Genomic DNA, 56914 nt, shown 5'->3' on the forward strand with positions numbered 1-56914 from the left:
GAAACATGCTGATGGGCCAGCAGTTCCCGGTCCTCTGGCTGGGCTTCGCCGTGGCCTGCGGCATGGCTGAACTGACCGGTGTTCTCGTGACCCAGATCCTCGCCCATGCGACTCCGCAGATCCTTGGCGTCTTCTATCAGTGGGGGGTGACGGTTGCGCTCTATCCCCTGGCGCACAGACTGATCGAGCGCTTTGACGACGCTGACGTCCGGTTCCGGTAGGGCGACATGAGCGAGCCGTCGATCTTCTTTTCCGAAGTAAACCAGCGCCAGGGCGTGTTCCACCGACGCGCCTTCCTGTTCGGCGGCCTGGCGGGCGCGGGTATAGCCGCTCTCGGTGGTCGCCTAGCCTATCTGCAGTTGCTCGAGTCCTCGCGATACGAAAAGCTGTCTGTCTCGAACCAGTTCAACTTCCGCCTTACCCCACCGCCGCGGGGCGTGATTGTCGACCGCAACGGGGTGGTCCTGGCGACGAACCGACCCAATTTCCGGCTGATGATGTCGCGGGACGACAGTGACAAGCCCTACGAGACCATCAAGGCCCTGGCCCAGTTTGTGCCGCTCGACGAGGCCCGCCAGAAGCGGCTGACCCGCGATCTCAAGCAGTCGCCGAGGGGCACGCCGATCCCGGTGATGGAAGACCTGACCTGGGAGCAGTTCTCGGCGATAAACATCCGTGCGCCGCAGCTGCCCGGCGTCACAGCCGATATGGGCGAGGTTCGGGTCTATCCCCATGGCGGCGCCTTTGCGCACGTGATTGGCTATGTGGCCAAGGTGAACCAGAACGATCTGCAGCCGACCGGACCGAATTCCGAGCCGATCATGCTGCATCCGGGCTTCCGGATAGGCCGTCAGGGGGTTGAAAAGGCGTTTGACCTGGACCTGCGCGGCAAGCCGGGCGCCCAGAAGGTCGAGGTTGATGCGAGGGGCAGGGAAGTCCGACAGGCCCCCGGCGGCGACATCCCCGCCACACCGGGCCGGGAGATCAAGCTGACCCTGGACTCCGACATCCAGACCCGGGCCATGGAGGTGTTTGGCGAGGAAAGCGGTGCTGCGGTGATGATGGATTGTCGCTCGGGCGACATCCTGTGCCTGTATTCAGGGCCGAGTTTCGACGCAAACAAGTTTGTCAAAGGCCTTACCGGGCCCGAATACCGCGCCCTGTCGCAGTATGACCGCAAGCCCCTGTTCAACAAGGCTTTGACAGCGACCTATCCTCCCGGCTCGACCTTCAAGACCATGGTGGCCCTTGCCGCCCTGTCGGCCGGTGTCGATCCGGAAGAGACCCATGTGTGCAATGGCGCCTGGCTCTTTGGAGGCCGGGTTTTCCACTGCGACAAGCACCACGGCGTGGTCAATATGCGCACCGCCATCGTGACCTCCTGCGATGTCTATTTCTACAAGGTTTCCCTGCGCCTCGGGCCGGACAAAATTGCCAAGGTGGCCAGGAGTTTCGGGCTCGGAGAGATCTTCGACCTGGGCATACCGGGACAGAAGGCCGGCCTTGTGCCCGATCTGGCCTACAAGCGTCGAACCTTCAAAAAGGATCCGGTCTGGCATCCCGGCGAGACGCCCAGCATGGGCATTGGCCAGGGCTATACAAACCTCAACGCCCTGCAGCTCTGCGTCATGGTCGCCCGGCTGGCCAATGCGGACAAGGCTCTGCATCCCCGTCTGATCGAGTCCATAGGCGGGGTGGAGCAGCCCTCCGGCGCCCTGGCTGACGAACTGCCGTTCGCCAAGGACCATATCCACTTCGTGCGGGACGCCATGGCGTCGGTGACGGAAACGGGCACCGCGGCGGCGACCGCGCAGCTGGGCCTTGGGTCGATCAAGATGGCGGGAAAGACCGGCACCGCCCAGGCCCACACCTATCGACCGGGGGAACGCACCTCCCGAACCCTCGCCTGGGAGCGTCGGGACCACGCCTGGTTCGTCGCCTTCGCCCCCTATGATGATCCCAGATACGCCATCAGCGTCCTTGTGGAGCACGGAGGTTTTGGCGCAGCGGCGGCGGCGCCCCGGGCGCGGGAAATCATGCGGGTCGCCTTGCTCAAGGACCCGGAGCTGCGCAGCCGTATCGAGCAGCCCACCCCAATGCCAGTCATACCTGATCAACCTGCCGAGGGCGCTGCACCCCAGGAGCCGACGCCGCTTGAGGCGGGGGCTGCGCCGCCACCAACGTCCCGTCCAGCAGGCACACCATGACCGTCAGCGCCCTGACACGCCCCGGCGAACGGGACCGTCTTTCCGTCAAGTTCGCCGAGATCGACTGGCTCTTCTGCCTCGTCCTTTGCCTGATCGCCGGCACAGGCGCCTTGATGATGTTCTCGATCGCAGGGTCAAGCTGGCAGCCCTGGGCGGCAAATCATCTGACAAAATTCGGGCTCTTCTTCGTTCTGATGATCTGCCTGGCCCTGGTTGATCTTCGGGTCTGGTTTGCGGCGGCCTATCCAATCTACATCGTCGGCCTTGTCCTTCTGATCGCCGTCGATCTGTTTGGCGAGGTCCGTCTGGGCGCCCGCCGCTGGCTTGAACTGGGCCCGCTTGGCAGCTTTCAGCCCTCTGAGATCATGAAGCTGGGACTTGTTCTGGCCCTGGGCCGTTTTTATCACAGCATTTCAGCCCAGAGGGCGCGGATGTCCTGGTGGCTGCTGATACCAGCGGTGATGATCGCCGCTCCGGTGCTTCTGGTGGCCCATCAGCCCGACCTTGGCACGGCGGTTCTCCTGACCCTGACCGGGCTCTCTGTTGTGATCCTGGCCGGCCTGGCCTGGCGGATCATCCTGGCGGGTGTCCTCTCCGTTGCTGCAGCCATACCTCCCATGGTGATGTTCGTTCTGCACGACTATCAGCGGGACCGGATCTTCACCTTCCTGTCCCCGGAAAAGGACCCCTCGGGCTCGGGCTATCATATCCTTCAGTCCAAGATCGCCTTGGGATCGGGCGGGCTGCTGGGCAAGGGCTATGGGCTGGGGTCACAGAGTCAGCTCAACTTCCTGCCTGAGAAACAGACCGACTTCATCTTCGCCACCCTGGCGGAAGAGTTCGGCTTTGTGGGCTGCATGTCGGTGCTTCTGTTCTATGCGGCCATCATCTTCATGGCCCTTCAGACCGCCTCCCGCACCCATTCGCACTTTGGTCGCCTGGCGGCCTCGGGGGTGACGGCGACCTTTGCATTTTACGTCCTGATCAATGGGGCGATGGTCATGGGGCTGGCGCCGGTGGTCGGCGTGCCCATGCCCATGCTGTCCTATGGCGGTACGGTCATGCTCACCGTGATGATCGGCTTTGGCCTGGTCCAGTCGACCAGGGTGCACCGGTACACTGAAGTCACCAGCGGCAAGGGCGCTCTCCTCTAGGGCGGTCGGACGCGCGGCAAGGGAAGGCCTGGCATGCGGGAATTCAGAACCCTCGACCTCGGCGGGATCAGGCTCAGGGCGGCGATTGAGGGGCAGGGGCCTCTGGTCATCATGGTCCACGGCTTTCCGGAGAGCTGGTACTCCTGGCGCCATCAGATGACCCCCGTCGCCGAGGCCGGATTCACCGCCTGCGCCATCGATGTCCGCGGTTATGGGGGATCAGACAAGCCCTTGCCGGTGGAAGCCTATGCCATGGAGCACATGGTCGCCGACCTTGCCGGCGTCGCAGAGCTTCTGCAGCCCGAAGCCCCGGCCATCCTGCTGGGCCATGACTGGGGTGCGCCCATGGTGTGGAACGCCGCCCTGACCCGGCCAGAACGGTTTTCCGCGGTCGGCGCCTTGTCGGTTCCTTATCTCGGCGTGGCCAGCCGACCGTTTTCCGAGATATTCAACGCCCTGTTCACGGCCAAGAACCGGTTCTTCTACCAGGCCTATTTCCAGGCTGAAGGCATAGCCGAGGCAGAGGCGGAGGCGGATGTCCCCGGCTTCCTGCGCAAGTTCGTCTATGCGATTTCCGGAGATGCCCCCGAGGGGACCTGGCCCAACAACAAGACGGCCTCGGATCCGCTTCTGCTGGGCCTGACCGATCCGGATCCCTTCCCCGCCTGGATGACCGAAGCCGACCTGGACTATTATGAGAGCCAGTTCCGGGAGTCAGGCCTGCGCGGACCCATCAACCGGTATCGCAATCACGAGGCTGACCACGCCTGGCTGACCCCTTTCAAGGACACCCAGATCCTGCAGCCGGCCTTCTTCGTGTCCGGCACGAAGGACATGGCCTTCAACATGCTGGGCGGCGCCGACCCCATCGCCATCATGCGCACCAAGGTTCCCAACCTGCAGGTCGCTGACGTCCTCGAAGGTTGCGGCCACTGGACCCAGCAGGAGCGGCCTGACGAAGTGAATGCCCGACTGATCCCCTGGCTGAAGGGGCTATAGCCCTAAAGACGCCGCGCTCAGGCAGGATCGATGGTCAGCCGCTCGAACTGCCCCTGGTTCGTCGTTTCAAGCATCAGCTCCCGCGCCTCCAGGTCGGCGGATCTAAGAGCAGGCTCAGTCTCACTGCCAAGCACTCCAACGGACATGTCGAAGATGGTTCTGATAAGGCCCGCATTGACCCTGTTGACCAGTGGGGCCCCGGTCACTGCGGGGCTGGCCTGGATTTCCAGCAGCCAGGGATGGCCGTCCTCATCGACCAGCACGTCCATGCCGAAGACCTTGGGCGGAAAGGCGCGTCGCGGGCCGGCATCGGACCATCGTTGGAAAAAGCCGTCTTGTCTGAGGATCTTCAGAAAGCCGCATGCCAGATCGCTGATTTCCCTGAACACCGCCTGGCTGTCCCCGCCATCCTGATCCATCCTTCGGAAGAACCCCGCCAGACTCCAGATCATGCCCTCATCGTCCCTGTCGGGATCCTGGGAGATTTTCAGATCAGGATGGCTCGCATGCAGGGCGGTGTTGGTCACATGCATGCTGATGTCGCCCAGCCGCTCGGGCCGGGGGTCGTAGGGTTCCGGGGCAAACCTTACAATGCCGTCGCGGTAGATGTAGGCGCGCAGGGGGTCGGCGCTTGTGATCAGCACATAGATCCGGAGATGGCCCTTGCGACCGTCAATCAGATAGGGCCGGTCGACATAGCGCTGGACGACGGTGTCCGTCCGGTTTGCAGCTGAGGCCAGATCGGCTGTCACTGAAATGCCCTGTCCCCCGGATCCGTTATTCGGTTTCACGATGAACAGGGCGCCGTCGGTTCCGGCCGCGGCCCGGGCCTCCAGAGCTTTCCGCTCCCCGGGAAGTATGAAGGTCTCAGGGAAGCGCAAGGCGCCGGGCAGGGCGGACAGACCTCGCCGCATCAGGTCGGCCAGCCGTCCCTTGTCAGCGAGCATCAGCCACTCGTGGAAGGTATGGGACTGCGCCCTTTCCGCCAGCCATGAGGAGGTCCGCACAGGGGCGGCGGCATAGGCGTCCAGAAGAACCCTGGCCGGTCGATCAGCTTCCTGCGGACGCCCCGCATCGCGTAGGGCGAGCATCAATCCCCGATTTGAAGCCAGGCGTTCCGTGCTCTCTGCGGAAGCCTGGGCGAGGACTCGTCCATAGATTTCGATCGCCCGCTCCAGGTTCCCAAGCCTGTGCTCGACATTGGCCAGATGATTGGCGGCGTTCACGCTCGATGTGGCGGCAAAGGCCTGCTGGTAGGCTGTTCTGGCCGCAAGATTGTCGCCGTTGGCCAGGGTCGCGAACGCCAGATTGTTGAGACCGGTCCGATGGTCGGGGGCCAGTGAAAGCAGCCGCCTGTAGGCTCTTATGGCGTCGGGATATTCCAGGGTCCGAAGGTAGGAGACGGCCAGAAGCTCCCATGCCTCCATCGAGTCCGGCAGGGCCGACGTGAGGTCCAGCAGCAGGCTTCGCGCGGTCTCGCGATCGGTCTCGATCAGGCCAATCAGTTCCTCCCGGAGCGGCATCAGATCCTTCTGTCCTAGAGCCGCAGGGCTTCGTCAGTCGCCCGGACCAGGCCGTCGACTATGCCGGGCTCGGTTGAGGCGTGGCCTGCGTCCCAGATCACCGACATCCGCGCCTTTGGCCAGGCGGCCGAAAGTTTGTAGGCGCTGTCCATGGGGGTCACCACATCGAACCGGCCCTGGACGATCCAGCCGGGAATGTCCTTGATCTTGTGGGCGTTCTTCAGGATCCAGCCGTCCTCGTTCATGAAGCCCCTGTTGACGAAGAAGTGGCACTCGATCCGCGCAAAGGCGATGGCGAAGTCCACGTCATTGAACTTGCTGGGCCGGGCTTCAGGTCCGCGGATGGAGATGGTGTCGCCCTCCCACTGGCTCCAGGCCTGGGCTGCAATAGCCTGGACCTTGCGGTCAGGATCGATCAGTCGCCTGTGATAGGCCAGCATGAGGTTGTCGCGCTCATCCTGCGGAATGGGCTCGAGATATTTCGCCCAGGCGTCCGGGAACAGCATGGAGGCGCCGTCCTGGTAGAACCAGGAGACCTCGCGTTCGGTCAGCAGGAATATGCCCCGCAGGACCAGGGCCTCGACCCGGTCAGGGTGCATGATGGCGTAGGCCAGGGCCAGGGTGGAACCCCAGGAGCCGCCAAACACGGTCCACTTCTCAATACCCAGGTGCTCCCGCAGGCGTTCGATGTCGGCGATCAGCGACCAGGTGGTGTTGTCTTCCAGGCTGGCATTGGGCTCGGAGCGTCCGCAACCCCTCTGGTCGAACAGCACCATCCGCCATTTGTCGGGGTCGAAGAACCGACGCATGGTCGAGTTGATGGCGCCGCCCGGGCCGCCATGCAGGATCACACAGGGCTTGCCCCCCGGCGCGCCGCACTGCTCGTAGAAGATCCGGTGCGGGCCGTCTGTTGAGAGGAAACCCTCATTGAAGGGTTCGTTCTCGCGGAACAGGCCCCGACGACCGGCGGTCGCGGAAAAGGACGAAGGGGAAGAGCCTTGATGCATCCGCCCATTAGGGGCGGCGGCGGCCCGAGTTCAACCCCGCTCGGCTATTTCGGAAACTTGCGCGTCATCCAGTCAATGACCAGCCGGTTCACCTCTTCAGGCTTTTCCTGCTGGGTCCAGTGACCGCTTTCCAGCACCAGGGCCTTCTCCAGATCGGGAACATAGGCCTCCATGCCGTCGGCCATGGCCGGGGACAGGACCACGTCCTTCTCGGCCATGATCATCAGGCAGGGCATGCCCTCGACCTTGGTGGGCAGGTCGGCGGACCGCTCCCAGTTGCGGGTGAAGTTCCGGTACCAGTTGATGCCGCCGGTGAAGCCTGTGGCCTCGAAGCTTTCCACAAAGGCCGCCAGTTCCTCAGCGTTCAGCAGCTGATGGCTGGTGTCGGATTTGTCCCAGGCGGCCAGGGCGTCGCCGAAGGCGAAGCTGCCCTGGGTGGATGTCGGCGCATCGCCGCCGGTGTCGAGGGCGCCCGTCGTTTTGGGGGCGTCAGCTGCAGCAGCCTCGACGGCTGCGGGGCGGCGCATGAAGAAGCGCATGGTCTTGTCCACATCGGCGCCCAGGGCGGCGTCGGCAATGCCGGGCTTCTGGAACCAGACAATGTACATGTCCTCGCCAAAAGCCATGCGCATGCCGGCGATGGGGTCAAACTGACCCCTCGGCAGGAAGGGCGTATTGACCCCGATGATCCCGGCGCACCGGCTGTGGTGGCGAAGGGGCATCTGCCAGACCACCAGTCCGCCCCAGTCATGGCCGCAGAACACCGCCTTTTCGACGCCCAGATGGTCCAGCAGGCCGACCAGATCGCCGGTCAGGTGGTCCAGGTCATAGTCCGTCACCTTCTCCGGGCAGGAGGTCAGGCCATAGCCCCGCTGGTCAGGCGCAATGGCCCAGATCCCGGCCGCCTCGCAGGCCGTCAGCTGATGGCGCCAGGAAAAGGCCAGCTCGGGAAAGCCGTGGCAGAAGATGACCGGCGTTCCGGTGCGGGGACCCACCTCGTAATAGGCCATGTCGATCCCGTTGACCTTGGCGTACTGGACCGGCGGCATCTGGCTGGCGAGGGCGGACATGGGCGATCTCCTTTTGTGCAATTCATAGTCATTGGGTTCCGCCTGCGGAAGGCAAGCCTTTGCAGATTCGGCAAACCGACTAAAAGACCCCGATGAGCCAGTCCCCCGCCGCTTCGCCTGAAAAGGTCCCCTGGGGACTGGTTATCCTGCTGGGGTCGATGACCGCCTTCGGGCCCATGGCCATCGACATGTACCTGCCCAGTCTTCCGACCATCGGCGCGTCCCTGAACGCCACGGCGGGCCAGACCCAGGCGACCATGGGCGCCTTTCTGGCGGGCATGGCCATTGGCCAGTTCTTCTATGGCCCGGCCTCCGACCGGATCGGCCGCAAGGCGCCGGTCCTGCTGGGGGCAGGGGTTTTCGCCCTGGCTTCGGTGATCTGCGCCAACGCCACCTCGATCGAAATGCTGCTGGGCGCCCGTTTCCTTCAGGCCCTGGGCGCCTGTTCGGGCGCTGTGGTGGCGCGGGCCATTGTCCGGGACCTGTACAACCACACAGAGACGGCCCGCATGCTGTCCCTGCTGACCCTGGTCATGGGTCTGGCGCCGATCCTGGCCCCCCTGCTGGGCGGTTTCCTGATGACCATCGGCGGATGGCAGGCCAACTTCTGGGCGCAGATGGTTTTTGGCCTGGCGGTGGGCGCCGCCACGCTCTTCCAGCTCAAGGAGTCGCGGTCGGAAGCGACAGCCGTCCAGGCGCGGTCGGAAAATCCCCTTCAGGCCTATGGCGCCCTGATCCGGCAGCGCCGGTTGGTCGGCTATACCCTGGCCGGCGCGCTGAACGGCGCGGCCCTGTTCACCTATGTCTCGTCCTCGCCGGAACTGCTGATCAAGACCTATGGGATCAGCCCGCAGATGTTCGGCTGGGTCTTTGGTCTGAACGCCGTAGGGATTATCGGCGGCGGGCAGGTCAACCGCTATGTCCTGCGGACCTACACCCCCGATCAGGTTTTGAGGGCGGCCAGCCTTTGCGCGGCTGTAGTGGCCTTCGTCCTGGTCCTGGCGGCGACGACCGGGATCGGCGGGGCATGGACGGTAATGCCGCTCTTGTTCCTGCTGCTCTCCAGCTTCGGCTTCATGCAGGGCAACACCATGGCCGGCGCCCTCAATGTCGACCCTCTGCGCGCCGGATCCATCTCGGCCCTCATGGGCGGAGTGTCCTTCGCCAGCGGAGCCCTGGCCTCGACGGCGGTGGGGATCTTCCACGACGGAACAGCCCGGCCCATGGCCATGACGATTCTGATCGCTGTCCTGGGTTCGGCCCTGACCCTTCGGATGCTGGCCCTGCCGCGTCGTTAGGTCTCCTTCGCCCCCTCCAGGTGGGCCTCAGCCACAGCTGATCGCACCGGATGGTCGATGTCCCTGGCCGCCCAGGCCAGAACCAGCCAGCCAGCCAGGAACATCAGGCCGCCGATCGGCGTGATCATCCCCAGCCACCGGGGCGCGCCAAAGGCCATTGCATAGAGCGAGCCGGAAAACAGCAGGGTGCCGGGCAGGAAGAGGGCCGGGGCGAACCGTGCCCGACGACCGCCCATCTGCATGAAGGCCGCAGCCGCGAAGGTGGCCATGGTATGCATGAACTCGTACTGGGCGCCGGTCTTCAGCCACTCTTTCGCCGCCGGGTCCTTTACCCCGTGAGTGGCGAAGGCGCCGACAGCGACGGCGAGAAAGCCGCTCAGGGCGGCAATCATCATCCATTGTCGGCGCGGCATCAGCCCCAGACCTGCGGCTTGCGACCCGCCCAGGGGACTTCCTTTTCCAGCTGGGCGGCCAGGCGGAAGAGGGTCGCCTCATCGGCATAGCGCGAGGTGAACATCATGCCGATCGGCAGGCCCCTTGAGTCCGTTTCCAGCGGCAGGGAGATGGAGGGCTGGCCCGAGAAGTTGAAGGGCGGGGTATAGGGGAAGACCTGACCCTGGCGGCGATTGACCTCCTTGGGTTCGTGATCCACGGGGCTCAGATAGCCGATCTCGGGAACCGGGGTTCCCAGCACCGGGCTGAGATAGACATCCCAGTCATTGAAGAAGGCCAGGGTTACCCGGTTCAGCCGCCGCAGGTCCTGCCAGCCCTTGAAGGCCATTTCGCCGGTCACCTTGCGACCGCCCTTGAGGGAGGCCCAGGTCAGGGGCTCAAGTTCATCGGGCTCGGGCTCGCGGCCCACCTGCTCGATCAGCTTGCCCATGCCGGCGGCGAAGTTGGCGCCCGACACCGGGCCCCGCGCCGCATAGAGGGCCCGGTAGTCGATGCCCAGACCCTTTTCCACGACCTCATGGCCCAGTTGCTTCAGGACATCGGCGGTCCGCTCCAGGGCGGCCTGGACTTCCGGATCAATGGGCCGGCCTGAGGCGGTCTCGGACGACCAGGCGATGCGGAGCTTGCCCGGCGAACGGGTGATCTCCTCCATGTAGGGCGCGGCCTTGGGCGGGAAGGGATAGGGCGAGGACGGGTCCTCCACGCCCGTGGCGTCCAGCATGGCGGCGCTGTCGCGGACCGTCCGGCTGACCACGTGGTCCACCACAAAGCCCATGGCGTAGTCGAAGTCGTCGGGCAGGTTGAGATTGCGGTCCTTGTTGACCTTCAGCCCCACCAGGCCGCAGCAGGCGGCGGGAATGCGGATGGAGCCAAGGCCGTCAGAGGCATGGGCCATGGGCACAATGCCCGCCGCCACGGCCGAGGCCGACCCGCCGGAGGATCCGCCAGAAATGTGGTTCGGGTTCCAGGGATTGCGGCAGGGCCCCAGATGAGCGCTCTCGGTCGTGCCCGTAATGCCGTATTCCGGGGTATTGGTCTTGCCCAGCGGGATGACCCCCGACCGGCGATAGGCCGCCGTCAGGCCGCCGTCCTCGGTGTCGACGATGTGGCGGGCGAAACGGCTGCCCGAGCTGCGCGGCCAGCCGGCCACCGGCATGCCCAGGTCCTTGATCAGGAAGGGCACGCCCTTGAAGGGGCCGTCGGGCAGTGGGCCTTTGGCGCGGTCCCGGGCCTCATCAAAGGCCGTGTGGACTACGGCGTTCAGGGTCGGGTTATGGCGCTCGATCCGTTCGACGGCGCAGTCCACCAGTTCGAGGGGGGTGGTCTCGCCCTTGGCCACCAGGGCCGCCAGGGCCACGCCGTCGTGGTCGCTGTAATCGGATCGGCTCATGATCTTGTCTTTCGGTAAGGGTCAGCGAAGGCCGGTGGCGGCCAGGAAGGCCATCTTCTCGATAGGCGCCAGGGTCGGAGCCTGCCGCTTGAGTTCGGCGAATGAGTCTTCGGCCGCGTTCAGGGCCTGATCGATGTCGGTCTCGGTCATGGCCGCGCAGAGGAACATGTTGTGCCAGGGGTGCACATAGACCCCCCTGGCCAGCATGGCGCTGGACCAGCAGAAGCCCTTGCGCAGGTCCACATCATCTTCGAACAGGAAGAGGGGCATCTGGACAGGGCCGGAAACCTTGAAGCCGAAGCCGGCGGCGGCCGCCCTTTCCGTCAGACCATTGGCCAGACGCTCGCCCAGGCCCTGGAGCCGCTCCAGATAGTTGGAGTTCTGCACCAGCTTCAGGGTCTCAAGAGCCGCCGCCATGGGGGCGGCCTGATACCAGAAGGATCCGGTGACATAGATCGAGGCGGCGGCCTTGCGCACCTTTTCCGAGCCCATCAGCATGGAGATCGGGTGGCCGTTGGCGATGCACTTGCCCCAGGTGGACAGGTCCGGCTGGATCCCGATCCGGGCCCAGCTGCAGTCCCGGGCCAGGCGCAGACCCGCCCGCACATCATCGACAATCAGCAGGGCGCCGGTCTGGTCGCAGAGTTCCCGCGCCCGGGTCGCATAGGCCAGGTCGGGCTCAGCCTGGTCGATGAAGGCGTCATGTTTGAAGGGGGCGGCGAAGATGGCGGCCAGGTCATCGCCGGCTTCGGCCACGGCGGCTTCCAGACTGGCCACATCGTTATAGTCGCAGAGGATCTGGTGGGCCCGGTCCGAGGGCAGGGCGCCGGTCGGGCGCGGCGTGCACCAGGGCGCGGCGCCGTGATAGGCGCCCTTGGCCCGGATGATGGTCTTGCGTTTGGTGTGGGCCCGGGCGGCGATCAGGGCCATGGAGGTGGCGTCCGTCCCGTTCTTGCAGAAGATCGCCCAGGCGGCGTGGTCCACCTGCGCCACCCATCCTTCGGCCAGGGCCACCATCAGCTCGGTCGGGCCAGTCAGGGTGTCCCCCAGGCTCAGCTGCTTCGCAAAGGCGGCGTCAATGTCGGGATGGCCATAGCCGAACAGGTTCGGACCATAGGCGCACATGAAGTCCAGATAGCGATTGCCGTCGACGTCCCACAGGTGGGCGCCCTTGGCCCGGGAGAAGAACTGCGGATAGTCGTCCGGCAGCATGGCCGTGGACTGGTGGCCGAACATGCCGCCGGGGATGACGGCCGCGGCGCGGTCGCGCAGGGCGCGGTCATGGCTGTTGTGAAGGGTCATGGTCAGGCGCTCGCAACACAGAGGGTTGCAGACCTTACGCCGCTTACGGCGCTCGGCAACAGGGACGCAGCGTCAATCCCGACTCACCTTAGGTCGGAAAGGCATGTGGGGCCCCATTCTTCTCGGCTTGTTCTACGCCGCCATCTATGTGGGCAATGGCGCCTCGACGCCCTATGCGCCGGTCTGGTTCCAGCACCGGGGGCTGACCGGCGCCCAGATCGGCCTGATCCTGTCGGCGCCCATGCTGGCCCGGATGTTCACTGCACCCCTGCTGGGTCTCTGGGCCGACAGCTTCAAACTCAGACGCACGCCCCTGATGCTCATGGGTCTGGCCACGGCGGGCTGCTATGCCCTGATGGCGCCGCCTATGGGCTTCTGGGGCTGGTTCGCCATCTGGTTTGCGGCCAGCTCGCTCTTCGCCGCCCTGCCGCCCCTGACCGATGTCATCATCCTCAACCGCGCCCGCCTGGACGGCTTCAACTATGGCTGGCCAAGGGGCATTGGCTCGGCCGCCTTCATCATGGCCAATATCGCCATGGGGGCCATTCTGGTCAGTCACTCTCCCGAACTGGTCCTGGTCTGGATGGTGGCCGCCGCCCTGCTGGCGGCGGCAGGCGCCCGCTTCCTCCTGCCCGCCGATCCGGTCGCCGCCGAGGGTGGGCACGCCAACGCCGCGGACCGACGGGCCGGATTGATGGAGCTGATCCGGGACCCGGACTTCATGCTGGTGGTGGTGTCGGCCGGCCTCATCCAGTCGGCCCACGCCTTCTACTACGGCTTCGCCAGCCTGTCCTGGAAGGCCCAGGGTGTGCCCGAGAACCTCACCGGCTGGCTCTGGGCCGCCGGGGTCGTCGTCGAGGTGGTCTTCCTCTGGTTCATGGAGCCCTGGCGGCGGAAGATGGGTCCGCGCAACCTGCTGGTCCTGGGTGGTGTTGCGGGCCTGGTCCGCTGGACCGTGCTCGCCTTTTCGCCGCCCCTCTGGATGGTCTTCCCCATCCAGGCCCTGCACACCCTGACCTATGCCGCCACCTTCGTCGCCAGCCTGCAGCTGGTGGAACGCCTGTCCAAACCCGCCAACGCCTCCAGCGCCCAGCTGATCAACTCAGCCCTGCAGGGCGGCATGCTCATGGGCCTGGCGACCATGGGGTCGGGCGTCCTGTTCGATCACTTTGCGGCCAAGGGATATCTGGCCATGACCGTGATGACGGCGGTGGGACTTGCGGGGGCGGTGCGGCTCTATGGGGTCAAGCGGCTGGATGGGTGAGGTTACGTAAGTGTTCTGGATTGAAGCCGAAGGGCCTGGCCGCCTCAGCATTGCAGCACGCCCGCGGGCAGGCGATTGGCTGGAGGATGAAGTCTCCTTCTGGCGGCAGGGCGGAGTCGACATTGTCGTCAGCCTGCTTGAGGCGCACGAGATTTTCGATTTGGATCTCCGTCGAGAGGCGGAAGTTTGTGAGGCGGCGGGAATGACCTTCCTGTCCCTGCCAATTCCTGATCGGGGCGTCCCGGAGTCGCTTGCAAGAACGCGCGAGCTCATCCTCGCCTGTCAGACGCAGCTTTTGGAGGGCAAGGGGGTCTTGGTGCACTGCCGCGCCGGAATTGGTCGTTCGTCGATGATCGCGGCCTGCATCCTTAAGTCCAAGGGATTAGCGGCCGAAGCTGCCTTTGCACTGATTTCGGTGGCTCGTGGCCTTACAGTTCCAGATACCCCGGGACAGGCGCAATGGGCGGATGATTTCACCCTTGGCTAGGATGATCTGGCCCCTGCTTGACGTCCCTGGGGTCGACACCCGGCTGCTCGGACCAGCCGATGCTGAGGCGCTGGATGGCCTGCACTTCGCATGCGCCGAATTCGTCGAACTGATAGAGGGCCGACCGCCCGCATCAGGCGATGGTCAACGTCTGTTGTCTGACAGGCCCGAAGGGTGTTCTCCGGAGGACAAACTCGTTTTTGGCCTCTTCCACTCGGGGCGTCTGGTGGGGGCGATTGATCTCCTCCGCAACTATCCTGAGCCGCGGCGCTGGTATCTGGGATTGCTGATGCTTGCCCCTGATGTGCGGGATCGCGGCCTTGGAACCCGAACTGTCACGGTGCTTGGAGACTGGATTCATCAGCAGAATGCCCAATCCATCCGGCTCATTGTTCAGGATGACAACCCTCTGGCGCAGCAGTTTTGGCTCCGCCAGGGCTTTGCGATTGTCGGATCAACGGTCCACCACAGCGCAGCGAAGGAGAGCTGCGTCTTTCAATTGGAGTGCAACCTCGCCACCTTGTGAGCTAGGGTTTTCCGGGGGTTTCAAGCCATGGCCAGGATCGTTTGTGAGTGGGGTTTGGCAGGGATCGAAGCCTGGGCTTCGCAGGCCAGCGCCTTTGTCATTGTTGATGTTCTGTCCTTCTCCACGGCCGTAAGCATCGCCGTGGACCGAGGGGCCTCAATCATCCCGTTTCCTTTCGATGACTCAGAGGCAGCAGCTGAGGAGGCAGACCGGCGCGGCGCCCAGCTGGCGACGCCCAAGAGGGCCATGGGCGGCCAGTTCAGCCTCTCGCCCGCCAGTCTGCGAAGTTTGGAGCCCGGCAGTCTGCTCGTTCTACCCTCGCCGAATGGATCCCGCCTTTCCCTTGCGACTGGCTGCGTTCCAACTGCGACCGCCTGCCTGAGAAATTTCGAGATTGTCGCGGCTTGGGCCAAGATCGTCGCTGGTGATGGAGTGATAGCGGTCATTGCGGCCGGCGAACGCTGGCCAGACAATAGTCTTCGCCCCGCCATTGAGGATTGGCTCGGGGCTGGTTCCGTCATCTCCGCCCTGGCAGGCGAAGAAAACTCCGAGGCCACAAGCGCAAGGCGACTTTTTGAAATTTCACGCAATGACCTGCCCAGACTGATCTCTCAATGTGTTTCCGGGAGAGAGCTCTTCGACCGGGGCTTTGGACAGGATGTCGAGATTGCGCTGGAGATCGGAGCTGGCAATAGCGCCGCCATCCTCGAGAATGGAGCCTATGGTGCCTGGTCCCAATGCGACGGTCGTGTGTGACTTCTACTGTCGTCTACTTTAGGTCTCCATTAAGCCAACGAGATAGTCGGAAGGTCTGCGCTATGCATTTGGTCGGCGTCGTTGAAGCCAAGAACCGCCTGACGGCCCTGCTGAATGAGGTCGAAGGCGGCGGCGAGGTGATCATCACACGTCGTGGCAAGCCCATTGCCCGCTTGGCGCCCCTTGAGTCCGGTTTCAAGCGGGCCAAGGCCCGAGCTGCCGCTGACGGGCTTAGGGCCGCAAGCCAGAGACTTTCCCTGAGCGGCCTCACGATCCGGGACCTAGTCAGTAAAGGCCGCAGGTGACCTTCATCGTTGATGACTCGGCGGCTCGGGCCTGGCGCCGCCCGGGCCGCTGGCGTGGCCCTGCTGCATTGTGGCTAGCCCCAAAACACCAACCCCTGACCCGACGACAGCCTTGCCTCGCCCCGCTGAACCGCGACAATGGGGAAAACAGGGAGATCGCTCATGCGTGCGCTGGAAGTCAAAGAGCCTTGGGGCGTTGATCAACTGAATGTCGTCGAGCGCGATGCGCCGACCCCGGGACATGGTCAGGTCCTGGTGCGGATGAAGGCCATTTCCCTGAACTATCGTGACCTGTTGATGGTGGGTGGCGCCTATGGCCGCGGTCCGGCTCAAGGCGGGGCGGTTACACCCTTCTCCGACGCCTGCGGGGTGGTCGAGGCCGTAGGCCCGGGGGTGACCCGGGTGGCGGTGGGCGACCGGGTTTCGACCCTCTTCTTCCAGAACTGGGTGTCCGGGAAGCCTGACCTGGCCAAGCTGACAAGCGCCCTGGGTTTCCCCGTTCCCGGCGCCGGGGCCGAACTGCAGGTCTTCAGCCAGGAGGGGGTGTCCAGGGTTCCCGACTTCCTGACCGACGAGCAGGTGGCGACATTGCCGTGCGCGGCGCTCACCGCCTGGCGCGGTCTGTTCGTAGACGCCAGCCTCGAGCCTGGCGACACGGTCGTGCTGCAAGGCACAGGCGGGGTCTCGATCTTTGGCCTTCAGTTCGCCAAGGCGGCGGGCCTCAGGACCATCATCACCTCATCGTCCGATGAGAAGCTGGAGCGGGCCAGGGCCCTGGGCGCCGATCACACCATCAACTATCGCGAGACGCCGGACTGGTCAGGACCCGTTCGGGCAGCGACCAACGGCGTTGGGGCGGACTTCGTCATGGAAGTCGGTGGGGCCGGCACCATCCAGCAGACCCTTCGCGCCATCAAGATCGGCGGCCACATAGCCATCATCGGCGTGGTGGCCGCCGGGGGCGAGGGGATCAATCCAGCGGTCCTGATCGGCAACAGCGCGAAAATGCAGGGCCTGTCAGTGGGGTCGCGGGACATGTTCGAGGCCATGTGCCGCTCGATCGAGCTGAGCAGGATCACACCCGTGGTGGACAAGGTCTTCCCCTGGACCGAGGCCCGGGCGGCGTTTGAGTCCATGCGCGGCGGCGAGCACTTCGGAAAGATCGTCCTGACCTTCTAGTTGGTCACATCCGGAGAGGCCGCTCCCCGGATGCCTGGCCAGCGCACAGCCTTACGAACTGGACCCCGGCCTCCGCCGGGGTGACCGGTGGAGGGGGCTGGTCCGCGGAAGAACTCCAACTCCCGGTCATACCGGCGGAGGCCGGTATCCAGTTCGTAGGTCACGGTGTGTCCGGAGAGGCCGCTCCCCGGATGCATGACCAGCACAAAGCCCCATGAACTGGACCCCGGCCTCCGCCGGGGTGACCAGCGCAGCGGGGGCCTTGCCGCTTCTGATCAGACCATGTTCTCATGGGGTCATGGTGCGACTGATCCTGACCTATGGCGCGGTGCTTGGCGGGCTGGCCCTGGCGCTGGGCGGGCTGCAGGTTGCGAGCATTCTTCGCCCGGACCTCAACATCCTGATCGCGGCCCTGGTCGGTGCGGTCTTTCTGGCGCTTGGACTTGTTATTGGCCTGTCGCTTCACCGCAGGCGACTGCCCGAACCTGGCTCCGGCCCCCTCAGCCCCCGGGAACTTGAGGTCCTGACCCTTGTGGGGGAGGGGCGGCCCAACAAGGTCATTGCCCGCGCCCTGGCGATTTCGCCCAATACCGTAAAGACCCATCTGGCCCGCATATTCGAGAAGGTCGGCGCCCGGAACAGAACCCAGGCCCTGGTCCGGGCGCGGGAGCTGGGAATTCTGCCGTGAATTCAGCGGGTCACCCATTTGGGCGACTATCCTGACCCAAACCCTGAAGCTAGGTTTTCGGCATCTTGAAACCGCGCAGGTCCTTCCATGCTTCGTTTGATCCTCATCTATGGCCTGATCTCCGGCCTTGTCATCGAGGCAGCCACCCTCATCGGCATTGTGGCCGGAGCCGAGAATGGCGTCTCTGTCTGGCTGGGTTATCTGGTCATGCTGGCGGGTCTGACCCTGGTCTTCGCAGGGGTGAAGCGTTACCGCGACGATCTGCCTGAAGGTCGCATCAGTTTCCTGAAGGCCCTGGGCGTCGGCCTGGGCATAGCCGGTGTGGCCAACGTCATCTATGTCCTCGGGTGGGAGATCTACCTCGCCGCCACGGGGTACAGATTCATCGACGAGTATGCGGCGTCCCTGCTGGCCAGCCATGCGCAGGATGCACCCGCCGCCCTGGCCAAGGTCCAGGCCCAGGTCGATGATATGCGTAAGCTCTACGCAAACCCGGTCTCCCGCATGGGGGTGACCTTCATCGAAATGGCGCCGGTAGGGGTCGGGGTTTCCATCCTGTCCGCCGCCCTGTTGCGCTTCCCGAAGGTCTGGCCCCGCAAACAGTCAGTCTGATTTCGAGACCGACCACGGCCATGTCCGAAAACCGCGAGACTTCGGCGCGGGGAGGGGCGATGGTGGCGGCATGGAACTGGATGATGACGCCTGCTACCGCGCCTTTTCGATGCGCGACGCCCGATTTGACGGACGGATCTTCGGGGCCGTGCGTACGACGGGAATCTATTGTCGGCCAGTCTGTCCGGCCCGGACCCCCAAGCGCGAGAACATAGCCTTCTATCCCTCGGCGGCGGCGGCCCAGGAGGCGGGCTTCCGGCCCTGCCTGCGCTGTCGTCCGGAGACCTCGCCCGATCTGGGCGCGTGGAACGGAACGTCCAACACGGTCTCCCGGGCCATGTCCCTGATCGAGCAGGGCGCCCTCGACGACGGCGATGTCGAAGCCCTGGCCAGCCGACTGGGTGTGGGCGAAAGGCAGCTTCGGCGGCTGTTCCGCCAGCACCTGGGCGCCTCGCCGGTGGCTGTGGCCCAGACCCGCCGGGTTCTGCTCGCCAAGCAGCTGATCCACCAGACCCGACTGCCCATGGCCGAGGTCGCCCTGGCCTCGGGGTTTGGCAGCGTCCGGCGGTTCAACGAGACCTTCCAGCACCTCTACCGCAAGCCTCCGGGCGCCCTGAGGCGCACGGAGGGCGCCGAGGTTTCAGCGGCGGCCGGAGCCGGCGCGACCCTCAGACTGCCCTACCGGCCCCCCTATGACTGGGACAACATGCTGGCCTTCCTGACCTTCCGGGCCATTCCCCATGTGGAGCGGGTGGTGGACGGCGCCTATGTCCGGACCCTCTGCGTCAATGGCGAGACCGGTGTGGTCCGGGTCGCCAAGGGGCCCGGGGACGACCTTGCCGTCACCCTCTGGTTCGCCAGGGTCCAGGTCTGGCCCGCTGTCATCGCCAGGATCCGCCGGGTGTTTGATCTGGCCGCTGATCCCGACCTGATCGGCAGGCACTTATCGGAGGACCCCGAACTGGCGCCCATGGTGGCCCGCCGTCCGGGCCTGAGGGCGCCCGGCGCCTGGGACGGGTTCGAGCTTGCGGTCCGCGCCGTACTGGGCCAGCAGATCACCGTGGTCGGCGCCCGGAACATCGCCGGACGGCTGGCGGAGTCCTATGGAGAGGCCGTGGACCTTGAAGCGGCGCAGGCCTTTGGCCTGACCCGGCTGTTCCCCACGGCCGCAGCCCTCGCGGCCCTCGATCCGGAGGCCCTGCCCATGCCCAGGGCGCGGGGCAGGGGACTGATCGCCATGGCGGGTCTGGCGGCCGGCGATCCCGACCTGTTCGGGCCTAGGCGCAGCCTTGACGAAGCCGTCGAGCGCCTGGTCGCCCTTCCGGGTATCGGTCCCTGGACCGCCCAGTACATCGCCATGCGCGCCCTGCGCGAGCCTGACGCCTTCCCCCATGCTGACCTCGGCCTCATGCGGGCCTTTGAGGATGGTCAGGGTCGAAGGCCCAGCCCCAACGAACTCCTTGTCCGGGCCGAGCACTGGCGTCCCTGGCGGGCCTACGCCGCCTCTCACCTCTGGGCGCATGACGCCGCAAAAGATCAGAAGACTGGAACCGCCAATGCTGCCTGAAGCCTCCCGCCCCGCCAGCCTGCGCCTAGATCGCCGACAGACCCCAGTGGGTGAAGCCCTGATCGTCACCGATGAGACCGGAGCCCTGCGCGCATTCGATTTCGCCGACTATGAGCCCCGCATGCTCAGGCTTATGGCCCGGCATTATCCGGGTCAGGCGATTGTGGCAGGCGTCGCGCCGAAAGCGGTCTCCGTCGCCGTCGACGCCTATTTCGACGGCGACCTCGACGCCCTGTCCGGGCTTGACTGGAAGACCAATGGCACGGAGTTCCAGCGGCGGGTCTGGGCAGGGCTCTGCACCATTCCTGCTGGCGTCACCCTCAGCTATCAGGGCCTGGCCCTCCAGGTGGGATCGCCCAAAGCCATGCGGGCGGTAGGCCTGGCCAATGGTTCGAATCCGGTGGCCGTCGTGGTGCCTTGCCACAGGGTGATCGGGGCTTCAGGCCGCCTGACCGGCTATGGCGGCGGGCTCGAGCGGAAGGCCTGGCTGCTGCGACATGAAGGCGCGGCCTTTACCGCCTGAGCCGCTCCTGCCGCAGTCCCGGCGACCAAGGTCTGCACAATCACCTGCTTTCCCCAGGATTTCACCGAGGAGTGCTTTTCCACAGGGCAATTCCTCGCTAAGCCTTTCCCCCAGAACGCGAAGATCGCAGAGCGCAATGGGATAGGTCGGCCCGCGAATGAAGATCAAGAAGGGGTATTCTCCTGTCGACTTCAACGCCCTGGCTGATGCTGCGGGTGAAGAGGGTCTGCGGGTTGAGACGCCGGCCGTCGACCGTGACGGGGACCTGGTGCTTGGTCCTGAGTCCGTCACCGAGGACCTGATCCTCCCAGACAAGCGCCCATCGGCGCCGCGCAAGCCCTTGACCTTTACCCGGGAAGCCGAGCCCGTCGCCGAGGCGTCGCCCAAGGCCCGTCCTGCGCCGCCGGTACGCGCGGCGGCTGAAACCTTCGAATCCTTCGGTCGCCGGCCTGCGCCGCCCAAGCCTGCCGAGCCTGAAGGCATTCCCTCGGGTTGGCCGATCTATGCGGTCGCCATTTTCGTATCGATCATCTGGGCCCTGGCCCCCATCGCCTTCGCCTATGGCTATCGCCAGGCCAAGGCGCCCTTCGACTTTGATCCCTTTGTCATGACCGTGCTGATCGGCATGGCCATGGGCCCGGCCGCCTTTGTCTGGTTCGCCGCCTATTCGATTCAGCAGGGCCGCAAGCTGAGCGTCGAGACCCAGAGGGCCAAGGCCTTTACCGACCAGATGATCGGCCCCAGCCTGGCCGCCGGAATTGACGCCGGACAGATTGTCACTGGCCTGCGCGAGGAAATCGCCGCCGCCGCCGCCGCCGCGGAAATGGCCCAGAAGTCCATCCTGGCCATGCGCCAGACCGTGGAGCAGGAAGCGACAGCCCTGGCGCAGTCCACAGACGACGCCGTGCTGGTGGCTGGAAACCTGGCCCAGTCCCTTGGGCAGCAGCGCAGTGAAATGGCCAGCCTGGCGCAAGCCCTGGACGGCCAGGTTCGCCAGATCGCCGAGACCCTGGCCCAGAACGCCGCCACCCTTGCCAGGGTGTCAGAGGAAGCCGACGCCCAGATGAAGGCGGCGGAAAGCCTGCTGGCGACGCGGACCGCCGAGCTTTCCACCGCCATGGTTGAGTCCGCCCAGACGGCCCGGGCGGCCGGAGAGGACCTGACCCGCCACATTGCGCGGATCGAGACGGCGGGCCTTGGCCTGACCGACCAGATCGAGTCCGCCCAGAAGGGCCTGACAGAGCAGAGGGCTGGCCTGGTCAGCGTCACCCACGCCCTGCGGGTCGATCAGGAGGCCTTCGCCGCCCAGGCCGAGAGCCATGCGGCCCAGCTGTCCAACTATCTCGACAAGGCTCGCATCTCCGCCACCGACATGGGCGACCGGGTCCTCCAGGGCGGCGAAAGCCTGAAGGAAATCGTCGAAGAGGCCGCCGAACAGTTCCGCGCCATGACCGAGGCTGCGCGCAAGGAGCGCGAGGCCTTCGCCCGGGCCAACCAGGACGCCCTGCAGGCCGTGACAGACGCTGCCCTGCTGGAACGCAAGCGGCTTGAGGATCAGGCCCGGGAGGCCGTCGATTCCCTGGCCCAGCTGGGCAACCAGTCGCGGATCCAGGCTGAACGCCAGATAGACTCCCTGCGCGACCAGGTGGATCGGCTTTCGGAATCCGCCTTTGTCGCCGGGCAGAAGGCCAACCAGGTCTTTGAAAGCCGACTGGCTGAAGCTCACGACCTCATTGACCGCTCCGCCCAGCTGGTCGAGCAGGCCGGCGCCGCAACGGCCCGCAAACTGGATGAAGGCGCCGAGCGCGCCAGGGAAACCCTGGAAGACCTGTCGGAAATGCTGGCCCAGATCGAGGGGCGCGCCGCCCGTCTGCCTGCCGCCGCCCGCGGTCAGGCCGAACAGGTCCGTCAGGCGGTCTCGGAGAGCATGGACGACCTGATCGCCCAGGCCCGCCGCACAGCCGAGGAAACCCAGGCCATTGACGCCGCCTTCCAGGACCGGGTGCGGCGAAACTACAGCATGCTGAGCGATGCGGTCCGGCTCATGGGATCGGTGGCGGGCGTGGCCAGCACAGCGCCTGTCCTGGGCTCTGAGCCCCTGCTGGAAGCGCCTGCGCCGACTCCGCCGCCCCGGCCCCGTCGCACACCGCCTCCGCCCCCGCCGGTCGAGATGGAGGACGACGCCCCGTCGCCTGAGCCGACGCCGCCCAAGCGCACGCGCCTGAAGCTGACCCCCACTGCGACCGAGGCGGAGTTCGACACCGCCTTTACGGCCGCCGGTGGCCGGACGACGGCGGCGCCAGCCAAGCCAAAGGCCACCCCCAGGACCTCCAAGCCCAGCCGGGATGAGTGGACCTGGAAGGATCTGCTGACCTCCATCGACAAGCCCAAGGCCGAGCCAGAGCCCCGTCAGGCTGACCATCCCCTCGGCCGCGAGCTTGAGGCCCTGGGCATTGACGCCAAGGCCCTGTTGCCGGTCCGGACAATCCAGGATGTGGCTGAGGCCCTGGCCGATCAGGATGCGGAAGCCGCCCACGACATCGTCAAGCGCGCAGCCCCGGCCGGCATCCGCCGCCTGGCCCGTCGCATGCTGCATGATCCCGACCTGCGCGGTCAGGCCCTGGACTTCCTGTCCGAGTCCCAGGACGCTCTGATGGAAATCCTGCAGAAGCGCGGCCCGGTCTCTTCGACCGTCGCCTACCTCAACACCGAAGCCGGGCGGCTCTATCTGCTGTTCGAAGCTGCCGCCGGGGACCTGGCCTAGGCCTTGTCCAGCTGGGCGTAACCCAGCTGCTCGTTCAGACGGTCCAGCACTTCAATGGCGGCGTCGGGCACCGGCGTGCCCGGGGTGAAGACAGCAGCGACTCCCATGTCCTTCAGGGGCGCGATGTCTTCCGGTGGGATGACGCCGCCGACCACGACGACAATGTCGGCCCGGCCCAGCTTTGCCAGCTCGTCACGCAATTCCGGCACCAGGGTCAGGTGACCGGCGGCCAGGGAACTGGCGCCGACCACGTGGACCCCCTGTTCGACCGCCAGGGCGGCGGCCTCAGCCGGGGTCTGGAAAAGGTCGCCGATGTCGACGTCAAAGCCCAGGTCCACAAACCCCGAGGCGATGACCTTCTGGCCCCGATCATGGCCGTCCTGGCCCATCTTGGCCACGAGTATGCGCGGCTTGCGGCCGTCGGCCTGGGCGAAGGCGGCGGTCATGGCCCGGGCCTTCTGACCGGCGGGCGTCTCGCCGGCCTCGCGCAGATAGACCCCCTGAACGGCGTCTGCCTTGGCCTTGTGCCGGCCAAAGACCTTTTCCAGGGCCAGGGAGATTTCGCCCACCGTGGCCTTGGCCCGGGCGGCGTTGACGGACAGTTCCAGCAGGTTGGCGTTTCCGGCGGCGCCGGCGGTCAGGGCGTCCAGGGCCGCCTGGACAGCGGCGGGATCGCGCTCGGCCTTCAGGCGGGCCAGCTTTTCCAGCTGACGCTCGCGCACGGCGCTGTTGTCGACCTTGAGCACGGGAATGATTTCGGCGGTGTCAGGCTTGTAGCGGTTGACCCCGACCACCGACTGACGGCCGCTGTCGATCCGGGCCTGGGTGCGGGCGGAGGCTTCCTCGATCCGCCGCTTGGGCAGGCCGTCTTCGATGGCCTTGGCCATGCCGCCCAGGGCTTCCACCTCGGCAATGTGCTGGCGGGCGCGGGCGGCCAGATCGGCGGTCAGGCGTTCCACATAGTAGGATCCGCCCCAGGGATCGACCACCCGGGTCTGGCCGCTTTCCAGCTGCAGGAAGAGCTGGGTGTTGCGGGCGATGCGGGCCGAGAAATCCGTGGGCAGGGCCAGGGCTTCGTCCAGGGAGTTGGTGTGCAGGCTCTGGGTCTGACCGCCCACGGCGGCCATGGCCTCGATCAGGGTGCGGGGCACATTGTTGTAGACGTCGCTGGCGGCCAGGCTCCAGCCGCTGGTCTGGGTGTGGGCGCGCAGGGCCAGGGACCGGCTGTCCTTGGGCGAAAACTCCTTGGCCATCATCTCGGCCCACAGCAGGCGACCGGCCCTCTGCTTGGCGATCTCCATGAAGGCGTTCATGCCGGCGTTCCAGAAGAAGGACAGGCGCGGCGCGAACTGGTCGACGGTCATGCCGGCAGCGACGCCGGCCCGCACATAGTCGATGCCGTCGGCCAGGGTATAGGCCAGCTCGAGGTCCAGCGTCGCCCCGGCTTCCTGGATGTGATAGCCGGAAATCGAGATGGAATTGAACTTCGGCATTTCGCGCGAAGTATATGAAAAGATGTCAGAAATGATCCGCATCGAAGGTAGTGGCGGATAGATGTAGGTGTTCCGGACCAGGAACTCCTTCAGGATGTCGTTCTGGATGGTCCCCGACAGCTGGGCGTGGCTGACACCCTGTTCCTCGGCGGCCACGATATAGAGGGCCAGGATCGGCAGGACGGCGCCGTTCATGGTCATGGACACGCTCATCTTGTCGAGCGGAATGCCGTCAAACAGGGTGCGCATGTCGAGGATGGAGTCGATAGCGACACCCGCCATGCCAACATCACCCTTCACCCGGGGATGGTCGCTGTCATAGCCCCGGTGGGTCGCCAGGTCGAAGGCGATGGACAGGCCCATCTGACCGGCGGCCAGGTTGCGGCGGTAGAAGGCGTTGGAGTCTTCGGCCGTGGAGAAGCCCGCATACTGGCGGATGGTCCACGGGTTGGTCAGGTACATGGTGGGGTAGGGACCCCGGGTGAAAGGCGCCAGGCCCGGATAGCCGGTGTCGCTCAGTCCCTGGACATCCTCGGGCCCATAGGCGGTCTGGACACTGATGCCTTCCGGCGTTTCCCAGGCTGCGCCAGGTGTGGCGGCAGGGGTCGCTGGCGCGGCGTCGAAATCGAGTTCGGCGAAGTTCGGGAAGGTGCTCATTTCACGCCCTCATAGGCTTGGGAAAGGCGGATCGGCGCAAGGGGCGGGCAATGGCTGTCAGGTCCGGGCAGGCGGGCGGACGGCACCTCGACAGCCTTGATGACCGGGTTATCGACCTCGACCGGGTCCTGGCCCATGGGCGGGAAGGCGGTGACGCCGACAATCTTCGGCTGGTCCGGGCGGGCGGCCATGGTCGCGGCCACATCCTGCGCGACCAGGCCCCTGGCGAGGGCTTCGATCAGGCCCCCGGCGGCTTCAATGGTCTGGAAGCGGGCCCAGGCGGCCCGGGCGATCTCGTCGGTCAGGGTTTCGACATAGCCCGACCCGGCGGCGGGGTCGGTGACCCGGCCCAGATGGGCTTCTTCCATGAGCACCAGCTGGGCGTTGCGGCTCTGGCGGCGGGCGAAGGCGGTGGGGCGGCCCAGGGCGTCGGTGAAACAGCCCAGCTGGACGGCGTCTGCCCCCCCGAGGGCCGCGCCCACGCCGGCGGCGGTCAGGCGAAGCATGTTGGTCCAGGGATCCTGGGCGGTCAGCATGCGATGTGAGGATCGGGCCTCGATACGCGCGATGACGGTCACCCCGCAGGCGGCGGTGAGCCGGTCCCAGATCAGCCGGGCGGCGCGCAGCTTGGCCAGGGTGGCGAAATAGTCAGCGTCGGCGCTGAGCCCCAGGACAATCCCGCCCCAGGCCTGATCCATGGAAAGACCTGCCCGGACAAGGGCCCTGGCATAGGTCACGGCAGAGGCGGCTGCGAAGGCCAGTTCGGCGGCTTCCCCACCGCCGGCTTCGTGGACAACCCGGCCTGAGGCCAGAAACAGGCCGGCCCTGGGGTGGATGTCGGCCAGCCGGCGGGCGACGGTCGCGGCCGATTCCAGATGGGCTTCCAGCGGTCCGGGACTGACGCCGGCTTTGGCCATGGCGCTTAAGGGGTCCATATGGAAGTTGAGTTTGGCCTGGGGCGAACCCTTGGCTGCAGCAGCCAGCCAGTCGGCGGCCTGCGGACCCAGGAAGCCGGCGTCGAGGCCAACCGGAGCGAACTCCAGCACCACGTCCTTCAGGGCGGTCGCCAGGTTTGCTGCAGACCCGATAGCCACGCCCTTTGCGCCGGACGGGTCTATGGCGATGACAGCCGAGGCGGCGCCGCCTTCCAGGTCCTTCAGCAGGTCGCGATTGGCCAGGGCCGGATCGGGCTGACTGACTCCGACCCTCAGATCCCAGGGTCGATCAGCATTGACCGGGCGCCCGGCGAACCTGGCGTGGGGGCCCTCAGCCGCATCATAGAGGGGCGCTATGGGCAGGCCCTCCGCCGTCGTGCGGGTCAGGCTTTCAACGGGTTCGCCCTTGAGGGTCTTTTCAACCAGGGCCCGCCAGTCCTGATAGGTGGCGGCGGTGTCGCTTGCTTGGGTCATGGGAGCGCAATTGGGCCGCGGGATGGGCGCCCGTCAAGATCACGTGGGGGCAGGCAGGCCTTGTCAGCGGGCGCGGTTCCCGTCATTGGGGCAAGGGAGACGTCTTTGCGGTCTGGAGCCCCCGACGCCCCCATGGATGAAATTCGCGTCGCCTTCGCCGGACACAGCCGTCCTGAGGATCTGGGCGACATCTCCGGCATTGATGCGGGTCTGACCCAGGCCTTTGATCTTGTGAAGGGTCTGGCGTCCCAGGGCGTCCTCCTGACCGGCCTGGCGGCAGGTGCAGACCAGCGGGCGGCCAAGCTCTGGACCCAGTCTGGCCTAGGCCGCATCCACGCCATACTGCCCCATCTGGATGAGGCCCTGGAGCCACAGACCGTGGATCTTGCAGCTGCGACCACCTGGCTGGACGGGGCGCGGATCGAGGCCGAAGGGCGTAATCCCCACCTCTCCCAGACTCGATGGCTGATGGAGGACGCCGATCTGCTGATCGCCGTCTGGACCGGTGAAGCCGGGCGGGGCGCGGGCGGCACGGCGGACGCGGTGCTGGTGGCCCTGCGCCGGGGCATTCCCGTGGTCTGGGTCAAGCCCGGCAAGAGCGCCGCCCTCAGCCTGATCCTGCCTGACGCCCTGGATGATGATTTCGGCTTTCTGGAATTTCTGGAGCAGTTGAAGCGTAACCGGGCGCCCCTGGTCCGGCCCGCCACACTGGAGACGCTTCGCGCCGCAATCGGTGAGCCTCCAGCCGGGCCAGCTGTCCTCGAGACGCCAAGTCGCGCATGGCCGGACAACCTGCTGGACGCCACCCTCTGGCGGACCTTCGAGATCTACAGCCGCATTATGGGCGGCGCCAGGATCAAGGGCGAACCACCGCGCCCCGCGCCTGAATCCCTCGCGGCGCAGGACGGGTTCCAGGCCCTGTCCGAAGCCTACGAGGCCGCTGACGCCCGGGCTGGGCGCCTCGCCGCAGTGCACCGCAGTCAGCAGGTCTTCCAGGCCGGAATGATGATCCTGGCTGCGGCGGTTGGCGCCAGCCCGGCCGTCTGGCCGCACATCAAGATCTATGCGGTCTATACCGAACTGGGCCTGGCCCTGCTGACCTTCGCGGTCTGGTTCACGGCGGTGCGCTCCGAGCGCAGCCGCCGCTGGGGCGAGGCCCGCCGCCTTGCCGAGCAACTCCGGCTGGAGCGCGCCGCCTGGGCCCTGGGGATCAGCACCCGGGACGAACGGCCTTCCCGGGAGGATGGCGGCGCCGTCCACACCGCCTGGGCCTGGCGACGGCAGGCGGGTTCGCCGGTTGGCAGGTTCGACGCCGAAAGGGTCAAGGCCTGGGGGGGCTGGGCCATGGATCAGCTGGTGGACGGCCAGATCCTCTATCATCGGGGACACGGCCATCTGAACCACCGGCTTTCCCACGCCTCGCACCTGCTGGAAAACCTGGTCTTCTGGCTGTTTGTCCTGCTGCTGGGCGGCTTCGCCGTCGCCTACAGTGTCGACCATGCAGGTCTCCCCCACTGGCTGGGCGGGGTGGTCATGCTGACCGGCGCCGTGGCGCCGGCCTTCGGCGCGGCGAGCCTCGCCCTGGAGGCCGCCCTGGCCTTCTCAGAGCAGAGCCGCCGCAGCGACCGACTGGTGCAGGACCTCAGTGCAATCGCCCGCCGCTTTTCACCCGACTCAGATCTCGAACGCCTGCAGCAGGCCGCCCGGGCGGCGATCCGCCTGCAGGTGAGCCAGGAAGACCGCTGGAGCGAAGACGCTGCGCACCGGCATCAGGTGCGGGCGGGCTAGGCGAGGCCCTTTACCCTGGCCCATCCCGAAATCGCCGTCGTCACGGCGTCCGGCGCATCATGCAGGACCCAGTGGCTGATCCCCGGCAGGCGGGCCAGGGTGAAGTCTTCCACAAAGGCCTCGTTACCCTCGGCCAATGACGCATCCAGGGCGAAGTCGGCGTCTCCCCAGACCAGCAGGGTGGGGGTTTTCAGCTTCTCCGACGGGAGCCGCGGGTTCGACAGAGTCACTGCATTGGCCCGGTAATAGTTGACCATGGCCGTGGCGGCCCCGGGCTTGAGGATGTTCCGGCGATAGGTCTCCAGGGCGGCCGGGCTGAAATTGGCCGACTGGCCGGCCAGAATGTCGGTCAGGCCATGGCCCTTGCGGGCCTTCAGCTGGGCCTCGGGCAGCCAGGGCAGCTGGAAGAAGGCCACGTACCAGGACTTGAGCTTCTGCCGCCAGCCGTCCTTCAGGACCGCATCAAACACGTTGGGGTGGGGGGCGTTGAGAATGATCAGCCCGTCAAGGGGAACCCGGCCGCTGAGGGCGACCTGCCAGGCGACCACCCCGCCCCAGTCATGGCCGACCAGTATGCGTCGTTTTGCGCCCAGGGCGTCGAACAGGGCGGCCACATCGTCGATCAGGTGCTGGGCCTCATAGGCGCTGCGATCGGCGGGTCGGTCGGTGTCGCCATAGCCGCGCATGTCAGGCGCCACAGCCCTCCAGCCCAGTCCAGCAAGGGCGGGCAGATGGTCGGCCCAGGCGATCCGCGCCTCGGGAAAGCCGTGCAGGCACAGGGCCACCGTGTCGCCGTCCCCGGCCTCGTCCAGGGCGAAGGAGAGGCCGTTTGCGGTAATGCGGCGGCTGGAGATCATTTGTGAGCCAGCTCCACCAGGGCCGCGACCACCGGCTCGCCGACGCTGAAATGACCCAGGGGCCGGAAGAGCCGCAGCTCGGCCTGGGGGATCAGGCTGGCCGTATGGTGGGCGGCGACGACGGGAACGATGGTGTCGCTCTCGCCGTGGACAATGATGACCGGGCATCTGACCTTGCCGACATCAAAGCTGACCCAGCCCACGCCGTCCGCGAGCCGGTCGTCCACATAAGCCTGGACGCCATTGGCGAACATGGCGGCGCGGCTGGCTTCGGCGCCGGCGGCGTAGTCCGGATGGGTCAGAAAGACCATGTCCGCCTCAGGCAGGCCTTCCAGTCCGCCCATCATCCTGCCTCCATCCTCGCCAAAGGTATCGGCGGCTATGGCCAGGGCGGCCTCGCGGCTGGGGGCGTCCCAGACCCCATGGGTGGTTGGGCCGGGCATGCTGGCCCTTGCCTCCGGATGGCGCATGTCGGTCATGGCGCAGCCCGTCACCACCGCCTTGACCCTGTCCGGCGCATTGGCCGCAACCGACAGGGCATAGGCCCCGCCAGTGGACATGCCGGCGGTCATGAAGGTGTCCACACCAAGGGCGTCGGCGACCGCCAGACAGTCTGGCGACCAGTCCGCGATGGAGCGACCGGTGTTGAGGCTCGAGAGGCCATAGCCCGGTCGGTCAATGCTGATCACCCGCAGGCCCAGGGCCTGAACCGCCACACCCGCCGCTGCGGCTTCCAGCCGGCTGCCCGGGCCGCCATGGCACCAGATCACCGGCGCATCCCCGGCCTTGCCATAGTCGCTGAAGCCGACCGTCCGGCCATCGGCAAGGGTCAGGGTCTGGTCGATCATGGCTTTCGTCCTGCAGAAGTAAGAGCTGATCCAAACCTATCATGGTCCGGCGGGAATGCGGCGGCTGTCCTCAAACCAAGTAGTATCATATACTCAAATACCCGCGTCATCTTGCCACATGCCCCGGGTTCAAGACACACTCTGAGTCGCAAGGCGGTCACCGGCGGTTGCGCGCCGCCAATTCTGCGGAGGTTTCGGGTGTCGGCCCTATCTTCAACCACAACTGACCGGGCTGTCCGCAGCCTTGGCGCCCTGCAGAAGTCCGCCTCGACCAGTCGTGTCCTCAATCTCCTGGCGGTCTGCAACAACCCGGAGGTCGATCCCGACTACCTGACCAAGCCCTTCTTCCAGAACCGCACCCTCAATGAGAGCCTTGTGCTCAAGCACAAGATCCGCCCGGACGAACAGTATGTGTTCAAGGGCAAGAAGCACGTCGCCACCAAGATCATCGTCCCCTTTGAAAAGTCAGACCTCCGGCTTGGTGGTCGATCCTTCTTCGTTGGCCAGACCGGCTGGCTGGACATGCTTCAGGGGCTCGCCCGGGACGGAGAGGATCTGGCGCGGGACATCATGCTGCTGGAGGCCCTTGAGGAACTGCCTTCCCTGGATCCCTTCATCCTGCGCGAGCATCTGCGTCGCCGGGGGTTCGACATATCCTCCAGCTATTTCGCCATTTCCGAAGCCGACATGGCCCGCATGCAGACCTTTGTGGGCGCCCAGATCTACAGGCTGATCGATATGGCGTTTTCCGAAAATGGCGAGGCCCGCACCGGAAAGCTCACCGCCGCCCTTCTGGGCAACAGTATTGACGAGCGTCTGGAACCCCTGCGGCCGGTCATGCGGCTTGACCGGGATTCCTTCCGGGAAGGGATCTTCAGCTGGAAGGGCTTCCTCTATTACAAATGGTCCCTCAGCGACATCACGCCCAAGCTGGCCAGCGTGGTGAAGGACCTTCCCGCCCTGCGCCCGTCGGGCCGCCGTGACCCGGACCAGCTGCGCTATATCGAGGAGTCCCGCAGCCGCATCGTCAAGGCGATAAAGCAGCGGAATTCAGAGGTCGCCGACGCCCTCAAGGTCTATGACGACGCCTATCGGGACCTGACCGAAAACGGCAAGCCCATGGCCTTCCGCGACTTCCTGCTGAAGTCGCCCACCATGTTCCTGATCCTGGGCGAACGGATCGGCGTCATCTCCCACATAGCCAGCTTCTGGCGCTATCGCTTCGCCGACCCCAAGGACCTGATCGCCCCGGTGGAGGAAATCTTCGACATCCTCCAGGACTTTGAAGGCAGCCTGATGTCGGTCGACGCGAGCGTCTGGGGGCGGGAGTAGGGGGGGTTACTTCCCCGCATCCACCGCTGCGACCACCGCCTTGAGCAGCTTGTCCCGGGTCATGCTGCGGACGGGGCTGGTGGCTTCAGGCCAGGCGCTGGAGGTGACGATGACCAGCTTGCGGGCGGCGTCAATGTGCAGGCGCTGGCCGAAAATGCCATAGCCGTCATAGGTGCCATCGTCATTGGTCCACCACTGATAGCCATAGCCGTGGCCGGGCTCGCCGGTTTCGGCCTGCTTGTGGGTGGCGTCCTTGATCCAGTCCTTTGGCAGGACGGGCTTGCCGCCGGCCATGGCGCCGCCGCGCATGAACTCGCCCATGCGGCCATAGTCTTTCAGGGTCATGGACAGGCAGCAGCCGCCGGCCTCCTGACCGCGGTCATCGATCATCCAGACGGCGTCCATTTCCATGCCATAGGGCCGCCAGATCTTTTCAGACATGTACTGGGCCAGGGTCTTGCCGGTGGCCGAGGTGACCAGGACGCCGATCAGGTTGGTCTCGCCGGTCTTGTAGACCCACTTGGTCCCCGGCTCTGCTTCCTGGGGCAGCTTGCGCATATAGCTGACCGTAGAGTCGACGCCCTTGTCGGGAACCACGGTGAACAGTTGGGCCACGTCGGACTTGGGGTCGGTATAGTCCTCGTTCCATCTGACGCCCGAGGTCATGGTCAGGATCTGGCGGACGCTGACCTTGTCATAGGCGCTGCCCTTGAGGCCCGGAATGTACTGCACCACCGGGTCGTCGATGGACTTGATGTAGCCGTCCCTGACGGCGGCGCCCACCAAGGTGGAGGTCACGGACTTGGCCACCGAGAAGGTGGTCCAGCGCCGTTCCGGGCCATAGCCCAGGGCATATTTCTCCAGGCGGATCTTGCCGTCCTGGATGACCAGTATGCCGGCGGCCTTTTCCCGGGCCATGTAGTCGTCAAGGCTGACCGGGCCGGCGCCCAGGTCGATGGTGACCTCCAGGGGTTTGCCCTTGGGCAGGGGATGGACCCGCTTGCCGCGCTTCACCGTATTGACGGCGAAGTGGTCCTCCATGGCCTGGAAGCCGGTTTCCTTCTGGGCCTGGCTCCAGAACAGGACGGCCGAGGCCGGGCCCGGCTTGGGCGGGGTCCTGGCGATGGCGGGAGAGGCGATCAGGGCGAGGGCGGCGAGGGCCGCCGCCGAAAAGGCGTAGTGGGTCTTGGACATGGTTTCCCCCGAATTTCGTTGCCGCTTGGCTATCCCGCCGAGGGGATTGCGGCAAGGGGGGCAATCAAGCCGGGTCAGCCTTCCGCCAGCCGAGCCAGCAGACGCCCAGCATGACGACATTGCCGACCAGATCGAGCATGCCGATTTCGGTCAGCATGGGCCGGACAAAATAGAACCAGGCGTCAAACCCGAAAAAGGGCAGGAGGCCGATCCCGTAGGCCAGGAATGTGGTCCGGGTAAATCTGGAAAAGGCCGCAAACAGGCCGGCGATCAGGGCCTGGCTGCCAAAGCACCCCACCAGGATCGGCACCAGGGGCGCGTCCGACTGGAATTCCGGCCGGATGCACAGGGCGACAACGCTCATGGGCGCAATCAGACACCAGCCGCCCAGGATGAAGAAGACCGAGGCGAGGAGGAGTTGAAGCTGGCGCGTGGTGACGGACATGCCTGAATGGCTCCTTCCTGTCAGATGACCCGAAACGACTGTCCGCTTGTCGGAATATCCGAAGCTCGGATGGATTTGTGCGGGTCCGGCGCCCTAGCCGGCGTTGTGGCTGCCGTCGCAGAGGGGCGCCTTGCCGGTGGCCTTGCAGCCGCAGAAGAAGGCCTTGCCGGTCTTTTCAGCGGTGTATTTGACCGGGGTGAGGTCGGTGGTCTTGTGACTGCCGTCGCAGAAGGGCTGGCGGGCCGACAGGCCGCAGGAACACCACCAGTAGTCCTTGCCCTCTTCCACATCGATGGCGAAGGGGGTGTCGGCGGCGCGAACGGGGGCGGTCATGGCGGTATCCCTGAAGGTTGTCTGCAAGGGGAGTTTGAGCCCCCCTTGCGTGAACCTCAATAGCCACGTGAGATTTGGTGGGACCTAGAATTCGTCCCAGTCGTCGGTGACGTGGGAAATGGAGGGCGCCAGGGCCAGGGCGCCATGGGTCGCCAGCCGCCCGGTCTGGGGCTCTGGTCTTTCCACGGCGAAGGTCACAAGGCTCGACCGTGACGAGCTCAGTTCGAAACCCTGGATCTGTTGGCGAAGGACTTCGGATTTCTGCCGGATGGCCCGGCTGGTGATCCGGGTTTCCTCGACCATGCCGACATTCTGCTGGGTGGACTGGTCCATCTGGTTCACCGCCTCATTGACCTGCGACAGGGCTGCGGCCTGCTGCTGGGCCGAGGCGGCGATGTCGGAGATCAGGGCGTCGATGCGGGCCACCTGATCGACAATATCGTTCAGGGCCTGGCCCGTGGCGTTGACGTGGCTGACCCCGCTGGAAACCTGGGTTTCCGAGGCGCGTATCAGGGTCTTGATCTCCTTGGCGGCGTCAGCCGAACGCTGGGCCAGGGCCCGGACTTCGGAGGCGACCACGGCAAAGCCGCGACCGGCTTCACCGGCCCGGGCGGCTTCGACCCCGGCATTGAGGGCCAGCAGGTTGGTCTGGAAGGCGATCTCGTCAATGACCCCGATGATCTGGGTGATCTGCCTGGAAGAGGACTCAATCTCGCTCATGGCCGACACGGCCTGGCCAACAATGCTTCCGGACTGGTTGGCGCCATCCTTGGCCTGGGCGACGAACTGGCGGGCTTCCTGGGCGATCAGGGAGGTCTGGCCGACGGTCGCCGTGAGTTCGTCAAAGGCGGCGGCGGTTTCGCTGAGGGACGCAGACTGCTGTTCGGTCCTGTGGGCCACATCATCGGTTGCGGCGGCGATATCCATGACGCCTTCGTCCATGGCGGCGGTGGACGAGGCGATGCTCGACAGCAGATTGTCCAGGGCGTCAAGCGCAGCGTTGAAGTCCTGCCGCAGTTGTTCGTACTCCGCCGGGAAGGGTCTGGTCAGGCGCACGGTAAGCCTGCCTGCGGCGACTTCGGCGAGGCTTCGGGCAAGGCTGGTGACAACATCGCTGCGCACCTGATCGGCCTCCAGCAGGGACTGCTCATTGGCATGCTTGTCTTCATCCAGCTTCTGCAGGGCGGCCACAGCGCTGTTGAAATCGCCACGAAGCTTTTCGTATTCGGGCGGGAAGGGGTTTTCGAGGCGGATGATCAGGTGGCCTTCAGCCACCAGGAAGAGGGCGTCGGCGATCTCGCTGATGACCCGGCTGCGAATCTTGTCCTGCTCCTGCTGAGCGGCCTCATGCTCGGCGCGCTCTGCGGCGGCGGCTTCCCTCTGGGCGTCCTGCTCTGCCTGGAGGGCCTGCCGCTGGGCGGCGCTCTGCCGGAAGTTCTCCACGGAGTGAGCCATGTCGCCAACTTCATCCTGGCGGTCGGCAAAGGGCGGCAGTCGGCTGAAGTCGCCAGAGGCCAGGTTCGACATGTAGGTCGAGATGGCCTTGATCGGCGCGACAACCCGGCTGCTGACCGTGCGGACACCCAGATAGACTGCAAGGCTGGTCAGGGCGCCTGCCAGGAAGAGGATGAGGCGGCTGAGGGTGACGGCGTCCTCAGCGGACTTCAGTTCAGCTCGGGTATAGGCGTCCAGGGCCGGAACCATGGTGTCCACGGCCTTCCGGTGGTCGCGATAGGCCGAAGTGATCTGGGCGCCGACCTGATGAATCCGGGTTGCGTCGCCGGCCTTAGCGGCGGGCAGGAACTGCTCATCCACAAGCTTCCAGAAGGTCTGTGCGGCGGCGTCTGAAGGACCGAAAAGGACCTGACCGATTTCCGAAGGCGGCGCCTTGGCCTTCCAGTGGGCGAGGCGGTCGCGATAGGCCTTGTGAAGGCCTGCGAGCTTCGGACCATTTTCGGTGAGGGCGCCGGCTGGATCGGCCATGATCTCCTGAACCGCCAGCTGGGACTCCACCAGATAAAGCGGCGGCGGCAGGATGTCGGCGGTTAAGTCCTTGGCGTCGGAGATCAGCTGGAATTTCCCGCCCCCGACCCTGACCTGCTCCATGGCGACATATGAAATCGCCCCTGATGCCAGGGTTGCGGCGATCAGCAGCCCGCCGAGCCAGCGGGTCCCTTGTTCAATCCGGATGGCCATGGAAACCCCTTAGTCCTCAACTGGACGTGAGGGTCCCGCGATTTGGCTAAGACTTGCTAAATATCATGATACCGCATCCTGCGGTGGCGAACGCTGCGCGGGCCGCTATCGGGACTAGAATTCTTCCCAGCCGTCCTGGTCGATATTCAGGGCCAGGGCGCCCTGGGTGCGGGGCGGGAGCTTGCGGCTGACCGGAGGCTGGGCCTGTAGCTGCGGCGAAGCGACAGCCGGCCTGGCCCGGGTGGTTCTGAAGCCGCCGATCTGGCCCGAAAGGTCCTTGGCGTTGCCGCGCATGATGTGGGAGGCGGCGGTGGTTTCCTCGACCATGGCGGCATTCTGCTGGGTCATGTCGTCCATGCGGTTGACCGCAACATTGACCTCGGAAAGGGCCGAGGCCTGTTCCTGGGCGGAGCCGGCGATGTCGGTGATCAGGGTGTCGATATGGGTGACCTGGTCGATGATCCTGCGCAGGGCTGCGCCAGTGTCGTTGACCTGGGCCACACCCTTGCCCACGAGGCTTCCCGAGGTCTCGATAAGGTCGCGTATCTCCTTGGCGGCGTCGGATGACCTCTGGGCCAGGGAGCGCACTTCCGAGGCGACAACCGCGAAGCCACGGCCGAACTCGCCGGCGCGGGCGGCCTCGACCCCGGCATTGAGGGCCAGCAGGCTGGTCTGGAAGGCGATCTCGTTGATGACCCCGATGATCTGGGTGATCTGGCGGGAGGACTCTTCAATCGAGCCCATGGCGGCGACCGTCTGGGTGACCACCTCGCCGGAATGCAGGGCGTTCTCCTTGGCCTCGGCGACGAACTGCCGGGCGGACTGGGCGACCGTGGACGTCTGCTGGACAGTGGCGGTCAGCTCATCCATGGCCGCGGCGGTTTCCTCCAGGGAGGCGGCCTGCATTTCGGTTCGGCGGGCCAGATCGTCGGCCGCGTGGGCGATTTCGGTGGCGCCGCTTTCCACACCAGAGGTGGTCTCGCCGATGGAGGCGATCAACCGATCCATGGCCTCCACAGCGGCGTTGAAGTCTTCGCGGAGCCGCTGATAGGCCGGGGGGAAGTTCTCGACAATGCGGGCGGTCAGGTCGCCCTGCGCAAGGCTGGAGAGCGCCCTGGCCAGGACATCCACAAGGTGTTGCTGCTGGGCGGCGGCTTCGGTGCGGGCGCGCTCGTCAGAGGAGGCCATCTGGCTGGCGGCCCGGTTGAAATCCAGTCGCAACTGCTCATAGCTGGCGGCGAAGGGCTGATGGATCTGGGTGGCCAGATTCCCGTCAGCCAGGGCGGCCAGGGCCTGTCCCAGGGCGTCGACCAGGGACTGCTGCTCTGCGGCGGCGTCAGCCCGGGCCTGGGCGCTGGCGCTGGCCATCTGGGTGGTGGCGGCGTTGAAGTCATCGCGCAGACGCTCATAGGCGCCGGGGAAGATGTCTTCGATCCGGGTGGTCAGGTCGCCGGCTGCAAGGGCGGAAAGGCCTTGGGTCAGGGCGTCGACGACCTGCTCCTGTTCCTCGGCGGCCTTCAGGCGGACCGCCTCGTCTTCCAGCCTGCGCTGTTCGGTCTTCTGTCTGGCCATGGCGGTCCGCTGCAGGGACCAGACGCCGGCGCAGGCCATGCCCGCGAGCATCAGGATGGCCAGGATGGCGGCGTACTGGAAGGTCTTCACCGCCTTGTATGCCGAGCCCTTGTAGAAGCTGGCGTCCGCAGCGCTGGCGGAAACGAGCCATTTTGACCTTGGATCATTCACCTTGAGGGCCAGGAGTTCGGAATAGATGGCCGAGGCGTCGGCCTTGCCCTGACGCGCCAGATCGCCGGTTTCCTTGGAGCTCACCCCGCCCTGCGAGGGCAGGTAGACTCCATAGGTGGTGTTGACGACCGCGAACTCCCTGGCTGGCAGGAGTTTGCGGATGGCGTTGTCCCGGATGATGGCGGCGATGACGCCCTTGAACTTCCCGTCTGGTCCATAGAAGGGGACGGAGAACAGCAGGCCCCGGCGGTCAGCGTCGTTGAGGGTCTTGGCGTAGTCGGTGTTGTCGCAGGTGATGACTGATGGGCCGGAAACCATGGGGGTGTTCAGGCCATCGATCTTGCTGATGTCGCCCGCCTGGACCTTCAGCCAGACCATCTGCTCCTGGAAGAGGTGATATTCGTGGATCTCCGTTTCTTCCAGCTCAGGCCCGCTGGAGGCCTCTTCGACTTCTGCAGCCGGGGCCGCCCCAGTGATCAGGGTGTCGAACATCAGGGTCGGGACTTCGGGCTGACCGGTTGTGGGGTCGACCTTGTCGGGGTCCAGATCGGCCGGGACCACATAGACCTCTGACACGGCCACATTACTGGCCAGGTTGTTGTAGAGGGCCTGGATGGACTGGAGGCCGTCGGCGTCGAGGTTTTCGCCATGGCGGCTGATCTTGCGGACGCTTGGCAGGTAGCTGATGGTCCGCAGGGACTGATAGATCTGGTTGAACTCACCTTCGAGGTCCTTGTTGACCCCCAGGGAGACCTCATGCTGGTCGGCGCGAAAACGGGCCTTGGCCTGGCCGACATCAACCGCCGATTTGGCGAAGACGCCGCCGATCAGAACCAGGCTGATCGCCGCAATGCCTCCATAGGCCAGTTTGGAGTGAAGGACAGACTTCAGGTCTAGGGTCATGGTCGCCGCCGGTACAAGCTTAAATTGGCAATAAAATTCGCAACTTAAGGCTTGAACGAACACCAGTGACGCGGGTCTGTCGACGCAGGTCAGGGGCGAGCGGGGGAGGTTCGTTGCCTTGGGTTACGGCGCACTGTGAACTACAGGCTGGAAGCTCCGGCCATTCGGCTAAAATGGCATTAACAGGTCGGTGGTCTTGCGGCGGGCCATTTGGTGTGTGTACGCTGTAAAGATTAGAACAAACCCCAGGATTTCACATGGCTCTGCCCTCGATTCTCTCTTCCCGCCTGCGCATCCCGGTGATTGCGTCCCCCCTGTTCATCATTTCGGGTCCCGAGCTGGTCATCGCCCAGTGCAAGGCCGGCATTGTCGGATCCTTCCCTGCGCTGAATGCGCGGCCGGTGAGCCAGCTGGACGAATGGCTGGCCCAGATCACGGAAGAGCTTGCGGCCTGGGACAAGGCCAATCCAGATCGCCTCTCGGCACCCTTCGCCGTGAACCAGATCGTGCACAAGACCAACAACCGTCTTGAAGAGGATGTGGAGCTGGCCGTGAAGTACAAGGTGCCGGTGACCATCACTTCACTGGGCGCCCGGGAAGACGTGAACCAGGCCATGCACGGACATGGCGGCATCGTCATGCACGACGTGATCAATTCCAAGTTCGCCCGCAAGGCCATTGAAAAGGGCGCTGACGGCCTGATCCCCGTGGCGGCCGGCGCTGGCGGCCATGCCGGCGGCCTGTCGCCCTTCGCCCTGATCCAGGAACTGCGCGAGTGGTTTGACGGCCCCATCGCCCTGTCGGGCGCCATCGCCAACGGCCGGGCCGTTCTGGGCGCGCAGGCCATGGGCGCTGACCTGGCCTATATCGGGTCAGCCTTCATCGCGACCCAGGAAGCCCGGGCCGTGCAGGGCTACAAGGACATGATCGTCGAAAGCTCGGGCGATGACATCGTCTATTCGAACCTGTTCACCGGCGTGCACGGCAATTATCTGCGGCCGTCCATCGAGCGGGCGGGTCTGGATCCCGACAACCTGCCCCAGGCCGATCCGTCCAAGATGAACTTCGGTTCGGGCGGCAATCAGGAAGCCAAGGCCTGGAAGGACATCTGGGGCTGCGGCCAGGGCATTGGCGCGGTCAAGTCGATCCCGACGGCTGGCGAGCTGGTGGATCGTCTGGCTTCTGAATACGAAGCCGCCAAGGCCGAACTTGCGGCCAAGACGGCGCTGACGACCGGCGCGGTGCTGACGGCGGCCTAGGACTTACGGGGAGGGATGGGGTCAGACCCGTCCCTCCATCCCCGCTCTGATTAAAAGGCTTAGAGCACGCTTGTCGCGATAACCGGTTCCCACTTATCGCGTCGGGCTCTAGTCCCTGGACTTGCGGAATTTGGCGGCCTCGGCGGCGAGGTTGGCGGTCATGGCGACCCCTTCATCCTCTTCCGCCTGGAAGGGCAGGGTTCCCGCCACCCCGCGTACGGCCATCCAGAGCTGGACGTTGAAATGACTGAACATCCTTAGAGGACGCAGCTTTTCGTCGGTGACGTCCCAGCCCTCGGCGTCGAAGGCGGCGATCTGGTCGCGCACCGGCTTGCGTTCCATGCGGTCCCAGCCTTCAGGCCGCGGGACATCGTCGGCCTGATCGGCGGTGAGGCCGAATATGGCGACCGAGCATTCGTTGATCTCGGGAAACTCGTAAGCCGCGTCGGCGTCGGCATAGCGCGGCTTCATCAGGGCCTTCTGCTCCAGGTCGGCAATGCCGGGCAGGTCGATCAGGCGACGTCTTTTCATGGGGGCGTTATCGGCTTTCCACCAGGCCCCGTCCATTCATCTCATCGCCGGCATTCCTTGGCAGGCGGATGAAGAAGAAGAACGAGATGAAGGTTATGGCGCCCATGATGACAAAGGCCGGGGCGATGGTTTCGGCGGTGATGGTCGTCTGGTGATGGGCGACCATGAGCAGGTGAAGCATGGTGGCGGCCATGCCGGCGCCGATGGACTGGACCAGCTGCTGGACCATGGATGAGGTGGTGGAGGCGCGGCTCATCTGGTCCTGGTCGATCTCGGCGAAGGCCATGCCGTTGAGGCTGGTGAACTGCAGGGACCGGAAGAAGCCGCCAACCGCCAGGACGGCCATGATGACCATATGAGGGGTCGTGGGCTTGAAGAGACCATAGGCCATGAAGCTGACGGCGACGATGGCGGCGTTGACGCTGAGCACGGTGCGGAAGCCGAAGCGTCGCAGGATAGGCGGGGCGGCGGTCTTCATCACCAGGGCTCCGGCGGCGCTGATGAAGGTCATCAGGCCGGCGGCGAAAGCGTTCATGCCAAAGCCGATCTGCAGAAGCATGGCCAGGAGGAAGGGCGTCGCGCCCATGGCGACCCGCATGAATCCGCCGCCGATCACCGAGGCCCGGAAGGTCTCCAGGCGGAAGATGCTGAGGTCGATGATGGCGTGGGGGTTGTTCCTGGCGTGCAGGCCATAGAGGCCGAGGGATGCTGCGCCCAGCAGGAACAGGGCCGCCACTACGCCGGGGGGCAGGGCGCCGCGGCCAAGGTTCTCGAAGCCGAAGATGAGGCCGGCCAGACCCATGCCGGTCAGCAGTATGCCCGTGAGGTCGATGGGCGAGACGGCCTGCTCCTTCACATTGGGCACATAGGCGCGGACCAGGGCGACCCCAAGAATGGCGATGGGCAGGTTGATGAAGAAGATCCACCGCCAGTCCCAATAGGTGACGATGAAGCCGCCCAGGACGGGGCCGATGACGGGACCCAGCAGGGCCGGCATGGTCAGGACCGACATGGCGCCGACCAGTTCTGACTTCGGCGTGGTTCGCAGGAGGACCAGGCGGCCGACCGGCACCATCATGGCGCTGGCCATGCCCTGGAAGAGGCGGGCGGCGACCAGCTGGTTCAGGTTCTGGGCGAAACCGCAGGCCATGGAGGCTGCAGCAAACAGGACCATGGAGATCATGAAGATGCGCTTGGCGCCGAACCTGTCGGCGATCCAGCCACTGACCGGCAGGAAGACGGCCGAGGCCAGCAGGAACATGGTGATGGCCAGGTTCATGCTGAGGGGGTCTTCGTGCAGGGACCTGGCCATGGTCGGCAGGGCGTTGGAAATGACCGTCGCCGTCAGGGTCTGCATGAGCATGGCCGAGCCGATAATGGCCGGAACGATCCAGCCCCGGACGACGGCGGCCCGGGGATCATCCATGGGGGGCTCTGGATCAGCGTCGCTCAAGGACCGGCCTCGTGGGGACGTGAAAAGGCACCATGCAAAAGGACCCGGAAAAAGCGACGCGAAATATGGGCCAGTCTAGCCCCCTGAGGTGAGGGACGGAAAGTGTATATAAAATACACTTATGAAGGCGTCTCCTAACCTCCCCGAACCAGGATACGGCGGGCCTGGAAGGGGGGAATAATGGCGGTGATGTGGGCGGCCCAACGCAGGCGGGCGTCATGCCGGGTCGGGCCAGCCAGGCTTTCCAGGTCAAAGCGTCCGGGCTCGCTGCCGCGCAGGAGGCGTTTGACCAGGACCTCATCGGTCTCCATTTCAACCACGACGATCTGACCCAGCATGTCAGGTGTCGGCGGGGTCCGCTGATCCTCGAAATAGATCAGGGCGCCGTCATCGGCCAGACCGCGCATGGAATGGCCGCTGACCTGCAGGGCTACGGCATTTTCCGTGCCGCCAGGGGGAATAGGGGCCAGATCCCAGCCTTCCTGACCGGTTGCGAAGAGGACGGTTCCGTCCGGATTTGCGCCCACCATGCCCTTCACCCGAACCATCCCGCCCTGACCGCCAACAAGAAAGGGGCCGCCGGCGCGCATGGGGCCAGAGGCGTCATAGAGCCATTCAGGGCGGACTCCGAAGGCGTCGGCGTAGAGTTTGGCCTTGCGATAGGAGTAGGGGGCGTTGCCGTTTTCGTTGGACGCATAGGTGTTGCGGTTCCAGCCGAAGGAGTCCGCCGCAGCTGCGGCGGTGTCGAAGCCCTTTTCGGTGCGCGCATGGCGCAGGCGCTGGAAGCGATCGTCCATGGGGCATAGGACCAGACTTGTCGCTGTATGTAAACTACACCTTTTCCTTGCGTGTTCACTGTATGTTCTATACAGTCTGCATCATGAAACACGACACCCTCCCTCGGCGGCCACATGCCCAAGAATACGCTGTCCTACGTCAGATCGGGACGCACCCTGATCGCGCCCGTGCCGAGCTCGGCCTCGACGGGCTGACCGCAGGCCGGCTTGAAAAGGTCTTCCGAAGACGGAAGCAAGGCGGGCCCCAGCTGCCGAGTTTTGCGCGCCATGACGCCCATGTGGCGGCCGTCATGGCGCAGGGCGGTTTCTGGAGTTTCTCCGAGCGGACCCTCGGCAAGGGCCTGTCCGCCATCTGCCTTCCCCTGACGCCCCCGACTGTTTGAGGAGCCAATCCATGCCCAGACCCTACAACCCTGCACGCCCCGAAAGGGCGCGTCTGATCCAGCTCGACCAAAGGGATCGCGCCCGGCGCGAGTCCTGTGAGGTTGCAGCCGGCGTGGCGGAGACCACCGCCCTATCCCGCGCCCGGGGCGCCGCCCTGGTGGTCCAGCTGGGCGCCCAAAGACGGCCCGGTCCCGTCCGGCGCCTGACTGGCCTGGACTGGCTGGCCCGAAAGGGTCGGCTGAACCCTGCCCAGAAGCTGGTGGGCGAGCGCTATGGCCGAGCCTGGCGACGGGCCGAGGGGGCGGCGCGGATCGGATCGAGCCTGAACATGGTTCCCGGCGGCGGCCGCGATCACGACGCCCTGTCGGTGGGCGAGGCGAGGGCGGCCAGCGCCCGACGGCTGGCCATGCTCCGGGCCATGGTGAAGGGGCAGGGGGATCTGGTGGCGGCCTGTGACCAGATCTGCGGCGCCGAGCTGACTCCGCGGGAGGCGACAGCCAATGGCGTTCAGGCAGCGCGGCTGGAGGGCCTGTTGCTGGTGGCGCTGGACCTGATGGCAGACGAACAAGGTTCCGAAAATTCGCCGGCTAGAACCAACTGAGGGGCCCAGTCCCTCGACAACCCGTGATAGGCCCTTCGTCCCATGTCCCCCGTCCGAAACCTGATCCTCGTCCTTGGCGACCAGCTGACGCCGACCCTGTCGAGCCTTGCCGCTGGAGACCCGGCGCGCGACCGGGTGCTGATGGCCGAACTGCAGGACGAGGCCAGCTATGTCCGCCACCACAAGAAGAAGATCGCCTTCCTGTTCTCGGCCATGCGGCACTTCGCCGAAGAGCTGAGGGGGTTGGGGTGGACGGTGGACTATGTGAAGCTGGACGCGGCGGACAACAGCGGAAGCTTTACCGACCAGGTCGCCGCCGCCATTGCGGCTCATCAACCCCAACAGGTGCTGGTCACCGAGGCCGGGGAGTGGCGGGTGGCGGAGATGATGCGGGGCTGGGCCGAGCGGTTCAGTCTTCCGGTCACGATCCTGCCCGACGACCGGTACCTGTGCTCACATGCCGAATTCCGCAGCTGGGCCGAAGGCCGCAAGCAATTGCGGATGGAGTATTTCTATCGGGACATGCGCCGCCGGACCGGCCTGCTGATGGACGGCGACCAGCCGGTGGGCGGTCAGTGGAATTTCGACGCCGACAACCGCAAGCCCGCTGAGGCTGGCCTATTCATGCCCAGGCCCAGGGTCTGCCAGCCAGACGCCATAACCCAGGAGGTGCTGGCCCTGGTTTCGGCGCGGTTTGCGAACCATTTCGGCAGCCTTGCGCCCTTCTGGTTTGCGGTCACCCGTGAAGACGCGGAGGCGGCGCTGACGGCTTTCGTGGATCAGGCCCTGCCGAAGTTCGGGGACTATCAGGACGCCATGCTGACGGGGGAGCCCTTCCTCTATCATGCGGTCATCGCCCAGTACCTGAACTGCGGCCTTCTTGATCCGCTGGAGGTCTGCCGAAAGGTCGAGGCGGCTTATCGCGCAGGCAAGGCGCCCCTGAACGCCGCCGAGGGCTTCATCCGGCAGATCATTGGCTGGCGGGAGTATGTCCGGGGCATCTACTGGCTGAAAATGCCGGGCTATGAGACCAGCAACTTCTTCGACCACACCCGGCCCCTGCCGGACTTCTACTGGACGGGGGAGACGGATATGGCCTGTGTCCGGGCGACCGTGACCCAGACCCGGGATCACGCCTATGCCCATCACATCCAGCGCCTGATGGTCACCGGCAATTTCGCCCTGTTGGCGGGGATTGACCCCCACGCCCTGCATGAGTGGTACCTGAGCGTCTATGCCGACGCCTATGAGTGGGTGGAGCTGCCCAATACGGTGGGGATGAGCCAGTTCGCTGACGGGGGTCTGCTGGCGTCCAAGCCCTATGCAGCCAGCGGCGCCTATATCAACCGGATGTCCAACTACTGCGGAACCTGCGCCTTTGACGTGAAGCAGAGGACCGGTCCCAGGGCCTGCCCGTTCAATGCCCTCTATTGGGACTTCATCGCCCGCAGCCGGGAAAAGATCGGGTCCAATCCCCGCATGGCCCAGATGGTCCGGACCTATGACAGGTTCAGTCCCGACGAGCAGGGAAGGATTGCCGACAGTGCAGCGACCTTCCTGGCGAAGCTCTGATGGACAAGCGCTACACCAAGTCCAACCTGCCGCAGAAGATTTGCCTGGCCTGCGGACGACCCTTTGACTGGCGCAAGAAGTGGGCCCGGGACTGGGAAAACGTGAAGACCTGCTCGGACCGCTGCAAGGGCGATCTCCGGCGCAAGCCCACCTCTCCAAGGTCATAGGTGAGCCAGGCGAGGCGCTGAAGCGGCCGGATGCAGATTTGATCTGCCTCTGGACTCGACGCGGACTTCGGTTCTAGAGCGGGGCCATGGGCAATCCCGGTGCGATGAACGGAAGGTTCTCGCGGCTCGCCATGACCATGGCGATGCTGGCGGTGATGATCCGCGTTCTGATCCCGGCGGGCTTCATGGTCGCGCCTGGCTCTGAGGCGGGCGGTTCGCGGATCGTGATCTGTTCTCCCCAGGGCGCGGTCGAGGTTCTGATCGACTCGTCTGGCAACCGGGTGAAGCCGCCTGCGGATGACCACGGCAAGAGCAAGGTCGGGGAACATCCCTGCGCCTTTGCGACCGTCGCAACCGCGACCCTGACGTCCGACCTGGTGATTGAGGCGGGGGCAGCGGTCTATTCCGACCTCGCATCAGCGTCGTCTTCGCCGGCCCAAAGACCTGGCCTGGGGCTCGCCGCCCCGCCGCCGCCCAAGACCGGCCCGCCAATCCTGCTCTGACCCCGACAGGCCGCTTCGGTCCTGTCCGCGTGTGCGCCATGCCTTCGCCTGATCGCGAGGTCCTGCGCGCCGACACGTCATTCAAAGTCATGAATTTTCGGTCGCCAGGGTGCTGGCCGCCACAGGATCAGAGCCATGAAGTCATATCTTTTCGCCAGCAGCATGCTTGTTGGTTCCGCGCTGCTCGCCAGCGCTTCCCCCGCCTTCGCCCAGATCGCCGACAAGTCCGCTGGCCGGACTGACAGTTGGGTCAGCGAAGTGGTCGTCGCGGGCAGGCGGGACACCTTCGCCGCCCCGACGGCGACGACGGCCACCCGCACAGCAACGCCCACGGAAGAAATTCCGCAGTCCATTCAAAGTCTGACCCGGACCTTCATCGAAGAGCAGGATCTTCAGACCGTTTCGGCGGCCCTTGTGAACATTTCAGGGGTCGCGCCGGCGCCGATTTCCGAGATCGTGCTCCAGGCGCCCAAGGTTCGCGGATTTGAGGCCTCGTATTACATCGATGGCCTGCCAGCTTACGGCCTGCCGAGCGGGACAGTCGATCCGGGTTCCCTGATCAATGTCGAGCGGGTTGAGGTGGCCAAGGGGCCGGCAAGCACACTCTATGGCGGCGGAACCGGCGCGCCGCTGGCGGGGCTGATCAATCTGGTTTCGCGCGACCCGGGCCAGACCCGAAGCTTTGAGCTGGGCCTCAGGGCCGGAAGTTTCAACACCCGCAGCCTCGACGGGGACTTCAACCTGCCCCTGTCGGACAATGGCGCGGGATTTCGGCTTACGGGGTTCTATGAGGCGGCCGACAGCGCCATCCGGTCCGTGGACAGCCGTCGCTACGCCATCTATCCGACCCTTGGCCTGAACCTCGGCGTCGACACCCACCTGACCCTCCGCGGACAGGTCACACGGATCGAGCAACAGGAGTATGCGGGGCTGCCCTATGCCCTCATCAATCAGGCTTCCGTCGACCGCTTCGCCTTTGCCGGCGCTGAAGATGCGCCGCCTACGACCATCGACAACAAGCTTCTGACGGCGACCCTGACTCACCGGTTCACTGATCGCTGGGAAGGCACTTTGACGGCCCGGCGCTATAACAGTCATTTCGAGGAGTTCTCGACCTTCCCCTTCACGGGCGCTCCGATTGCGGGAACGGTCTATGCCTTCGCCTCTGCTTCCCTGCCCACGAAGGTCAGCCAGACTTTCCTGACAGCGAGCCTGCTGCGCAAGGCGGGCGAGGGGCCTGTGGCTCACGAGATCCTGCTGGGCGTCGACTATGACAAGGCAGACTATTCCGCAGGCCTCGGCTTCGGCTTTGTGGGCGTGGTCGACTACGCCAACCGGACCACCAATCCGACGTTTGGTGCGGCGCCCGTGCTCAGCGACCGGCAGGTAGACAGCATGAACAGTGCGGCGGTCTATGTGCAGGACCAGGTCGGCATCGGCGAAAACCTTGATGTGACGGTGAGCCTGAGGTGGACCTCTCTCGACATCACCAGCAGCTATGTGAGCGGCGGCGTTCCATTTGTGAACACCGACAAGTCCTACAGCCGCGTGACGCCCAGAATTGGCGCCACCTACAGGATTACCCCGGGAATTTCCGCCTTTGCCGGATATGGAGAGGGCTTCAAGGGACTTGTGGCCTCGTTTGGTCTGACGGATCCCAAGCCCGAGACTTCGCAATCCTATGAAGCGGGACTGAAGTTCACGGCGCCGATCAGGGGTCTGACCGGCACGGCGTCGATCTATCAGGTGGCGCGTCAGAATGTGAGCACGCCTGATCCGGCGAACCCCTTTGCGTCCCTTCAGACCGGGGAACAGAAGGCCAAGGGCTTCGAGCTTGATCTGGTCTATGAGCCGAACCCTGCTCTGTCAGTGCTCGCCACCTTCGCCCATACAGAGGCCGAGGTCAGCAAGGACAACCTCCTGCCGGTTGGCGATCGCCTGACACGGACACCCGAGAATGCCGGTCGGATCGCCCTGAGGTATCGCTTCCAGTCGCAGGTGCTGAAGGGCCTGGAGATCGGCGGCGGCCTGACGGCGGTTTCCGACCGGGAACTGACCTTGCCAAACAGCCTGCATGTGGGCGGATCAACCCTTGTGGACGCCCAGGCGTCCTACGCGTTTGGACCAAGGACCAGCCTGTCGCTCTCGGTGGTGAACCTTACCGACAGCGACGCCTATGAGCCTTACCAATATCTCGCCCGGGCGGTGGTCGCCCCGACCCAGCCGCGTTCGGCCTTCATCACGCTCAGAGCCAAGTTCTAGGGGCGACCAGCCTCACCCCCTGCAAGGAGACAGCAAGTGACATTTGACCTGAAACCTATCTGGCTGAGGCGGGTTGCGACCCTCCTGCTGGCCGCCAGCCTTTCGGTCTTCATCGGTGCGGGAACAGCCCTGGCCGCCGGAGCGCCAATTGCCGTGGACTTTGACGCCGCCATGCGCGGGGTGAGGTTCGATCCCGCCAAGGCCGATGGCAATCTGGACGCCACCGGCAAGGCGAATGGCCTGCTGGACTCTGATGAGATGGCCCTGGTCGCCCAGGTCCTTTCCTCCCCGGATCTCGATCTGAGCGCCTCTGGCGGAGTCCGCAGCGGGGATGTGGCCGCCGCCTACGCCCAGGCCCTGGCCAGCGCCACGGCCGACACCCAGAGACTGGCCAAAGCCTATCCGACGGTTGGCGGGGTGAGCACGGGCTATGCCCTGCTGGGGCAGGGCTCGTTCAAGGCGTTCAACGCCATGACGACTTCTTTCGGGGCGCCGCTTCGGGGGGACTACAGCCTGGCCCTCGGCCTGGACCGGTTCCTGTCCGCTGACGGCGATGCAGACGGAGATGGCGTTTCCAACCGTCAGGAGTATGCCGCGCACATCAAGGCTGGCAGGGCGGCCTATGTGAAGGCGGCGCTTGATCCCGGGACCAAGGACGGCGCGCAGCTGGCCGCGGTGAGCGCTGCGCCGCCCACGACCTCGAAGAAGGTTATCGGCGTCGTGCTCTATCCCGGATTTGAGGTTCTGGACGTGTTCGGCCCGGTGGAAATGTGGGCCAATGTTCCCGATTTCCAGGTTGTCCTGATCGCTGAAAAAGCTGGCCCGGTTCAGTCGGCCCAAGGCGTCAGTGTCGTGGCCGAGTACGGGTTTGATACGGCGCCGAAGCTGGACATCATGATGGCGCCCGGCGGGATTGGCACCACGGCCCAGCTGGAAAATCCGGTCTATCTCAACTTCCTGCGCCAGCAGGACAAGACCACCGAGTTCACCACATCGGTTTGCACGGGATCAGCGCTTCTTGCCAAGGCAGGACTGCTCAAGGGCCGCAGGGCGACATCCAACAAGATGTTCTTCTCCATGGCGACCAGCCAGGACTCCAGCGTCAACTGGATCAAGCGCGCCCGCTGGGTTGAAGACGGCAAGTACGTCACCTCATCCGGCGTCTCCGCCGGCACGGACATGGCGCTGGGGCTGGTTGCGAAAATCTACGGCAAGGACCGGGCGAGCGCACTGGCCAGGAGCCTTGAATACCAGTGGAGCGACAATGCTGACCATGACCCGTTTGCAATCCAGTAGCCGCCCCGGAAACCAGAGGAGATTTCAACATGTCGAATGATCGACGCACCCTGATTTCCGGCATGGCGGGCGCGGCCTTGCTGGCCCCCTTCCTGGCCCTCGAGCAGGCCATGGCCCAGGCTTCAGAGCCTGCTGCGGACAGCGCGGAGGATCAGGCCGTGAGTGCGCATCTGCGGCTGATGGCGGTTCCGGGCATGAACATGCATGGCCATGAGACAGTGGCCATGCTGCTCTATCCGGGCTTCACAGCCCTGGACCTGGTAGGGCCACACTATTTCTTCGCCAGCATGATGGGCGCGAAGGTTCATCTGGTGACGACCCAGGACGACCTCAGCCCGGTTGTCAGCGACCTGGGACTCGCGATCGCTCCGACCATGACCCTCAAGGACTGCCCGGAAGACCTGACCGTCGTCTTTGTTCCGGGAGGCACGGCGGGAACTCTGGCGGCCGCTTCGGATCAGAAGGTGCTGACCTTCCTGCGGGATCGCGCCAAGCGCGCCCGCGCCGTGACCAGCGTCTGCACCGGGTCACTTGTTCTGGGGGCTGCAGGCCTGCTCAAGGGCAGGAAGGCGACTTCGCATTGGGTTGTCCGAAACACCCTTGATCACTTCGGGGCGACGCCTGTGGACCAGAGGGTGGTCATTGACGGCAATCTGGTGACCGGCGCCGGGGTCTCCGCAGGTCTGGATTTCGCGCTGGCCGTGGTGGAGATCCTGCGGGGACGCCCCTACGCCGAAGCGCTGATGCTGCAGGCCGAATACAGCCCGGAGCCGCCGTTCAAGGGTGGAACCCTGGCCAGCACGGACCCGGCGATCGGGGGGCCTCTCAGGGACATGTTTTCTGCACTGGTCGCCCGGGCGCGAGCCCTTCCAGTCCTATCAGTTTGATTTCCAGGAGCCTGAATATGTTCAATATCTTGACCCGTCGCGCCTTGCTCATTGCGGCATGCCTTGCTGCCCCTCCCGCCCTGGCTCACGCCGCGACCAGGCCGGCCATCAAGGTGGAAAATGCCTGGGTGCGCGCGGCGCCCGTCGGCGCCGCAGCAGGCGCGGCCTACATGACCCTGACCAACACCGGGGCAGTTGCAGACCGTCTGATTGGCGGCGCTTCCACCCAGGCGACAAGGGTAGAGGTTCACGAGATGTCGATGGATGGCGGTGTCATGCGTATGCGCCCGGTCGATGGCGGACTGGCGATTCCGGCTGGAGGCACTGTAGCCCTCAAGCCGGGCGGCTATCACATCATGCTGATCGGCCTCAAAGGCCCGCTATCGGCCGGGGGCAAGCTTGCCCTGACCCTTAACTTTGAGAAGGCCGGCGCCACGCGACTGACGCTGCCAATTCAGGCTGCGCCGAAGTGACCCGGCGTATTGGCCTTGTGCTGATCCTGGTTCTGCTGCTGGCGGCGGGTGGGGCCTATGGCCTGATCAAATGGGCTGATCCGGGAGGCGTCTCCGCCCCCCCGAGCGGGGTTGGTGGTCCATTCCAGCTGATCGACACGTCTGGAAAGGCCGTCACGGATAAAGACCTGCTGGGCCGACCAACCCTGATGTACTTCGGCTTCACCTATTGCCCGGAGGTCTGTCCCACGACGCTGACGGCTGTGACCCAATGGCTGGACATGATGGGGCGCGATGCGGACCGGATGAATGTGGTCTTCGTTTCGCTGGACCCGGAGAGGGACACCCCTGAGGCGATGAAGACCTATCTCTCGAATTTCGATCCCAGGATCCGCGGCCTGACCGGAACCGTGGCGCAGGTTGCTGAGGCGGCGAAGGCCTACCGGGTGTTCTACAGGAAGGTTCCGACCAGCGACGGATCCTACACCGTCGATCATTCGACCGCCGTCTATCTGTTTGACGCCAAGGGCCGGTTCGTTGCGCCAATCGCCTATGGCGTGAGCGCCGAGTCTGCGGTTCCCCGATTGAAGGAGCTTGTTCGTTGAACCGGACGGATGAGGCAATCCGCCGCACCTGAAGTTGCATAACTTGCCAATTGATTCATCACGTTAGTGTATCAAAACCGCTGATTGTAAATTGGTGGGAAACACACCCGATGGTCAATGAGACAGCGCGACTGGCCGCTTTGCGGGGCCTTGATGTCCTGGATACGGCGCCAGAGCAGCATTTCGATCATCTCGCGGATCTGGCTGCTGAAATCCTTGATACGCCGATGGCCCTGGTGTCGCTGGTGGATCAGGACAGGCAATGGTTCAAGGCCAGTCACGGTCTGAGAGCGACCGAAACGCCAAGAGCCTGGTCATTCTGTGATCATGCGGTGCAGATGGGCCCAAAAGGTCTTCTGGTGGTGGAAGACGCCAGGCTGGATCCCCGGTTCTCTGACAATCCTCTGGTTGCCGGGCCCCACGGGTTCCGGTTCTATGCTGGCGCCGTTCTGACCACTGCTGACGGCCACAATCTTGGCGCGCTGTGCGTCATTGACACCAAGCCGAGATATCGCCCCACAGACCGCAAACTCAATCGCCTGCGCATCCTGGCCGACCTTGTGGTCAATGCCCTGGAGCAGAGACTGCTGGTGCGGGAAATCAAGGCTGCGGGCCTGAAGGCGGGCGCCCTTTGCCCCACCCTCTCCCTCACGGCAAGCGCCTAGCGCCATATCCCGGTACTGCTCGCCTTTCCGGTAAAGGGCGTTGCCTTCAGGCAGGAAGCCCGACCAAATACGGGTCGGTGTTGCTGACATGACTCTGGCCGCCGGAATTCAAGCCACGCCTTTGGTGTGATGCGACCATCGGCCACGCCAGTGGTTGTGAAATATCGAAAATGCTTAACTAGGGTAGTGCTACCAAGTCCTCGATTGCGTATGTTTGGGAGGACCCGCGCTATGTCGATGGAACTGGCGCGGCTTGACGCCCTGCGGGCCCTTGAAATTCTGGACACTCCGCCAGAAGAGACTTTTGACCAGCTGGCGGACCTTGCAGCCGAGATTTTCGACACGCCGATGGCCCTGGTGTCGCTGGTTGACGAGACCCGCCAGTGGTTCAAGGCCCATCCGGGCTTGAAGGTCTCCGAAACGCCCCGGGAATGGTCGTTCTGCAATCATGCCATCCAGCTGGGCAGGAATGGCCTTATGGTGGTGGAGGACGCCACCCTTGATCCGCGGTTTGCCGCCAACCCACTGGTTACCGGCGAGCTCGGTCTGCGCTTCTACGCCGGCGCGGTGCTGACTGACGGGAACGGACAGAATCTGGGCACGCTTTGCGTGCTCGACACCAAGGCGCGCTCGCGGCCACCGGAGCGGAAGCTCACACGGCTGCGGAGCCTGGCGAGCCTGATCGTCCGGGGGTTCGAAGTGAGGCAGCTGGCCCGTCGCCTCTCCGAAAAGCAAAGCCTGCTTGGACTGGCTGAACGCATGGCGGGGCTTGGACACTGGCGTGTGACGCCCGGTCTGCGGACCGTGGAGTGGTCTGACGAAGTCTACAATATTTATGGCGTCACCCGGGAGACCTTCAATCCTGTCTATGGCGAGGGCATCGAGTTCCATTCGTCTGAAGACAGACTGGAGCTGGGGCGGAAATTCCGCACTGCGCTCACAACTGGCGAACCTTTTGAGTACGTCGTCAGGGTTCCTGCGGCGGATGGATCGGTCAAGGTCATCCAAGGCAAGGCCGAAGTGCAACGTGATGACAATGGCAGGATCGTCAGCCTGGTGGGCGTCCTTCAGGACGTCACAGGCTATGAAGCTGCGCTGAATGAGGCCGCCGACGCTGTCTCAGCAAAGTCAGCATTCCTGGCCAATATGAGCCATGAGATCAGGACGCCCTTGACCAGCATTATCGGCTATTCGGAACTTGCGGCGTCGCGACCTTCGGTTGGGGACGATATCCGTCAGGACATCGGCCGGGTGCACATGGCCAGCCAGGCCCTGCTGGCTACCGTCAATGACATCCTTGATTTTTCAAAGCTGGAGGCGGGGCAGGTCACTCTGAACCTTGCGCCGGTCAACCTCGCCGGACTTGCCCAGCAGACCCTCGATATCCTGGAGCTCCAGGCCGACGCAAAGGGCCTGAAGCTTGGCCTGACAGTGAGGGAAGGCGGAGACGGCCTCTTCTCGCTGGACAGGAGCCGTGTTTCCCAGATCCTGCTCAATCTGATCGGCAATGCCGTCAAGTTTACGGCATCGGGAAGCGTGCAGGTGAATCTGAGCCGGAACCTGGAGGCCGGGACAATCCGGCTGGAGGTGCGCGATACAGGTGCGGGTATTTCGGAAGAGGGACAGGCCCGCATATTCCGGCGGTTCTCCCAGATCGACGGGGATACGTCCGTCGGCGGCGGCACCGGGCTGGGTCTGGCCATCTGCCGTGGCCTGGCTGCGACCATGGGCGGAACCATCGGGGTGGAGTCCCGCCTTGGCGAGGGAAGCTGCTTCTGGCTCGAAATTCCCGCAATGCCTGCCCTTGTCGGCGCAGGCGCCCGGATTGAGCAGGCCGATGACGATGCAGGCCTGGCAGGTGTCCGGATCCTTCTTGCAGATGATCACCCCGTCAATCGCGAGCTGGCAAGGTTGACCCTGGTCCGACTTGGGGCAGATGTTGTTGCGGTGGAGGACGGGGCCCTTGCCCTGGAGGCAGAGGCCCGACAGGCTTTTGACGCCATACTTCTGGATATCAGAATGCCTGTCATGGGCGGCATTGAAGCGTGTGAGCGCTTGCGGGCCCGCGGTGTTGTGGCGCCAATTTTCGCCTTCACCGCCGAGGCTGACCATTTTGACCTGGTATCTGCGCCCGGCAGGACCTTCGACGGCGTCATCGAGAAGCCGATCAACCCGGCATCCATGGTTTCGACCATTCGCGCTGCGCTGGCCGACGAGGGCGAGGATCGATCTGAGGGAAAGGTGGTCTTCCTTTAGGAAGTCAGTTCACGCTTCCGGCTCAACAGGAAAACTCTGGTCCCGTCCGGGCTGGATGCATTATCGATATGGCCAACGATAAAACGCATCAGGTTGGAGACCCCCATGGCCCGCATGAAGTTCGGCGCATTCATCGCCCCGCATCACCCGATCGGCGAGCACCCGATGCTGCAGATGCGCAACGACATCAAGTTTGCGGCCCAGCTGGACTCCCTGGGGTTTGATGAGTTCTGGGTCGGCGAGCATCACTCAACTGGCTGGGAGGTGATCGCGTCTCCCGAGCTGTTCCTGGCCGCCGTGGCCGAGCACACCCACAATATCCGGCTGGGCACGGGCGTGGTGTCCTTGCCCTATCACCACCCCTTCACCATCGCCCAGCGCATGGTTCAGCTGGATCACATGTCACGGGGACGGGTGATCTTCGGCACCGGGCCAGGCGCCCTGCCATCTGACGCCCACATGCTGGGCATTGATCCCATGACCCAGCGGGACCGGCAGGATGAAGCCATTGGTGTTCTCAAGCGCCTCTTCGCCGGCGAGCGGGTAAGTCACAAGAGCGACTGGTTCACCCTGCAGGACGCCCGCCTGCAACTCTTCCCCCTGCAGGAAGAGCTGCCCATGGTGACAGCCTCCTCGATCAGTCCGTCGGGCATGACCCTGGCCGGCAAGTACGGGATGGGCGTCCTTTCCATCGGTTCGAACTCGGACCAGGGCCTGGCGGCGCTTCCCACCCAGTGGAGCTTTGCCGAACAGGCGGCGGCCAAGTCGGGCCAGACCGTCGACCGCAAGGACTGGCGGGTCCTGATGTCCTGGCACATTGCCGAAACCCGGGAAGAAGCGAGAGCCCAGGCCGGCAAGGGCCTGATGCACTGGCACAATGAATACACCGTCGGGACCCTTATGCGTCCGGGCGCGGTTCCCTTCACCTCGCCGGATCAGGCTGTGGACGAGACGGCTTTTGCGCCGGGGGCAGCGGCGGTCATCGGAACCCCTGACGACCTGATCGCCGCCATCCGCAAGATGATCGTCTCTACAGGCGGCTTTGGAACTGTGCTGGGCTTTGTCCACGACTGGGCCAACCGCGAGAACACCTCCCGTAGCTGGGATCTGGTCGCCCGGTATGTGATCCCGGAAGTGAACGGCCTGCTGGAGGGGTATCGCACCTCCCGGCAGTACGTGATCGACAACCGCGAATGGTTCGAACGGGCCGGTCAGGCCGTCATGAGCAAGATCATGTCCCACGAAGGCGCAGCGGCGGCCCTGAAGGCGGGCATGGCCGGAGGCGTGGCCATGCGTTCCCCAAATGCACCTGACCTGACCAAGGCGGCGGAAGCCGAGGGCTAGGGCGATCAGAACCTTCCGGTCAGGCTCATCCGCGCGGAAAACGGTGACCCCGGCGTGAGGTTGTTGTTGCTGTTGGCGAAGAGGAAGTACCGGGCGCCCGTCAGGTTTTCGAGGTTGAGCTGGATCGAGATGTCCGGCGAAACCTTGTAGTAGAAGGCCGCGTCAAGTCGGTCATAGGCGGGCAGTTCAACCCTGTTGTCCGTGCTGGCGAACCTTTCGCCCTGGTGGGACCAGCCCAGCGCTGCAGCCAGGTTGGATGTAAGCTGGCGCCGCGCCCAGAGAGATGCGCTGTGTATGGGCAGGTTGGCCGGTCGGTTACCAGCTGAAACCGTTCCTGAAACGGCGTCCAGGAACCGGCCGTCGGAGTAGGTGTAGGCTGCGACCAGGTTGAGGGTGTCGGTGATCGCCCCGGCAGCGCCGATTTCCAGGCCCGTCGTGCGCTGTCTGCCTACAGGGATGGTGGGGGAAAGCGGATTTCCCGGATTGCTCAGGGCCAGGACATTGCTGCGGTCGAGCTGGAAGATGGCCGCCGTCACGCTGAAGGTCGGCCGCATGTCCCACTTCAGGCCCACCTCCTGATTGTGGAACTCTTCAGGTTCCAGATTCTGGTTTGTCAGGCTGAGGCTGGTCAGCTGATCGCCGCCCCTGGGCTGATAGGTCCTTGAGACTGCCGCATAGATCGAGGTCGAGGGCGCGGGTTTGATGATCAGGCCCAGGCGGGGTGAGGTGAGGTCGTCCGTCACCTTGAAGCGCCGCTGCTGGCCGGCCGGAAAGCCGACAAGCCGCCGATCATCCACCTCGGTGATGAACCGCTCGAACCGCACACCAGCGACGATCTTCACATGATCTGTCAGGTCGGCCTGGTCCTGGACATAGACCGCGGAAACACGGGCGATGCCGTGATTGTCCGTGCTTGAGGCGGTCTGGAGCCAGGAGACCTGCCGGGGACCGTCAGAGGCGACGATCGGCACTGTAAGTGTTGCCGCGTTTCCGGCGAAGCGCCCTTCAAACCTCTGATTGCCCGTGACCTGACGGCCCAGTTCAAGGCCCGCGAGAAGGGTATGGGCAATCGGACCTGTCCTGGCCTTCGCCACCAGGTCGGTCTGGGAGATCAGGTTCTCCCTCTGGGTGGAGGCCCTGTACGCTGCGAGGGCGACCAGGGTTTCGGCAGGGTCGACGACATTGTTGGCGTAGATGTTCTGGTAGGCCTTGCCATAGGCCGCAAACCTGAGACGGGACCGCAGGGAGACCGCTTCGTTGACCTGATGGGAAACGAAGAGGTTCAGGGCGTCGGTATCTGTCCAGGTCGGGCTGTTGGCTGAATCTCCGAAGAACTGACCAGGGTCCAAACGGAGGGGGCCGACGACCGGGCTGGAGGCGTTCTGGTATCGGGACGGAATCCCGCGGTCGGCTGTGCGGCTGTCTTCGAAGTGCTCAATGCCTGCCTGGATCAGGGTGTCGGGACCCAGCCGCACAGAGGCGGTCGGATTGATCCCCCAGCGACTCAGTTTCACTCCCTTGCGATAGCTTTCGCTGTCTTCGGTGACGCCGTTGATCCTGAGGGCGATGCTGTCGTTCAGGGGGTGTGAGAGGTCCAGGCTGATACGG

The 56914-nt window shown here is 64.9% G+C and carries 51 protein-coding genes (2 of these 51 only partly in view); 32 read left to right on the forward strand and 19 right to left on the reverse strand.

Annotated elements, in window-relative coordinates:
- The 4 genes in view from CFE28_06305 to CFE28_06320 are tightly spaced (at most 33 nt apart) and all read left to right on the forward strand, a layout consistent with a single transcriptional unit that may run on beyond the window.
- A protein-coding gene (locus tag CFE28_06305) for a hypothetical protein (protein OYU69644.1) crosses the window boundary here: on the forward strand, nucleotides 1–221 show its end. It extends 295 nt beyond the left edge of the window; only the last 221 of its 516 coding nucleotides appear in the window; the start codon falls outside the window, past its left edge; it ends in the stop codon at nucleotides 219–221.
- Nucleotides 222–227: 6 nt separating this feature from the next.
- Nucleotides 228–2207: a penicillin-binding protein 2 gene (gene mrdA, locus CFE28_06310; protein OYU69645.1), complete on the forward strand. Its 1980-nt coding sequence runs from the start codon at nucleotides 228–230 to the stop codon at nucleotides 2205–2207.
- Nucleotides 2204–3361, forward strand: coding sequence for a rod shape-determining protein RodA (locus CFE28_06315; GenBank protein ID OYU69646.1), 1158 nt, complete (start codon nucleotides 2204–2206; stop codon nucleotides 3359–3361). The genes mrdA and CFE28_06315 overlap by 4 nt, the downstream gene beginning before the upstream one ends.
- A 33-nt stretch (nucleotides 3362–3394) precedes the next feature.
- Nucleotides 3395–4360: an epoxide hydrolase gene (locus CFE28_06320; GenBank protein OYU69647.1), complete on the forward strand. Its 966-nt coding sequence runs from the start codon at nucleotides 3395–3397 to the stop codon at nucleotides 4358–4360.
- 17 nt (nucleotides 4361–4377) lie between these two features.
- On the opposite strand, the gene CFE28_06325 is transcribed toward CFE28_06320, so the two are convergent.
- Genes CFE28_06325 through CFE28_06335 form a run of 3 tightly spaced genes read right to left on the reverse strand, consistent with a single transcriptional unit; the run spans nucleotide 4378 to nucleotide 7960 of the window.
- Nucleotides 4378–5883 carry a hypothetical protein gene (locus tag CFE28_06325; protein OYU69648.1) on the reverse strand — a complete coding sequence of 502 codons (1506 nt, stop codon included), beginning with the start codon at nucleotides 5881–5883 and terminating at the stop codon, nucleotides 4378–4380.
- Between the two features lie 14 nt (nucleotides 5884–5897).
- The gene (gene pip / locus CFE28_06330; GenBank protein ID OYU69649.1) at nucleotides 5898–6890 is read right to left on the reverse strand and encodes a prolyl aminopeptidase; all 993 of its coding nucleotides are present in this window, start codon (nucleotides 6888–6890) and stop codon (nucleotides 5898–5900) included.
- Nucleotides 6891–6934: 44 nt separating this feature from the next.
- Nucleotides 6935–7960, reverse strand: a complete 1026-nt coding sequence (locus CFE28_06335) for an epoxide hydrolase (GenBank protein OYU69650.1) — start codon at nucleotides 7958–7960, stop codon at nucleotides 6935–6937.
- Between the two features lie 92 nt (nucleotides 7961–8052).
- Here CFE28_06335 and CFE28_06340 point away from each other — a divergent pair, with 92 nt between their 5' ends.
- A complete protein-coding gene (locus CFE28_06340) occupies nucleotides 8053–9258 on the forward strand; it encodes a Bcr/CflA family drug resistance efflux transporter (protein ID OYU69651.1) in 1206 nt (401 codons plus the stop codon).
- Here CFE28_06340 and CFE28_06345 read toward each other — a convergent pair.
- The 3 genes from CFE28_06345 to CFE28_06355 are packed head-to-tail and all read right to left on the reverse strand — an operon-like array spanning nucleotide 9255 to nucleotide 12403.
- Nucleotides 9255–9671: a hypothetical protein gene (locus CFE28_06345; protein ID OYU69652.1), complete on the reverse strand. Its 417-nt coding sequence runs from the start codon at nucleotides 9669–9671 to the stop codon at nucleotides 9255–9257. The genes CFE28_06340 and CFE28_06345 overlap by 4 nt on opposite strands.
- Nucleotides 9671–11104, reverse strand: a complete 1434-nt coding sequence (locus CFE28_06350; protein OYU69653.1) for a 6-aminohexanoate hydrolase — start codon at nucleotides 11102–11104, stop codon at nucleotides 9671–9673. The genes CFE28_06345 and CFE28_06350 overlap by 1 nt, the downstream gene beginning before the upstream one ends.
- An 18-nt stretch (nucleotides 11105–11122) precedes the next feature.
- On the reverse strand, nucleotides 11123–12403 hold the full coding sequence (locus CFE28_06355; GenBank protein ID OYU69654.1) for a glutamate-1-semialdehyde 2,1-aminomutase: 1281 nt from the start codon (nucleotides 12401–12403) through the stop codon (nucleotides 11123–11125).
- A gap of 103 nt (nucleotides 12404–12506) precedes the next feature.
- Between CFE28_06355 and CFE28_06360 the strand changes: the two genes are divergently transcribed.
- The 11 genes from CFE28_06360 (at nucleotide 12507) to CFE28_06410 (ending at nucleotide 23074) form a co-directional block, all read left to right on the forward strand.
- Nucleotides 12507–13667, forward strand: coding sequence for an MFS transporter (locus CFE28_06360; protein OYU69655.1), 1161 nt, complete (start codon nucleotides 12507–12509; stop codon nucleotides 13665–13667).
- Between the two features lie 10 nt (nucleotides 13668–13677).
- Complete coding sequence (locus CFE28_06365) at nucleotides 13678–14154, forward strand: tyrosine protein phosphatase (protein OYU69656.1); 477 nt, start codon at nucleotides 13678–13680, stop codon at nucleotides 14152–14154.
- A complete protein-coding gene (locus CFE28_06370) occupies nucleotides 14135–14680 on the forward strand; it encodes a hypothetical protein (protein ID OYU69657.1) in 546 nt (181 codons plus the stop codon). The genes CFE28_06365 and CFE28_06370 overlap by 20 nt, the downstream gene beginning before the upstream one ends.
- A gap of 27 nt (nucleotides 14681–14707) precedes the next feature.
- Complete coding sequence (locus tag CFE28_06375) at nucleotides 14708–15436, forward strand: 2-phosphosulfolactate phosphatase (protein ID OYU69658.1); 729 nt, start codon at nucleotides 14708–14710, stop codon at nucleotides 15434–15436.
- Nucleotides 15437–15498: 62 nt separating this feature from the next.
- Nucleotides 15499–15741 (forward strand): type II toxin-antitoxin system prevent-host-death family antitoxin, encoded by a 243-nt coding sequence (locus CFE28_06380; GenBank protein OYU69659.1) that lies wholly within the window; start codon nucleotides 15499–15501, stop codon nucleotides 15739–15741.
- 162 nt (nucleotides 15742–15903) lie between these two features.
- A complete protein-coding gene (locus tag CFE28_06385; GenBank protein OYU69660.1) occupies nucleotides 15904–16920 on the forward strand; it encodes an NAD(P)-dependent alcohol dehydrogenase in 1017 nt (338 codons plus the stop codon).
- A gap of 214 nt (nucleotides 16921–17134) precedes the next feature.
- Nucleotides 17135–17608, forward strand: a complete 474-nt coding sequence (locus CFE28_06390; GenBank protein OYU69661.1) for a helix-turn-helix transcriptional regulator — start codon at nucleotides 17135–17137, stop codon at nucleotides 17606–17608.
- 87 nt (nucleotides 17609–17695) lie between these two features.
- Nucleotides 17696–18220 (forward strand): DUF4199 domain-containing protein, encoded by a 525-nt coding sequence (locus tag CFE28_06395; protein OYU69662.1) that lies wholly within the window; start codon nucleotides 17696–17698, stop codon nucleotides 18218–18220.
- Between the two features lie 70 nt (nucleotides 18221–18290).
- Nucleotides 18291–19787, forward strand: coding sequence for a 3-methyladenine DNA glycosylase 2 (locus CFE28_06400; protein ID OYU69663.1), 1497 nt, complete (start codon nucleotides 18291–18293; stop codon nucleotides 19785–19787).
- The gene (locus CFE28_06405; protein ID OYU69664.1) at nucleotides 19777–20310 is read left to right on the forward strand and encodes a methylated-DNA--protein-cysteine methyltransferase; all 534 of its coding nucleotides are present in this window, start codon (nucleotides 19777–19779) and stop codon (nucleotides 20308–20310) included. The genes CFE28_06400 and CFE28_06405 overlap by 11 nt, the downstream gene beginning before the upstream one ends.
- Before the next feature lie 157 nt (nucleotides 20311–20467).
- A complete protein-coding gene (locus CFE28_06410; protein ID OYU69665.1) occupies nucleotides 20468–23074 on the forward strand; it encodes a hypothetical protein in 2607 nt (868 codons plus the stop codon).
- Here the strand turns inward: CFE28_06410 and CFE28_06415 are convergent.
- Nucleotides 23071–25224 (reverse strand): methylmalonyl-CoA mutase, encoded by a 2154-nt coding sequence (locus tag CFE28_06415; protein ID OYU69666.1) that lies wholly within the window; start codon nucleotides 25222–25224, stop codon nucleotides 23071–23073. The genes CFE28_06410 and CFE28_06415 overlap by 4 nt on opposite strands.
- Nucleotides 25221–26633, reverse strand: a complete 1413-nt coding sequence (locus CFE28_06420) for a methylmalonyl-CoA mutase (GenBank protein OYU69667.1) — start codon at nucleotides 26631–26633, stop codon at nucleotides 25221–25223. The genes CFE28_06415 and CFE28_06420 overlap by 4 nt, the downstream gene beginning before the upstream one ends.
- A 132-nt stretch (nucleotides 26634–26765) precedes the next feature.
- Between CFE28_06420 and CFE28_06425 the strand changes: the two genes are divergently transcribed.
- Complete coding sequence (locus CFE28_06425; protein ID OYU69668.1) at nucleotides 26766–28421, forward strand: hypothetical protein; 1656 nt, start codon at nucleotides 26766–26768, stop codon at nucleotides 28419–28421.
- Here the strand turns inward: CFE28_06425 and CFE28_06430 are convergent.
- Together CFE28_06430 and CFE28_06435 are read right to left on the reverse strand one after the other, a co-directional pair.
- Entirely contained in the window at nucleotides 28418–29278 is an 861-nt protein-coding gene (locus tag CFE28_06430; protein ID OYU69669.1) for an epoxide hydrolase, read from the reverse strand. The two genes, CFE28_06425 and CFE28_06430, sit on opposite strands and share 4 nt — an antisense overlap.
- Entirely contained in the window at nucleotides 29275–30126 is an 852-nt protein-coding gene (locus tag CFE28_06435; protein OYU69670.1) for a hypothetical protein, read from the reverse strand. Before CFE28_06435 ends, CFE28_06430 begins: the two co-directional genes overlap by 4 nt.
- Nucleotides 30127–30324: 198 nt before the next feature.
- On the opposite strand from CFE28_06435, the gene CFE28_06440 reads away from it, so the two are divergent.
- Complete coding sequence (locus CFE28_06440; GenBank protein OYU69671.1) at nucleotides 30325–31458, forward strand: hypothetical protein; 1134 nt, start codon at nucleotides 30325–30327, stop codon at nucleotides 31456–31458.
- 6 nt (nucleotides 31459–31464) lie between these two features.
- On the opposite strand, the gene CFE28_06445 is transcribed toward CFE28_06440, so the two are convergent.
- From CFE28_06445 to CFE28_06465, 5 genes are all read right to left on the reverse strand, one after another.
- A complete protein-coding gene (locus CFE28_06445; protein OYU69672.1) occupies nucleotides 31465–32652 on the reverse strand; it encodes a serine hydrolase in 1188 nt (395 codons plus the stop codon).
- 64 nt (nucleotides 32653–32716) lie between these two features.
- Nucleotides 32717–33097, reverse strand: coding sequence for a hypothetical protein (locus tag CFE28_06450; GenBank protein OYU69673.1), 381 nt, complete (start codon nucleotides 33095–33097; stop codon nucleotides 32717–32719).
- A gap of 93 nt (nucleotides 33098–33190) precedes the next feature.
- Complete coding sequence (locus tag CFE28_06455) at nucleotides 33191–33430, reverse strand: glutamate synthase (protein ID OYU71587.1); 240 nt, start codon at nucleotides 33428–33430, stop codon at nucleotides 33191–33193.
- A gap of 84 nt (nucleotides 33431–33514) precedes the next feature.
- Complete coding sequence (locus tag CFE28_06460; GenBank protein ID OYU69674.1) at nucleotides 33515–35626, reverse strand: hypothetical protein; 2112 nt, start codon at nucleotides 35624–35626, stop codon at nucleotides 33515–33517.
- 114 nt (nucleotides 35627–35740) lie between these two features.
- A complete protein-coding gene (locus CFE28_06465; protein ID OYU69675.1) occupies nucleotides 35741–38272 on the reverse strand; it encodes a hypothetical protein in 2532 nt (843 codons plus the stop codon).
- Nucleotides 38273–38529: 257 nt separating this feature from the next.
- On the opposite strand from CFE28_06465, the gene CFE28_06470 reads away from it, so the two are divergent.
- Entirely contained in the window at nucleotides 38530–39531 is a 1002-nt protein-coding gene (locus tag CFE28_06470) for a nitronate monooxygenase (protein OYU69676.1), read from the forward strand.
- Between the two features lie 108 nt (nucleotides 39532–39639).
- Here the strand turns inward: CFE28_06470 and CFE28_06475 are convergent, their stop codons facing one another.
- The 3 genes from CFE28_06475 to CFE28_06485 all read right to left on the reverse strand — a co-directional run bounded on the left by CFE28_06475 (nucleotide 39640) and on the right by CFE28_06485 (nucleotide 42312).
- Nucleotides 39640–40062, reverse strand: a complete 423-nt coding sequence (locus tag CFE28_06475) for a hypothetical protein (GenBank protein ID OYU69677.1) — start codon at nucleotides 40060–40062, stop codon at nucleotides 39640–39642.
- A gap of 7 nt (nucleotides 40063–40069) precedes the next feature.
- Nucleotides 40070–41488, reverse strand: a complete 1419-nt coding sequence (locus CFE28_06480; GenBank protein ID OYU69678.1) for an MFS transporter — start codon at nucleotides 41486–41488, stop codon at nucleotides 40070–40072.
- Between the two features lie 161 nt (nucleotides 41489–41649).
- Complete coding sequence (locus tag CFE28_06485) at nucleotides 41650–42312, reverse strand: peptidase S24 (protein ID OYU69679.1); 663 nt, start codon at nucleotides 42310–42312, stop codon at nucleotides 41650–41652.
- A gap of 62 nt (nucleotides 42313–42374) precedes the next feature.
- Here CFE28_06485 and CFE28_06490 point away from each other — a divergent pair, with 62 nt between their 5' ends.
- The 13 genes from CFE28_06490 to CFE28_06550 all read left to right on the forward strand — a co-directional run bounded on the left by CFE28_06490 (nucleotide 42375) and on the right by CFE28_06550 (nucleotide 55306).
- A complete protein-coding gene (locus CFE28_06490; protein ID OYU69680.1) occupies nucleotides 42375–42695 on the forward strand; it encodes a hypothetical protein in 321 nt (106 codons plus the stop codon).
- A gap of 11 nt (nucleotides 42696–42706) precedes the next feature.
- Complete coding sequence (locus CFE28_06495) at nucleotides 42707–43297, forward strand: hypothetical protein (GenBank protein OYU69681.1); 591 nt, start codon at nucleotides 42707–42709, stop codon at nucleotides 43295–43297.
- 42 nt (nucleotides 43298–43339) lie between these two features.
- On the forward strand, nucleotides 43340–44869 hold the full coding sequence (locus CFE28_06500; GenBank protein ID OYU69682.1) for a cryptochrome/photolyase family protein: 1530 nt from the start codon (nucleotides 43340–43342) through the stop codon (nucleotides 44867–44869).
- A complete protein-coding gene (locus CFE28_06505) occupies nucleotides 44869–45036 on the forward strand; it encodes a DUF2256 domain-containing protein (GenBank protein ID OYU69683.1) in 168 nt (55 codons plus the stop codon). Before CFE28_06500 ends, CFE28_06505 begins: the two co-directional genes overlap by 1 nt.
- A gap of 86 nt (nucleotides 45037–45122) precedes the next feature.
- Nucleotides 45123–45539 (forward strand): hypothetical protein, encoded by a 417-nt coding sequence (locus CFE28_06510; GenBank protein ID OYU69684.1) that lies wholly within the window; start codon nucleotides 45123–45125, stop codon nucleotides 45537–45539.
- A 135-nt stretch (nucleotides 45540–45674) separates the two neighbouring features.
- A complete protein-coding gene (locus tag CFE28_06515; protein ID OYU69685.1) occupies nucleotides 45675–47801 on the forward strand; it encodes a TonB-dependent siderophore receptor in 2127 nt (708 codons plus the stop codon).
- A 171-nt stretch (nucleotides 47802–47972) separates the two neighbouring features.
- Nucleotides 47973–49097, forward strand: coding sequence for a thiamine biosynthesis protein ThiJ (locus CFE28_06520; GenBank protein ID OYU71588.1), 1125 nt, complete (start codon nucleotides 47973–47975; stop codon nucleotides 49095–49097).
- A gap of 62 nt (nucleotides 49098–49159) precedes the next feature.
- Complete coding sequence (locus tag CFE28_06525) at nucleotides 49160–49984, forward strand: thiamine biosynthesis protein ThiJ (protein OYU71589.1); 825 nt, start codon at nucleotides 49160–49162, stop codon at nucleotides 49982–49984.
- A 17-nt stretch (nucleotides 49985–50001) separates the two neighbouring features.
- Nucleotides 50002–50457: a hypothetical protein gene (locus tag CFE28_06530; GenBank protein ID OYU69686.1), complete on the forward strand. Its 456-nt coding sequence runs from the start codon at nucleotides 50002–50004 to the stop codon at nucleotides 50455–50457.
- A 32-nt stretch (nucleotides 50458–50489) separates the two neighbouring features.
- Complete coding sequence (locus CFE28_06535; GenBank protein ID OYU71590.1) at nucleotides 50490–51041, forward strand: SCO family protein; 552 nt, start codon at nucleotides 50490–50492, stop codon at nucleotides 51039–51041.
- A 110-nt stretch (nucleotides 51042–51151) separates the two neighbouring features.
- Complete coding sequence (locus CFE28_06540) at nucleotides 51152–51706, forward strand: hypothetical protein (GenBank protein OYU69687.1); 555 nt, start codon at nucleotides 51152–51154, stop codon at nucleotides 51704–51706.
- Between the two features lie 129 nt (nucleotides 51707–51835).
- Nucleotides 51836–53962, forward strand: a complete 2127-nt coding sequence (locus tag CFE28_06545) for a hypothetical protein (GenBank protein ID OYU69688.1) — start codon at nucleotides 51836–51838, stop codon at nucleotides 53960–53962.
- Between the two features lie 105 nt (nucleotides 53963–54067).
- Nucleotides 54068–55306, forward strand: a complete 1239-nt coding sequence (locus CFE28_06550) for an LLM class flavin-dependent oxidoreductase (protein ID OYU69689.1) — start codon at nucleotides 54068–54070, stop codon at nucleotides 55304–55306.
- Between the two features lie 5 nt (nucleotides 55307–55311).
- On the opposite strand, the gene CFE28_06555 is transcribed toward CFE28_06550, so the two are convergent.
- On the reverse strand, nucleotides 55312–56914 hold the 3' portion of the coding sequence (locus CFE28_06555; protein ID OYU69690.1) for a TonB-dependent siderophore receptor. Its footprint extends 554 nt past the window's final position; 1603 of the gene's 2157 nt are visible here — the last part of the coding sequence; the start codon falls outside the window, past its right edge; it ends in the stop codon at nucleotides 55312–55314.

This window comes from Alphaproteobacteria bacterium PA2 (assembly GCA_002256425.1).
Taxonomy (GTDB): Bacteria; Pseudomonadota; Alphaproteobacteria; order Caulobacterales; family Caulobacteraceae; genus Phenylobacterium.

What these genes read in the sequence shown, in the direction of transcription:
- CFE28_06380 (OYU69659.1), top strand. Translation starts at nt 15,499, where the DNA reads ATGCATTTGGTCGGCGTCGTTGAAGCCAAGAACCGCCTGACGGCCCTG.
- CFE28_06470 (OYU69676.1), top strand. Translation starts at nt 38,530, where the DNA reads ATGGCTCTGCCCTCGATTCTCTCTTCCCGCCTGCGCATCCCGGTGATT.
- CFE28_06510 (OYU69684.1), top strand. Translation starts at nt 45,123, where the DNA reads ATGGGCAATCCCGGTGCGATGAACGGAAGGTTCTCGCGGCTCGCCATG.
- CFE28_06530 (OYU69686.1), top strand. Translation starts at nt 50,002, where the DNA reads ATGTTCAATATCTTGACCCGTCGCGCCTTGCTCATTGCGGCATGCCTT.
- CFE28_06525 (OYU71589.1), top strand. Translation starts at nt 49,160, where the DNA reads ATGGCGGGCGCGGCCTTGCTGGCCCCCTTCCTGGCCCTCGAGCAGGCC.
- CFE28_06430 (OYU69669.1), bottom strand. Translation starts at nt 29,278, where the DNA reads ATGATCTCCAGCCGCCGCATTACCGCAAACGGCCTCTCCTTCGCCCTG.
- CFE28_06435 (OYU69670.1), bottom strand. Translation starts at nt 30,126, where the DNA reads ATGATCGACCAGACCCTGACCCTTGCCGATGGCCGGACGGTCGGCTTC.
- CFE28_06450 (OYU69673.1), bottom strand. Translation starts at nt 33,097, where the DNA reads ATGTCCGTCACCACGCGCCAGCTTCAACTCCTCCTCGCCTCGGTCTTC.
- mrdA (OYU69645.1), top strand. Translation starts at nt 228, where the DNA reads ATGAGCGAGCCGTCGATCTTCTTTTCCGAAGTAAACCAGCGCCAGGGC.
- CFE28_06320 (OYU69647.1), top strand. Translation starts at nt 3,395, where the DNA reads ATGCGGGAATTCAGAACCCTCGACCTCGGCGGGATCAGGCTCAGGGCG.
- CFE28_06345 (OYU69652.1), bottom strand. Translation starts at nt 9,671, where the DNA reads ATGCCGCGCCGACAATGGATGATGATTGCCGCCCTGAGCGGCTTTCTC.
- CFE28_06460 (OYU69674.1), bottom strand. Translation starts at nt 35,626, where the DNA reads ATGGCCATCCGGATTGAACAAGGGACCCGCTGGCTCGGCGGGCTGCTG.
- CFE28_06325 (OYU69648.1), bottom strand. Translation starts at nt 5,883, where the DNA reads ATGCCGCTCCGGGAGGAACTGATTGGCCTGATCGAGACCGATCGCGAG.
- pip (OYU69649.1), bottom strand. Translation starts at nt 6,890, where the DNA reads ATGCATCAAGGCTCTTCCCCTTCGTCCTTTTCCGCGACCGCCGGTCGT.
- CFE28_06550 (OYU69689.1), top strand. Translation starts at nt 54,068, where the DNA reads ATGGCCCGCATGAAGTTCGGCGCATTCATCGCCCCGCATCACCCGATC.
- CFE28_06395 (OYU69662.1), top strand. Translation starts at nt 17,696, where the DNA reads ATGCTTCGTTTGATCCTCATCTATGGCCTGATCTCCGGCCTTGTCATC.
- CFE28_06520 (OYU71588.1), top strand. Translation starts at nt 47,973, where the DNA reads ATGCGCGGGGTGAGGTTCGATCCCGCCAAGGCCGATGGCAATCTGGAC.
- CFE28_06425 (OYU69668.1), top strand. Translation starts at nt 26,766, where the DNA reads ATGGATGAAATTCGCGTCGCCTTCGCCGGACACAGCCGTCCTGAGGAT.
- CFE28_06445 (OYU69672.1), bottom strand. Translation starts at nt 32,652, where the DNA reads ATGTCCAAGACCCACTACGCCTTTTCGGCGGCGGCCCTCGCCGCCCTC.
- CFE28_06420 (OYU69667.1), bottom strand. Translation starts at nt 26,633, where the DNA reads ATGACCCAAGCAAGCGACACCGCCGCCACCTATCAGGACTGGCGGGCC.
- CFE28_06375 (OYU69658.1), top strand. Translation starts at nt 14,708, where the DNA reads ATGGCCAGGATCGTTTGTGAGTGGGGTTTGGCAGGGATCGAAGCCTGG.
- CFE28_06390 (OYU69661.1), top strand. Translation starts at nt 17,135, where the DNA reads ATGAACTGGACCCCGGCCTCCGCCGGGGTGACCAGCGCAGCGGGGGCC.
- CFE28_06490 (OYU69680.1), top strand. Translation starts at nt 42,375, where the DNA reads ATGTTCTATACAGTCTGCATCATGAAACACGACACCCTCCCTCGGCGG.
- CFE28_06405 (OYU69664.1), top strand. Translation starts at nt 19,777, where the DNA reads ATGCTGCCTGAAGCCTCCCGCCCCGCCAGCCTGCGCCTAGATCGCCGA.
- CFE28_06355 (OYU69654.1), bottom strand. Translation starts at nt 12,403, where the DNA reads ATGACCCTTCACAACAGCCATGACCGCGCCCTGCGCGACCGCGCCGCG.
- CFE28_06455 (OYU71587.1), bottom strand. Translation starts at nt 33,430, where the DNA reads ATGACCGCCCCCGTTCGCGCCGCCGACACCCCCTTCGCCATCGATGTG.
- CFE28_06465 (OYU69675.1), bottom strand. Translation starts at nt 38,272, where the DNA reads ATGACCCTAGACCTGAAGTCTGTCCTTCACTCCAAACTGGCCTATGGA.
- CFE28_06480 (OYU69678.1), bottom strand. Translation starts at nt 41,488, where the DNA reads ATGGATGATCCCCGGGCCGCCGTCGTCCGGGGCTGGATCGTTCCGGCC.
- CFE28_06315 (OYU69646.1), top strand. Translation starts at nt 2,204, where the DNA reads ATGACCGTCAGCGCCCTGACACGCCCCGGCGAACGGGACCGTCTTTCC.
- CFE28_06475 (OYU69677.1), bottom strand. Translation starts at nt 40,062, where the DNA reads ATGAAAAGACGTCGCCTGATCGACCTGCCCGGCATTGCCGACCTGGAG.
- CFE28_06410 (OYU69665.1), top strand. Translation starts at nt 20,468, where the DNA reads ATGAAGATCAAGAAGGGGTATTCTCCTGTCGACTTCAACGCCCTGGCT.
- CFE28_06540 (OYU69687.1), top strand. Translation starts at nt 51,152, where the DNA reads ATGGTCAATGAGACAGCGCGACTGGCCGCTTTGCGGGGCCTTGATGTC.
- CFE28_06495 (OYU69681.1), top strand. Translation starts at nt 42,707, where the DNA reads ATGCCCAGACCCTACAACCCTGCACGCCCCGAAAGGGCGCGTCTGATC.
- CFE28_06505 (OYU69683.1), top strand. Translation starts at nt 44,869, where the DNA reads ATGGACAAGCGCTACACCAAGTCCAACCTGCCGCAGAAGATTTGCCTG.
- CFE28_06500 (OYU69682.1), top strand. Translation starts at nt 43,340, where the DNA reads ATGTCCCCCGTCCGAAACCTGATCCTCGTCCTTGGCGACCAGCTGACG.
- CFE28_06485 (OYU69679.1), bottom strand. Translation starts at nt 42,312, where the DNA reads ATGGACGATCGCTTCCAGCGCCTGCGCCATGCGCGCACCGAAAAGGGC.
- CFE28_06385 (OYU69660.1), top strand. Translation starts at nt 15,904, where the DNA reads ATGCGTGCGCTGGAAGTCAAAGAGCCTTGGGGCGTTGATCAACTGAAT.
- CFE28_06360 (OYU69655.1), top strand. Translation starts at nt 12,507, where the DNA reads ATGTGGGGCCCCATTCTTCTCGGCTTGTTCTACGCCGCCATCTATGTG.
- CFE28_06545 (OYU69688.1), top strand. Translation starts at nt 51,836, where the DNA reads ATGCGACCATCGGCCACGCCAGTGGTTGTGAAATATCGAAAATGCTTA.
- CFE28_06370 (OYU69657.1), top strand. Translation starts at nt 14,135, where the DNA reads ATGATTTCACCCTTGGCTAGGATGATCTGGCCCCTGCTTGACGTCCCT.
- CFE28_06415 (OYU69666.1), bottom strand. Translation starts at nt 25,224, where the DNA reads ATGAGCACCTTCCCGAACTTCGCCGAACTCGATTTCGACGCCGCGCCA.
- CFE28_06340 (OYU69651.1), top strand. Translation starts at nt 8,053, where the DNA reads ATGAGCCAGTCCCCCGCCGCTTCGCCTGAAAAGGTCCCCTGGGGACTG.
- CFE28_06400 (OYU69663.1), top strand. Translation starts at nt 18,291, where the DNA reads ATGGAACTGGATGATGACGCCTGCTACCGCGCCTTTTCGATGCGCGAC.
- CFE28_06335 (OYU69650.1), bottom strand. Translation starts at nt 7,960, where the DNA reads ATGTCCGCCCTCGCCAGCCAGATGCCGCCGGTCCAGTACGCCAAGGTC.
- CFE28_06515 (OYU69685.1), top strand. Translation starts at nt 45,675, where the DNA reads ATGAAGTCATATCTTTTCGCCAGCAGCATGCTTGTTGGTTCCGCGCTG.